Below are 57671 nucleotides of genomic sequence, written 5' to 3'. Positions count from 1 at the left end.
AATGCACGTAGCCTGGGCTGCGCCGGCACGGACAGGTCGACGATCTGCAGACCGGCAGGCTCGCCAACGGCGCCCTTAAGCAGGGCCACCGCCATTTGGCCATCGGGCGTGACCTCGAATGAGGTGATCGGTGCGCCGACGTGCAGTCGCCCGAGGATTAAAGGCTCAAAAGCCTGGCAGGTCCCTGAAACGATCAGTCCGATAGCAGCGCACACAGCCCATAGCGTTCGCGCGATTCTCCGCCCCCCTGCTCCGCGTTGATCACGGTTGTATCTATGCAACAACGATATCAACGGCGACACGTTCAATTCCTTATGGTCTTTTGATGTCAACGCAGGATCGACAGGGTGCATCGTTCGAGTTCGAAGCTACAAGGCCATGACATCGAAGGGCATGGAGAAATCGTCCATCGATCTGAATCAGACGCCTAAGCAGCGATCAGCGAACAACACATCGGTCCATATACAGAGACGTAACGAAGAGCCCAATGCCGCACAGACCACCGGCGCTGCAACCATCATTTATTCCCTCCGCTCGACTCGCCTTACTGCACACGCAGGCCGAGCCCTTCCACGAGGCCGGCCGCTTGCTGCCAGGAAATGATCGCACCACGGAACAATGCGGCGTCGGACAGCGTCAACCCACTCAGATCGACAGTCCGCAGATCCGCGCCGTCAAAGCGCGCGTCTTTCAGGTTCGCGTCCTTGAGACTGCCGCCATCGAAGACAGCTTCCCGGAAGTCACAACCGGCGAGGTCGGCGTCGGAGAAATTCAGCTCGACCAGGTTGGCTTTGCGAAACGACAAGCGCCGCAGGTGAGCCCCCACCAGCAGCGTGTCCGCGAAGCTGAGACCTAGCGCGGAGCAGCCTTCGAAGTTCCCGCCCGTCAGCTTGCATCCACGGAAGCTGGCAGAGGCCAGTTTCGCGCGGCCCCATTTCGTGTTGTTCAGGTCCGACGACTCGAACGTTGCGTCCACGAGGTCAGCCGACGTGAAGTCGGCAGCACCGCCTCGGCGACACCGGCGCCACGTCGTATGGCTCAGCGAGGCCCCGAAGAAGGATGTTTCCGCGATCGTGCAGCGCTCGAACAGTGCACTGCGCAGATCGAGCCGGGACAGGTCAGCGCCCTCGAAGTCGCAGTCTACAAAATGCAAAGGCACTTTCGTATTGGCTATGAGGTGCTCGATTTCACTGCGGGTCAAGGTCCTGGATTCTACGAGATGGACCTGCTGCGAGGCCGTGTCACCGGAATCTGTCATGGGGTATATATCTTTCCTTCTTGCGGTCGCGAAGGTGGTGTTTTGGTGTCAACGATGGATCACCTGGATGCGAAGTGGTATCCGGCACCCCTCATCCGCGCCCTTCCCGGTGACGGGCATCGATAACGGATATTCTAATCGCTCGTTTGCGACACAACAGGAGGCTTGAATGAATGATAAAGACATTCCGCTGGCAAATGCCAAGGTTCTCTATAAAACGCTCCTGACCGAGCAGAGCTACACCGTCACCCAAACCACGGTCCGCGCCGGAGGCGAAACGCAGTGGCACCACCATACGTATGTGAGAGACCGCCTGGTCGTCGTGCAAGGCGTTTTGACGGTCGAAACGAAAACAGGCGAGCTCATCAACCGAACGCAAGTCCATGATCACTACACCATCGAACCCGGCGTCATACACCACGTCATGAATGAGACGGCCGACGATGTCGTATACATCATGATTCAATCAGGAGGAGCACGCGACATCGTGCTCGCCTGATGCAAGATCAGCGGGACGTGGCTGGCGTCGAGTTCGATGAACGCAGGCCCATTGCGCACCGAACTCTTTCCACGACAGGCCCGGCCCGCCTCGTCCTTACTGGACGCGATTTGCCTGGATCACGGTCAACGCCGCCATATTGATGATTCGCCGGACCGTTGAGCTGGACGTGAGAATGTTCACTGGAGCGTTGACGCCGAGCAGGAAGGGGCCCACTGCCACATTGCTTCCTGCGCCGGTCTTGAGCAGGTTATAGGCAATGTTGCCTGAATCGACATTCGGGCAGACCAGCAGGTTGGCGTCGCCCTTGAGCGGCGACGTCGGCAGTATCCGGGCGCGTAGTGATTCGTCGAGCGCACAGTCACCATGCATCTCGCCGTCCACTTCGAGATCCGGCGCCTGCTGCCTGACGATCTCCAGTGCCTGACGCATTTTCGCACCCGAGGCCGCGCTACCCGAACCGAAATTCGAGCGCGAAAGCAAGGCGGCCTTCGGTGTCAGATTCAGCCACTCCATCTGCCGCGCCGCGCTAATCGTAAACTCGGCGATTTGCTCCGCCGTCGGATCGTCGTTGATGTGGGTGTCCACCAGCGCCACGGTACGCTGATCAAGCAGCAGAATATTCATCGCCGCGTAGGTCTTCGCTCCGCGCTTCTTGCCGATCACCTGGTCGACCAGTCGCAGGTGGTCGTGATAGGCGCCCACCGTGCCGCAGATCATGCCGTCGGCGTCGCCAAGCCGCACCATCATCGCGCCGATCAAGGTCAGACGGCGGCGCATCTCTACCCGCGCCATCTCCTTGGTAATGCCGTCGCGACACATCAATTCCCAGTACGTCGTCCAATACTGCGGGAAGCGCTCGTCATATTCAGGGTTGGTCACTTCCACGTCCTGCCCGAGCTTGAGCCGCAAGCCGAATCGCTCGATGCGTGCCAGCAGTACTTCGGGGCGGCCAACCAGAATCGGTCGCGCAAGCTTTTCGTCGACGATCACTTGCACGGCGCGCAGCACGCGCTCGTCCTCACCCTCGGTGAAGACGATGCGTGCATTGCCGCCGTCACGCACAAGTCGCTTCGCCGTCGAAAACAGCGGTTTCATGAAGGCGCCAGAGTGATACACGAACTGCTGCAACTGCTCGACATAAACGGCCAGGTCGGGCAGTGGACGCGTCGCCACGCCGCCTTCTATCGCTGCTTTCGCCACCGCCGGCGCAATCCGGGTAATCAGGCGTGGGTCGAAAGGCTTGGGGATGAAGTACTGCGAGCCGAATTTCACGTCATAGACACCATACGCAGCCGCGACCACTTCGTTTTGCTCCTCTTCCGCAAGACCCGCGATCGCATTCACCGCGGCAATTTCCATATCGCGCGTAATGGTGGTGGCGCCGACATCCAATGCGCCGCGGAAGATGTACGGGAAGCACAGCACATTGTTGACCTGATTCGGATAGTCCGAACGGCCGGTGGCGATAACGACATCGTCGCGCGTCGCATGAGCGAGTTCCGGAAAGATTTCCGGTGTCGGATTGGCGAGCGCAAGAATCAATGGACGCGGGCCCATCGTCTTCAGCATGTCGGCGTTGAGAATGCCGCCTACCGACAACCCGAGGAATACATCCGCGCCCTCGATCACTTCGGCCAGCGTGCGGGCGTCAGTTTCCTGCGCGAAGCGCGCCTTGTCCGGGTCCATCAGCGCCGTGCGACCACGGTAAACCACGCCTTCGATGTCGGTCGCCCAGATGTTTTTCACCGGCAAGCCCATATCGACCAGCAGATCGAGGCAGGCCAGGGCCGCCGCACCCGCACCCGAGGTCACCACCTTGATCTCCGAGATGGTCTTGCCCACCACTTTCAGACCATTGATAAAGGCCGCTGAAACAGTGATCGCGGTGCCGTGCTGATCGTCGTGGAAGACAGGGATCTTCATGCGCTCGCGCAATTTACGCTCGACCGTGAAGCATTCCGGCGCCTTGATATCTTCGAGATTGATGCCGCCGAACGTGGGTTCGAGGCCGGCGATGATTTCGACAAGCTTGTCCGGGTCGGTTTCGTTGATCTCGATGTCGAATACATCTACACCAGCGAACTTCTTGAACAGCACCGCTTTACCTTCCATCACCGGCTTCGATGCGAGCGCCCCGATGTTTCCGAGGCCGAGTACGGCGGTGCCGTTGGTGATGACGCCGACGAGGTTGCCACGGCCCGTGAAGCGATGCGCCTTTAGCGGGTCGGCCGCAATGGCCTCGCAGACGCTGGCCACGCCGGGCGTGTAGGCGAGCGCCAGATCGCGCTGGGTCACGAGAGGCTTGTTGGCCACGACGGAGATCTTTCCGGGCGTGGGAAACTCGTGATAGTCGAACGCGGCTTGCTGGTCGGTATCTGTCTGCTTCATGTTCTGTGCCTGAGTGAGTGTGCCGGGCCAGTCCCGGCGCGATCCGTTGAGGCGATTCTAGAGAGCTGCCATCAGCAGATGATTTTGTTTTAATATCGCCCCATCATATTTTCGTGATGGTTGCATGGGCCCTCAATGACATTTGAGTCGGACGACATGGTCAGGCGGCTGAGCGCGCGCCTGAAGATGCGGCATCTGGTGCTGTTGCTGCAAATCCAGCAGCACGGTTCGCTGACGCGCGTCGCGGAACATATGGCCAGCAGTCAACCGGCGGTAACGAATGCGTTGGCGGAACTGGAGAGCATGTTCGGCATGCCGCTTTTCGAGCGCTCGTCGCGCGGCATGCTGCCCACCGCACTCGGCTCTGTGGTGCTCGAACGCGCTGGGGCGATGATCCACGATCTCGATCATCTCGCTCGCGACGTCAAGGCAGTGGCGTCAGGCCATGCGACGCATCTGCATATCGGCGTGATTCCGTTTATCTCCGGCCAATTGCTATCGGCGGCACTGAAGCGACTGCATGCCGGGATGGAGCGGCGCGTGACCGTGACCATTCACGAAGGAACCAGCGACCAACTGTTGCCCCAGTTGCGGGACCATACCGTCGATATCGTCATCGGCCGGGCGGCCGCGTCGGTCGATTTGCAAAGGACCAGCTTTGAAGTGCTGTTCCGCCAGCGCCCCCGGATGATCGCGAGCCGGCGTCTTGCGGCAAAACTGGCGCGCACGAAGCTCGACTGGAGCAGGCTGGTGACGCTCGACTGGATTCTCGGCGCGCCTCATACGCCGATGAGAGAACAGGTGGCCGACCTGTTTCTTGCTGCGGGAACGACACCCCCAGTGCCGATGGTGGAGAGTTACTCGTCCAAGCTCATCGGCGAAATGATTGCTTCAAGCGAAGAGGCCGTGTCGATCGTCCCTTCGGATATCGCAGAAGAACTGGTTCGAATTGCAGGTGTCGCGATCGTGCCTTATTCGTTTGAATGGACTCTTCCACCTATTGCGCTGTTTACCCGCTCAGAAGGGCCGTACCCAGCGGCACAAAATCTGTTCGTCGAATCGTTGCGCCAGATATGCGCGCAAACCGACGCTGAAAATAGACGGTGAGAAATAGCCGCTGACAGGAACACGATCGTGCTGGTGGGCATCGATCACAGACCGTGCCGCCCAGTCTTGATGGAGCGAGCAAGCGTGGCGGGCAAGCGCTTGATCTGTGGAGGCAACTAGCCTCTGCGCTACCACTTCTGCAGCCGGGTTTGTCGATGACCGTGCGATAGACCTGCCCGGCCGATACCTAGCCACACACTATCTGGTCACCAGGCTTAACGAACGCTTAAGGCGATTCAAGATCGGCAGCTTTCTGGTTCCACTTTAGAAATGAAAGAGATCAATCACTAGAGCGACTTATTCGTGCCTCACATTTGGCTTCGATTCACCTGTCATATCTCCCCCCAACGAGGTCAAATGATGATGAAGAATCGCAGATCGATGCGCGCAGCGCGCATCTTTGGCGCCGGTGTCGTATCGCTGGCAAGCTTGCATATGACGCTAGCCGCAGCACACGACAGCGACGGTCACGAGCATGAGCACGACACCGTCAAGCATGTGCTGCTGATCAGTTTCGACGGCTTGCATGAACGGGACGTCGCGCGCTGCATCGGCGCAAATACCTGCCCGAATCTCGCGCTGCTTGCGAAGTCCGGCACAACCTATACGAATGCGCACACACCCGGCCTGTCGGATTCGTTCCCGGGCCTCGCAGCACTGGTGACGGGCGGCTCGCCGAAAACCGCAGGGCTCTTTTACGACGTGTCGTACGATCGCACGCTGTACGCGCCTTCGGATACGAACTGTTCGGGCAAGCAGGGCTGGAACGTCGTATTCGACGAAACCACCGGCATCGATGCCGAAAACGGCGGTGCGATTACGCATCTGAACGGTGGTGGCGCATTCAATCCGCAGGCCATCCCGCATGCGCTGATCAATGGCGTGTGCAAACAGGTGTTTCCGCACAACTACGTGAAGACCAACACGCTGTTCGAAGTGGTCAAGCAAAACATGCGGCACGCGCGCACTGCATGGTCCGACAAGCATGCGTGGGGTTATGACTGGCTCAACGGCCCGTCAGGCACGGGCGTTGACGATATGGCGCACATCGAGATCAATTCGATCGACGCGGCCACCGGCACCGACTTCACCGACGTCTTTACGCACACCGAGCAGTTCGACAACCTGCATATACAGCAATTGATCAGCGAGATCGATGGCAAGGACTCGAGCGGACAAACGACGGCTGACGTGCCGACCGTGTTCGGCGCGGATTTCCAGACCTTGAGCGTCGCGCAGAAGGCAGTAGTGGCCAAGGGAGGCGGCTATCTGGACGCCAGCTTCACGCCCGGACCGCAGGTCAGCGCAGCGATAACCTATATCGACGATTCGCTTGGCCGGCTGGTGAACGAATTGAAGCAGCGCGGGCTCTATACGTCGACCGCCATCGTGGTGACTTCGAAGCACGGACAATCGCCGACCGATCATACGAAGCTGGTCAAGAACGGCGACACGCTGACCAAGCTGCTCGAAGCGAATAACTTTCTGGACCCTGCCGGCAACTTCGGCCAGGCGGCGACCAAAAGCGGCGCGCTGAACGACGGTACCGGGCTGGTCGACACAGGCTTCGTGCAGACCGACGACGTCGGCTTAATCTGGCTACGCGATCAAAGCCAGGCTGCAGCGGTAGTGCGTACGCTGAAGGACAATCTGTCCTGTAACGCACCGGGCATCTGTGCCGATGGACCGCAGGCCTATATCCTTTCCGGCCCGCAACTGGCGCAGCGCTTCGGCAATCCGGCACAAGGACGCACCCCCGACATCATCGTTCAGCCGAATCCGGGCGTGATCTATACGTCGAGCACGTCGAAGGATGAAGAGCACGGCGGCAATGCGCCTGACGACAGCCATCTCGGACTGGTCGTGTATGTGCCGGGCGAGCATCGTGCAGGACGAACCGTGGACGACCGCGTGCTGACCACCCAGGTGGCACCGACGATCCTGCGGCTGCTGGGCGTCGAGCCTGAGTTGCTGCATTCGGTGGCGGTTGAAGGTACGCCGGTGTTGCCGGAATTGAGTGGCGGCCGGTTCTGATTGAAGTGGAGTGCTGCGCGCAACTGGGGGCGTTCGTGGCTGGTTGCGCGCGGCGGCGGTTTTATCGCTTGAGATTGCGATCATTGATTGGCGTTCTACAGGCAACTTGCGCCAGTGGTTTCAAATCGATCTGGTATTCTCGTCGCCGCGCGGTCACTGTTCGCATGCGGGGTGAGAGTCAAATCCGACAGTTTCGAGCAAGTTATGGTCGACGCTGGTACCCGAGGTTTCGAGCATCGTGCAAATCTGGTCGGTTACGAGTTCAGCCCACCGGCGATATTGTGTGGGACCCGGGTGAAACCCGTCTTGTGCCATATCTTCAGGGTACGCAGCCCACGCCAGTGAAACGTAGCGTGTCATCCGTTCTTGCTCAACCCAGGTGCGCAACGCCCGGTCTAACCGAATTGCGTAGCGGCCAAGATACCAACGCAGCGGATGGGATACGGCAGGAAGGATTCGCAACGGCGGCAGCCCAGTCACGACCAGCCCGATCGCACCTGTTCGTCTGCGAAACGTGTCGGCGAGCAAAGCGTAGTCGCGCAGGAACTGATTCGGCCGGCGTTGCGACGTGACGTCGTTCGTGCCGAGCGCCGTTATCAGGTAGTCCGCTGGATCGAGTTGACTGCACGCCAACAATTCAAGCGCCTCGCTGGTATTGACTCCCGACCGGGCGACCAGTTGCCACGCGACGCATCGGCCCGTCCTGCTCGCCAATCGCATTGCCACGGGCTGTGCCAACGCTTTGGCTTGGGTACTGACTCCGACGCCCGCGGCCGACGAGTCTCCGACAACCACGATGCGCAATGGCGTTGTCGCGGGGCCGCAGTTCCCTTCAATGCCACTGCGAGGGCCAGCAGCCTCCGGCAAACGCAACGCGGTTCGCCGTAACCACCATGCCTGCAATAGCAGAACTGAGCCAAGTGCGGCCTTATACAGATTCAACATTGGACAGCACCACGAGCGAGAATAAACCGGTTCAACACGGAGGACAGATCAAAAATGCACTACGCCGGCTCGTCAAGAAACGTGATGGCAGCAGCAATGCCTCTTTTGTCGCACAATATCTTGCGATGCCCTTGATTCTCCGTAAAGGACATCTGCGCATTGAGCATCAGTAAGGTCCATGCCAAAGTCCGTCGCACTATGGGAAGCATATTGCCATCAACCAGAGGCACGGTTTCAACTTTTACGGCGCGCGTACTTGGCCCTTATCTAGCTGCCAATGACAAGCTAGACTATATTGCGTGTAGCCAAAGGAAATCGCTTGTATTCACCAAATCCGCGGTTAGCTATTACGCATTTTTAAGATGCCATGTCAAATTCAGTCGCATCATGGGAACCGTATTGTCACCAGCCTGAGGCGCAGTTTCACCTGTCGCGGTTTGCAGGGAGAGTGCTTGGCTCAAGCGCAGGCGTAATCTTCTTTGACGGCAAAGGTGCATCGCGGCTGAAAGCAGCCATACCTGATTCCGACGGCGATTCAATAGACCTAGTTGTCTCGACGGCGAGACAATCTTTCGCGGCATCCGATCCTTTAAGTTCCGCGAGCTCACAAACCATACAGCAATTGTCTCAGGCGTGGGCGCAGCGGCTAAATGCGGCTTCGAATAGCGGCAAACGTGGTCTGGCGGCATTTGCTCCGGATCTTACGAAGGCACGGAACTTCATCGAAAACCACAAAACGGGTTTCGATGCAGCAGCTGTCGTAGGCGACAGTTTTGGTGTGCTCGCCGGTATAATTTCGATCGTCGCGATTTCGGCAGCAGGTGTCGCTCTTGTTCCGTTGCTAGGCGCCGTTGCAGGTGCGGCATCACTTTTGCTCTTAGCCGAAGACACGTCGATGCTGTCTTTCGAGCTTCAAGGTGACGAGGTGCGAAAACGACAACTCGCAGGGTCATGGCACTACAAGCTGATCGAAACCGTTGGCCCACTAATGGTGCTACCGGATCTCGCAGTTAGCGGCACACGTACCCTCCTCTCACTATCCAAGGCCTCACGCGAAGTTGGTGAGACAGGCGAAGAGGCAACGCAAGCGGCCAAACGGCTGGCCGACCAACGCGAGGCGATCGACAACTTTGTAAGGTCTAACCTTGATAACCCCAACCAACTGCTTATGCGACAGCAAGCTAACAAGATGCGCGAACAGGCAGGCAAGCTTGCGGACAGCGTGCGCGTGGCGCAGAAGAAAGTAGTCGCCGCACGTCGTGAGCTGATGCTCTTACGGACCATTGAAGCGCCCGCCTATTTAGCGTCAATCTACGGTACAGGAGTGTATGGCGTCGATCCACCCGAACCACTCACGCGGGGACTCGAGCGGATGACAGATCGATTCCGGCAAGACGACTCCAGCCATCCAGCGCAGTTGCTTGCGCCACAGAACATGTCGAATTCCCAGCAATCCGGAGATCCGTCGACCATCTTGCAATTTCAGGTTGGCGTCGCACATCGAACAGGACGAGCAAAATGATGTCTGCAACAGAAAAGCTATGACATCGAGCGGCAATCTATCCGGACAAACAGAGCGCCCCGGCAATCGCCCACGCGGAGCTCCCCGACAAGCTGCGATTGCTGCGGGTGCATTCTTTCTCGGTGGCGGCCTTACTTTTTCGGAGATTGTTGAGGCAACCACGTCGTTGACGACCATTCGATTTGACGACCTTTTTCTGCCAGCGTGGATCGCACTGTCAATCATCATGCTGACGTTCAGCATCGGCATGGGCGCCGGTAAGCTCTGGGCTGTCCGGCTGTTTCGCTGGCTGTCTTTTGGGGCAATGGCGCTTTATGTGCCGCTTCTATTACTCGCGCTTTATCTGAACGCTGGACCTCGACCTATCGATCCAGGCTTCGCTCCAGTCATGTTTGTGTTCGCGGTCATAAAAGCGCCGTGCTTCGTCATTATCTATAGGGCCATCCGGCAGTTACGCTGGCTCGATCCTCGTTCTCTGCCACACGAGTGGGAGCCTTCGGCGCTTCAGCAACGTTGAGCAAGTACCTCGCCCTCGGTGTAGCCCCTGTCGCGGGCGGTACTCCGACACTTGCGCAGAGCGGCGGCAACGGCTCTGCTGTGCAGACGCGATGACGCCACCATAGACACGCCGTGATAAGCCGCGACGATCTACCTACTCTACAAGAGCAGCCCGGCAATCGCCCACCCGGTGCTCCACGACAAGCAGCCGTCGCTGGCGGTGCATTCTTCCTCGGCGCAGGCCTTACCTTCGCTGAGCTTGTTGCCAGCATCGCATCGTTTATGGGCATCAGTTACGACGACCTGATTCTGCCAGGATGGATCGTGTTGTCGGTCATCATGTTGACTGTCGGTATCGGCATCGGTGGTGGAAAGCTTTGGGCAGTCAAACTATTCCGCTGGCTGTCGTTCGGTGCGATAGCACTTTATCTCCCACTCATCGCATTTGCGCTCTACCTGAACGCGGGATCCGCGCCCATTGACATCGATCTCGCTCGCGTAATGTACGTGTTCGCGGTCGTCAAACTACCCGCCCTGGTTGTTATCTATAAGGCGATCCGGCAAGTGCGTTGGCTTGATCCTAAATCGTTGCCACACGAATGGGAGCCTTCGGCGCGTCAGCAGCGTTAAGCAGCAATCGCTGACGAACACGAGCAACACGTGGCGCCACGCGGTCGACGGGGACGTCGTCTGGCCTGATGCCCCACACGCGAGCGCGCAACCCTGAAGCCGTATCAGGTTATTCGCACCTCACTGTGGCAAGCTACGAACTACCCTTTGCCATATCGAGGTGACCGTCATGTTTAACCACATCGGCATAGTCGCCCGCGACTTGAAATCCAGTGCCCGCCTCTACGCGCATATGCTGGGCCCGCCCGGCATTCGTCTGGTTGAGAAACATCGCCTGGCGGTTGACTCGGCATGGGTCGTTTTCTCCACTGGCAGGCCGCAGTCCCCGTTTTTCGTGATTGCAGTGTCTGCGCGCAAAGCATAATCGCGCAGGAACTGACGCCCGCGGCCGACGAATCTCCGACCACCAGGATGCACAACGGCGTTGTCGCCGCGGGACCGCAGTTCCCCTCAATGCCACTGCGAGGGCCGGAAGCTTCTGGCAAGCGCCACCAGGTCTGCAATAGGAGAATTGGGCCAAGTGCGGCTTTATACAGGTTCAGCGTTGGACAGCACCGCGAGACAGAATAGACCGGTTTGACACGGACGACAGATCAAAACGAGCTACGCCATTTCGTCAAGATTCCGGCGGGCTCCCGTACCCTGCGCCGGTTGTGAACGCGACCGCCGGAAGCCCCATCGCTTGCCGCAGACGCTTGATATGCTCCGCGACGACGAGCTTGACGCCCGCAACCGTCGGCGTTTTATGCAGTTCACCCCACCAAGCGTTGATTTGATCGTCGGGTACATTGAACCGACGCAACCACCCTTCCGTCGCGACATTCGTGTTCAGAAGCGGTGCGGTACTGTCAAGCGTACCGCTCTGAATGATGTCCATCTTTTCCGCGATGACAGAACGCAGAGCCGCGTTCAGCAGCACATACGCCGCGGCCGGCAACGGCTGTTTGCCCTGCCCGGCGGACACACCCGACTGCGGGGCAACTCCCGCCTGAATGATCACACCGCCATCGCCGAACGGATGACGCACGTACCAGTCCGGTGGCAAAGTCGATGTCGCGGCGCTACTCGCTGCACGTACGAGGTCTGCATCCAGCGCGACGAGCCAATCCACCGTCTTGATCCTGGAGGCCAGGTCTACCGTGCCAACGCTCATTGGATCGCCAACATCGATCCCCGGCCCGTAGCGGCGCGCGAAGAAATACTCGCCTGCTTCGTTCGGTTCGCGTCCCATCGGGGGCACGTTGACCGCGAAACCGGCGTGCCCGTAGATGGTAGGCAAGGCTTCGCAAAAAGCAACAAACAACGCCTGGAACACCCCTGGTTTGTGCTCAAGGAAAGCGCGCGGCACCGTGAAATCCAGCACGTCCATACTTCGGTTGAGCTTCGCTTGCCACTCAGCGATGGTGAAGACCGCAAACTCGTAAAATCCCGTCGCTAGCTTGTGATCGGCGCTTGTCATCTGCACGACCAGCGCTTCGTCCGCGGGCACCGTCTTTGACAGTCGTTCAAGATCAGGCGCCTGGTCTATCGGCAAGGGCTGCTCGCCTTCGGAGTAAAGCCATCGCAGCGGGCCGTCTTTCGACCGCTTCTCCCCTGAGGCGACTTGCAGGGCGTGGAAATACTCGTCGATCGTCGCGCGATATTGTTCGAAGCACTTCACCAGCGCGGCACGCACCGCAGGCGTGTGACCGTCGCGGAAGTACACGACGCCACGCACCACCAGCGCCGCGCCCGTGATCCCTTTCTGATACGCAGGTTCGTAGACTCCGAATGGCAAGGTATCCGCGCGTCGAGGATCCGCAATCCAGTGTTTGATCTCGTCTTCAGTCATGTCTTGTCACTTCATTACGGAAAAGCTAGCGGCGGCGGCGTTAGCGCGGGTGGTAACCCACTCCCGCTCGACAAGGAATGCCCACCGCTCCCACCGAGCAGTTCATCCATGTCTGTGGACGTCGTGGACTGACGTTGCGCGGACGTTTTACCGTCCTGCTCGCCATCGCCGCAACCGCATTCGGCAGGACCCAGTGGCACGAACTTCGAACGCGCGCCCGCGATCCGGATGTAGTCCCGCTGCTGGTTGCGGCTATAGTCGTCGGGCGGAAATTTGAACTCCACGACGTGCCTGATGTTCGATTGCACAGGCGGTTGCATCGGATCCTGGACGACCACCACGTCCGGGCGGCGCAAGTTGCCGGCCCCCGCCTTGTACCGCCTACGGCCGCCGGGCCAGAAGTCTTCGATCCATTGTCGCAGATCGGAATGACGCCGCAGCGGATCGTTCGGATCGGTCACCGGCTCCGGTGGCTCGACAGTCATGTTGTAGGTCTGCTCCGGACAGTATTCGGTCGGGGCGCCTGTCGCGATCCGCGAAATCTCGTTCGTAGCGTCCAGCCGCTGCTGGACGCAGCGTTGACGCTGGATCCGACCATTGCGTGCAGCAACGCCAATAGACTTGCATTTGCAGAGCACGGAGCAAAGCACCACGCGGTCTTTCTTCGACAGACGAGCGCTCACCCCGACCTGGGTCGTTTGCCCCTCGGACGACATCCCGCCGATCGCGGAACCGGGGCCGTAGTCACTCATGCCGTACCCTCGCTTCCTGAGTGGTCAAGCGTTAGCGACGATGCCGTATCCCCTTCAAGCCAGTCGGTGAGCCCCGTCGCATCGGTCTTACCGTGAATCACACGGCCATCTGCGGACGTCACGGTATAGGGATGCCTGGCAATGGGCTGACGCGTGGCATCGTCGACTAACTGGAATCGCCCGCGTTGAGACGTGTCCGCACCCAGTTGAGAGAACACGCTCATGCCGGTGCCGACCGACGCGCCCGCACCATTGGTTCGCTCAGCGATAGCCGTATTTTGGCTGGCGATAAGCGCGGCCCCGCAGGCAGTCGTGTCGCCTTCGGAGGCGACGGGCCGACCGTCGAACGTCACGCCCAGGTCCTTGACACCGACGATCGGATAAATACCGCCGCACCTGGGGCACGATACTTTGTCGCCGAGGAGGGCGAGCGGGCGACCATCGACCTCGTTCTCCGGCGCACATGCGAGAACACGGCCACCGTGTGAGGTCGTGTCCCCTTCGCAAATGAACGAAAAATCCATCAGGCATCCTCTCCGTGTTTTGGACGGAGGAATGTAGCAGCGGTTTTCCCCAACGCCACCCTGTCAATGTTGGTAGCTTCGCTTGTCGCATTCCTGTTCTCGCCCACGACGAGATCAAGGCGCAGATCCAAGATGCAATGCGCTTGCGCCGACTGTATGTCGATGGCCGGCGTGGGTGCGCGCTTCGACCACGACACGCTCGCGTGCCTCCTACGCCCCAGGCACCTACACAGCGAAGTCGTACACGCTGGCGTCGGCCAGCGATGATGTCAATCTCTTCGCAGATGCGTAAAAAATGGTTAAGAAGCGGACTCGTTGTATTGACTCATTTCGCCCCGTAAACAAACAATCCTGCGAAGCAATTTTCCGGGAGGGCGTGCAAGTGCGTTACGTTCTTTCTGATCTGGCGAACATCGGTAACCGGAATGCAGCGCTTGCCTGCTGGTTTGACGGGTCGAGGTCCACGTTGACGAGCGAGACGATTCTTGCCAACCCGATCGTCATGATGGACGAACTGACCACGCCGCGTTATCACGAGGAGGTGACGGCGACGCGGGCATCGGAAGCTGGCGGAGTGGAAAGGGCGTAGCATGGTGGGGCTTTCATGGACACGTCGCCGAGGCGATCAACCCCAAGGAGGAACGTGATGGTCGAACGAAGCGAAAATGAGCCTGCCCGCACAAGCAACCGGACGATTTCGCAACGCACATCCGAGCGCGAGATGCTCACCACACGAACCTTCGACGCCCCGTCGCGGCTCGTGTTCGAAGCGTGGACTACGCCAGCGCTCTTCAGGCAATGGTGGGTGCCCCGCTCGAGCGGCGCGACCCTGCTTTCCTGCGAGCAGGATGTGCGTGTCGGCGGCCGCTACCGTCTGGTGTTCGAACACCCCAACGCCCCCGCTCCTATAGCGTTCTTCGGCACGTATCTCGAGGTTGTGCCAAATTCCCGCCTCGTCTGGACCAATGAAGAAAGCGCTGACGGCGCGATCACGACAGTGATCTTCGAGCACAACGAGGGCAAGACTGCGCTGGTGATGCGTGAGCTCTATCCATCAAAACAAGCTCTCGACATCGCTATCGAGGAAATGGGCCAGGCCATGACCGAGATATTCCTGCAGTTGGACGAATTTCTGCTTGCGCGCGGCAAGGAGCACTCTTGAACGAGCCGAAGCCGCGGTGAGGGGTTAATCGTTAGGTAGCCGGAGCGAAGCGTAAAGCCTGAGCAGTGCCCTTGTTGCTAGAGCGGAGCGGTCTTAGAAAATCGGGCAGGTCAGTCGCCCCAGCGTCACCTGGCTCGGATCCAGTCGCCTCCGAGCTCATCCACGGCGCGTCGCACCCTCCGCCAATACGGTTGTTAGGCCGCGTCTAGCACCAACGCACTCGACATTCATTCTCGAACCTACCCCTTCTTCCCCCCGACACCGGGCACAGCCGCGACCTGAATCATCCATGCCGCGATCTGGCGTTCGTCGAGATCGTCCGTTGATTTAACCTCCACGCCCCGGGTCGATTTGCCCATCGCTACCGGCGTCACCGGAGGTACCGGCTTGAGCGCTGCACAGTCTATGAACATGAGCTTGACGTGGTCGGCGAATCCGCCGCAACAGAAACACCAGCCGTCCCCAACGCCATAGTACGAAATGCCCCATTTCACAGAACGCTGCAGGCCGGGAAGCGTCCTGGCCGCAAGAGCATCGATGCGTTCCGCGATACCGCGCTGCGGTTGCGGCAGACTGGCTATGTAGGCGAAGACCGGCTTGTCGCCGACCGCAGCCTTCGCCGGGCTTGCCTTGCCGGTCGCCATGGACTCCGGCAGAGTCGTGGCAGGCTTGCCCTTTGTCGCTGCAGGCCTGGTCGGCTTACGAACAGTGAGCCTGGAAGTCTTGTCAGTCTTATCGGGCATGGCGGTCGCCTGTTTCGTGGATGTGTGTCGGCCTGAAAGATATTCGACGAATGCCGAACTGGCCATTGGCGACCTTACCGAATCGGCCACCTTCAGTCACCTGACAACAGCCTCCAGATCGTCAGCAATCACCGAACTTATTCGAACGCTGCCCAGTTTACCTACACCGCCAGGTCACCTCCGTACCGCTATCCCGCGACGCGACATTACCCGTGGCGTCCGTCCAGGCGGCAAGGCACACCGTCACGATTCGTGGCGGAGCCTGATCGCACGTCCAGCGCGCCACTCGTTGCGATCGTCCCTCCGGCATTGTCGAGTGAATCGGCGGCATCGTCGGTCGTGACACCCGTCGCACGTGGCATCGCAAAAGCATCGGCCCTGCGCGCTTCGTCATTTTTTTGTAATGACTAGGTAACCGCCAGGTTCGAACGGCACCCGTACACTTTCCTCACGATGTTTCAACCACCTGGTCTCCATGAAAATCTTCGTTATCGACGACGAAGCGAAACACGCCGGCAGTTCACCTTTACGCTCCAACACCACCGCAGCAACATCAACGAAAGGAAATCGGCATGAAACGCAGCATGATCGGCGCCACCCTCACCGCGCTCTCTTTGACCTTCGCAGCTCACTCGGCGTTGGCTGAGACGAATGCGCCTGCCACCCCCGTTCACAATATCGTGCTTGTGCACGGCCTGTTTGCCGACGGGTCCAGTTGGGAAAAGGTCATTCCCCTGTTGCAGGCAAAGGGATTCCATGTGACCTCGGTGCAGAACCCGACGACATCGTTGGACGCGGACGTCGATGCGGTCAAGCGCGCACTCGCTCAGCAAGACGGGCCGACGCTGCTGGTTGCCCACTCGTATGGGGGCATGGTCATCAGTCAAGCGGGCGACGATCCGAAGGTCACAGGCCTCGTCTATATTGCAGCACGCGCGCCCGATGCCGGCGAAGACTATCCCGCGCTGACGCGCAAGTTCCCGGCTGCCCCGGCATCGGCGGGACTGCAGTGGTCCGCGGACGGCTATGGCAAGCTCTCCGAAAATGCATTCGTCAAGGACTTCGCAGGTGACTTGCCGACTGCGGAGGCCGAAAAGTACTACGCGGTGCAGCAGCCCATCGGCAAGGCCATCACCATGGCCAAAACGACCGTCGCCGCATGGCACGACAAACCGACATGGTATGCCGTCTCTACCGAAGACCGCACGATCAACTCCGATCTCGAACGGTTTATGGCGAATCGGATGAAGGCGCACACGATCGAGATTCCTTCGTCGCACGTATCGCTGATTTCGCATCCGCAGGAAGTCGCGAATCTTATTCTGGAAGCGGCGGGACAGCAGGCGAAGTGACGACTGACTGAAGGGCGGCTTTCGCAATGAGGGAGTGGATAGGCTCTTGTTGCGAGGCGCCCTGTTCGGGTACCCGAACATCGATTTTCAACGATCTGTATGGCGAGGTCGAGTGTCCCTTCCTGGGGCCGGCTACGGCTATGCGACCGCGTCCTTGGACTGTCAATCGCCATTCTCTCTCGGAACGTCAAATGTTCCGTTGGGCTGGTGGAAGACGATCTTCGATATGGCGTCACCTTTGCCGCTAACAAACTCAACTCGATACCCTTTCAGCTCGCGAATCGCAAATACGCGCCCGCGATAAGGATCGAGCCGATAGGTCGGCTGGCCTGTTGGGGACAGCGTGAGCTGCCCTTTGGCGTCTACCGCCACTACGTGCACAGCCGCTCCTAAACGGTAAGCACCGACACAGCTCTGGCGAAACGCTACGTCGAGACTTTCGCCCGAGGCGCTGCGGTGGAAGACGATATCCGCGACAGCGCGTTCGAGCGGAGTCACAAGGCGATCGATCCGCCCCTCGCGATCATAGAGAAATGTCACGGAAAGACCGTCGGGCCAAAGCGTTTCCGGTTGCTCGTCGAGTTCGAATGCATCGTAGTGGCGATAGATCAATGCGCCCGACATGCCGCGATAGCGAAACGCGAGCGCGCCACCCACTGCTTCGACCGTCACGCGGCCGTAGGCTGGATGGACGTAGTCGCCGGCGTACTCATCTAGAGGGCGGCCTGGTGAATCGCTTCGCCGCGATGCGCGCTTTGCTGCAACATCCGCCGGGCGTTGCGCGATCTGCGCGCGCAGCGAATCACGGAATCGATCAAACCACGGTATTGCCTCCTTGCCCATAAGATGATCGACGATCGCATTTCTCACGATCTCGGTAACGGGAGAGCAGTTGCGATTGATCAGCACCGTGACGCCGAACTGGCGATCAGGCACGAGCGTCATAAGCGAGCTCCAGCCGAACCAGCCGCCAGAATGGCTAACGACACGTTCGCCGCGGTAGTGGTGCGTTCCAAGGCCGAGCCCATAGTGACTTTCACCGATCTCGGCAAAGTGTGACTTTCCGGTATAAACGCGCGGCCTGTGTAGCGCCTTCAGCCGCGCCGATGAGACGAGTCGCTCACCGTTGACCTTGCCATCGTCGAGATACAGGCGCATGTACCGCGCCATGTCGGAAGCGGCAACGTTAATACCGCCAGCCGGCGTAGCAACAATTGGCCAAACCTGCACACGTCGGCGCACGAATTCACCAGCCTTCTGCTGATCATGCACAATGTAGGGACGCGCGCTATCCGGAGCGTGTTCCAGGTCTATGTGCGAAAAGCCCACGTTAAGCATCGCAAGCGGCTTCATGATGCGTTCTAACGTGAAGTCCTCCCAGCTCTGACCAGAAATCCGTTCGGCGATCATTCCCGCTGCGACATAGGTGAGATTGCAGTACTGATAGGTCGTGCGCAGATCTTTGCTTGGCTCGAGATAGCGTAGTGCCGCAAACATCTCAGCGCGCGAAATGTCAGCCGGCATCCAGAGCCAGTCGTGACGCGGCAATCCAGTATGGTGGGAAAGCAGATCGATGACGGTGACGCGCTCCGTCGCGACTGCGTCTTGCATACGAAACTCGGGCAGATAGTCGCGTACGGGCATATTCCAATCGAGCCGTCCTTCATCGACTAGCATCGCCAGACCTAGCGCCGTAAAGGACTTCGTTACAGAGCAAAGCATGAATTGAGTGTCGCCCGTTACGGGAAGAGCAGCCTCCACGTCGCGCAGTCCATAGGCCCTGACGTAGTCTTCCTCGCCGTCGCGCGTGACGGCCAGCGCCAAGCCGGGAATCTGCCACTCGTCCATTACCTCGCGGACAAGCGTATCGAGATGGTCGGGTACGGCGTTCGTCATGCGAAAGACTCCCCTTGTGATCTGATGCCCGTGAGAAATCAGTCAACCGGTTCTTCGTAAAGTGACCACACGTAGCCATTGGGCTCCGGCTCCGCATACAGTCCTAAGCGGATAAAGCCAAGCGACTCGTAGTACGTGCATAGTTTCAGATTGTGCGCGGGGCAGTCGAGTCGAACCGAGCGGCGGTTCAAGCTCCTCACTTTGGCAGCACACCACTCAAGCATGAAACCGCCGAGGCCACTTCCATTGAAGCCTTTTCGCACGCAAAGCCCATGTACATAGCCGGCGATCGGTTCTTGAGGTCCCCAGTGTCTTTCATCGTCCAGATCGAGCAAGAACGTTCCGACTGAAGTGCCGCCCAGCTCGGCGATATATACCTCTCTGCAGGTGACATTGTTTCGCACCCAGGCCTCGGAAAACCCGTCTCCCTCCTTGCCCCACGCGTAGTCGCCGTGAGCCACCTTCATTGCGTGAGCATCATTCCGAATTTGCGTAAGCGCTGGAACATCCAATTCGCCTGCCCTACGAACGAACATTTTTGCCATTGCTTTTTGTTCAGCCGGTTGCGGGGGATAGCGAAGGCTAGCAACGCTCCCTTACGTTTCGACAACCGGTCCTCATGTCATCGGCAATCGAAGTTGGTATTTGAGGGCTGTTCGAAGTGAAGCACGGTATACCTGCCCGTGGTCGCTACCGACTTTCATCGTTATATGGAAAGCGATCCGGCAGATATGCTGGCTCGATCCTGACTCTCTGCCGCATGAGTGCGAGCTGCCCGTACGCCAGCAGCGGCGAGCGCGCAAGAACAGGCGAACAGATAAATACGATCGAGCTTCGGCGAACGGCACAATACGACCCTGAAGAGACAGTCGCAGCTGCGCAATGCAGCCATTCGAATGGAATGATTATTCGCGAATCCTCAATGTGACTTCTGCCCCGCCAATCATGCGTCCATCTTCAGTTGCAAATGCGCTTCTCACCGGCTGCCCTGTAGACCGCTCGATGAGAGCGACACGTCTGCCTGACGAATGAAGATGTGTTTGCCCCCAGTCCAGGAGTACTAGCAACACCGGCCCGAGGCTTTGGCCGTTCTCCGTAAGGACGTATTCACTCCGTTCTCGCTCCCCCGGCTCTCTATACGGACGTGAAGTCAAGATACCAGCATTCGTGAGCAGTTCAAGCCGACTGCTCAGCGCATGTTTTGAGGCTCCAATGTCTTTGCGTATCTCATCGAATCGCGTAACGCCATAAAACGCCTCTCGAAGAATCAACAGGATCCAACGATCGCCGAGCAGATCGGCCGCGTGCGCAAGACCGCATTCGGTTACCGTGACAAGCGGTCGATTTCGCCGTCTCTCAGCGTTTCCTGGTGCTTCCTTTGACATGCTTCGGCCTCCAGTGTTAGCCTAAGTCTGACAATCAGACTCAGACATCTTACGCAACTTCTCTGGAGTGGTGTATGCCTTTTGTACATGTGCAGACGATTTCCGGCATTCTCTCGGATGATCAGAAGTCTGAGATGCTTAGGCGGATTACAGATTTGATGGTCGAAATTGAGGGGCGCGGAGATCCTTCATTTCGCTCGTCAGTGTGGGTGAAGATCGATGAGCAGATACCCTCGCAGTGGAGCATTGGAGGTGTAATTCCAACGCCTGGAATGATTGCGTCAAAATTTCCTCCACTCGCATAAGCGACGGCTTCTCGCCTTGCGGTGTCGGTGGCGCTACACTGCGCGCGCGATGACAAGAGGCGCGAGGCGGCGAGCTTCCATTCCAACGGGCGTCTAATCAGATTCCAGTAAAAACGCGTTAAACGGCAGGAGGAAACAGAGACATGACTGCGCCATTTGCCGGGGGGTGTGCATGCGGATCGATTCGCTATGCATGCTCGCGTGCGCCCATTGCGACGCTAAACTGCCACTGCCTGGACTGCCAGCGCTCTAGTGGCGCTCCTTTCGCATCCGGCTTCATCGTTCGGATGTCGGACGTGACGGTCACCGGTACGCCAAAGACGTATTCTGTTCGTGCTAGCAGTGGCCGGCTCGCAACGCGCAGCTTTTGTACCGATTGCGGCTCTCCTCTGTTCACCTACGGAGAGGCTGCTCCAGACGTGATGTCCATTCGTTTCCCTACGCTGGACAATCAATCCGAGTTTCAGCCGATGCTGGATATCTGGACATCTAGCGCACAGCCATGGGTCTGCCTTGATCAGGCAATTTCTCATTATCCCCAGTCGCCCTGATTCGCTCGAAACCTCATACTCCCATCAGCGCCACGGGCGAGGAGTGTTCCCCGCCCGTGGCAATGGTTTGACCCGCTGACGTCAATCCGCTTACTGATCGTTACCCTTGATCAAATCCGCTGTCGCCGGCGCCAGGAAACCGAACAGCGCATTCGACTGCGCTGCTTGACCGGAGAACGACGTGAAGTAAAGTTGCGCGGCTGGCGCGGCCGCCGCATCCAGGTTCGCAGGCGAGACATTGCCAGGCGCGATGCCGCGCAGACCCGGGATCACCAGCGTCTTTCCCGTCGCATCCTTCATCTCGCCGTCGAACTTCCCGGTAGCGAAATCAAACGCCGCGATCACGCCGCTGGACTCACCATTGTCGGTACCCGACTGCGCGACGAGCAGGTCATGACTGAAGCGGCCGAAGTCGAGCGGTGCCAATGCGACACCGTAAGGCGCGTCCATGAAATCGCCGTGCTCAAGACGCGCGAGCAGGATGCCCGACGCTGAAAAAACATCGACATACCCGAGGCCAGGGCCCGATGCCGGCGACGTGCTCCTTCTGTCCGGATGAAACGCATAGGTCACGACAATGTCGTTGCCGATCGCCTGAACGTTGTACGGCGAATAACCTCCCGGCAGACGATCGTCGACAAACGGTTCGCCGTCGGCGTAGAAATGGTTGCTGTCAAAGCGCAACGGCCCGGCATCGCCGCGCGGCAGCCTGACTGGGCGGAACGTCGAATCGTACGTATCGATACGGTTGAGGCCGAAATTCGCCGCGTACAGGATGCGTTTGCCGTTCACGAACGCGCTGGCAATCGCGGGATAGATCGATCCGGGCGCACCGGTTGCAACAATTTCCGCGTGATTCGAAACGGGCGTCGGACCTGTCACAGCGCCGACCGCCGGGTTCCACGCCGCGATCGCGCCGTCAAGTGTGCTGAACAGGAACGCGGCCGGCTTGCCGCCTACCAGGAAGTCCGTTGGACTGTTGTTGGAGATCGCGCCGGCAGGTGATCCAGTCGAAGCTATTCCCGGCTGCGCCGCGCGCGCCGGCGGTACGGTAACGACCAGCGGGTTCTTCGTGCCGTCGCCGATGTATAGCGTACTGAAACCCGAAGTCGAATCCGATACCCACCATTCGCTGCTCGAAAGTCGCGAAAATCCCATCGGACCGCTCAATTGCGAATCGACAAGGGGTGCTGCGCCCGCCGTGCTCGAAACGAGGTTCGTTTGCACATAGCTTTGAGCCGACGCGGTTCCCATCCACAACGACATGGATAGCGATGCTGCGCTCAACAACTTTAACTTCGTATTCACGGTTTAACTTCCTTGAAGGCAGGGAGATTGAAAGACAACAACAAGCGGGCATGCATGAAATGACATGCATTGCCCGCGCACGCGCCCGCAAGCGTGAAGTCAGGGGAAAAATTTATTGTTGAAAGGCTTGGGCCTACGCACCGAAGGACAACAGATTTTCGATGTCATTCAGAAAAGTGGCAGGCGGTATTTGAGCACTTGCTCTCAGGCGAAAGCGGGCATGCCCGAAGATGAAGCGACTTTAGCGAAACGTGACGGGCACGATTTCACTTGCGCAGTTCTGTGGACTGCATCGCGAAGAGACCCACGGAGCTGGCAACGTTTGATGCGACAGAAAGGTCTGGCCGCAGCCACGACCAGGCGGCGTCGCTGCGGCTCACTCCCAGAGAGGTAAGGAACGTGCCCTTACCTCTTCAAGCCCGGTTCCGGTTATAAACATCCAGAAACACCGCTGCCAGCAACACCATCCCCTTGATCACCTGCTGGTAATCAATACCAATGCCCATGATCGACATGCCGTTGTTCATCACGCCCATGATGAAAGCGCCGATCACCGCGCCCACCACCTTACCCACGCCCCCCGAGGCCGATGCTCCGCCAATGAAGCATGCCGCGATCACGTCGAGCTCAAAGCCGAGGCCAGCCTTCGGCGTTGCCGTGTTCAGTCGCGCCGCGAAAATCACACCCGCCACGGCCGCCAACACACCCATGTTCACAAAGGTCAAAAAGGACAGCCGCGCAGTGTTCACACCCGACAAACGCGCCGCCTTCTCATTGCCGCCCAGCGCATAAATACGCCGACCGATCGTCGTGCGATTGGTCACAAACTGGTAGATCAAAATCAGAACGGCCATCAAGATCAATACATTCGGCAAGCCCTTATACGTGGAAAGCAGCCAGACCAGATAAGTGACAGCCCCCGCGAACAAAATGTTCTTCACCACGAAGAACGCAACCGGTTCGACCTCCATATCGTGCGCCTGCGCCTTGCGGCGCTTGCGCATCTCCGCCGCGACCAGCCCCAGCGCCAGCAGGATGCCCACGATCAGGGACAGCACCCGGACGTCCGTGCCGCCGAACGGATCGGGCAGAAAGCCCGTACTGATCCGCTGAAATTGCAGCGGGAACGGCCCGACCGATTGGCCTTGCAACAGCGCAAGTGCAAGGCCCTTGAAAATAAGCATCCCTGCCAGCGTCACGATAAACGACGGAATGCGCGCATAAGCCACGAACCAGCCCTGCCCCGCACCGATCAGCGCACCCGCGAGAATCGCCACGATGATCGTCGGCACCACAGGCCACGAATACTGCACGATCAGCACCGCGGCCAGGCCGCCGATAAAGCCGCTGACCGATCCGACGGACAGATCGATATAGCCGGCCACAATCACGAGCAGCATGCCCAGCGCCATCACAATGATGTAGCTGTTCTGCAAAACCAGATTGGTGATGTTCAACGGCTGCATCAGCACGCCGTCGGTCTGGTACTGGAAGAACCCCATGATGACGACCAACGAGAGCAGCAGGCCGTAGTCGCGCAGATTGTTCTTGAGAAAGCCGAGTTTCATGAAATGGCCTTGATTCGATGTAGTAGTTCACGCATGACCGGCGTTCACGATGGCGCGCATGATGCGTTCCTGGCTCGCTTCGTTCCGATCGAGCTCGACCACGAGCCGACCTTCGTTCATCACGTAGATGCGGTCGCACATGCCTAGCAGCTCCGACATTTCGGAAGAAATCATCAGGATCCCTTCGCCCCTGCGCGCCAGCTCGTCGATGATGGTGTAGATCTCGTATTTGGCCCCGACATCGATACCCCGCGTGGGTTCATCGAGAATCAGCAGACGCGGCTTCGTGAACAGCCACTTGCTCAGCACGACCTTCTGCTGATTGCCGCCCGACAGATTGACCACCCGTTGCTGGATGCCCGAACTGCGAATGCGCAACGATTCGCGATACTGCTGCGCAACCTTGGACTCGGCGTGTTCATCGATCACACCGTGGTCGGACACTTCGGCGAGGTTGGCGAGCGACACGTTTTTGCGGATTTCCTGCTCGAGGATCAGGCCATACCCCTTGCGATCCTCGGTCACATAGGCAATGCCATGCTTGATGGCGCGGCCGATGGTCGATACATCTACGGTCTGGCCGTCGATCAGCACCTGTCCACTGATGCGCCGGCCATACGAGCGCCCGAAAATACTCATGGCCAGTTCGGTGCGGCCCGATCCCATCAGTCCCGCAATGCCGACCACTTCGCCCTTGCGCACGTTCAGGTCGATGCCCTTGATGACCTCGCGCTCCGAATACTGTTCGTGGAACACATGCCAGTCGCGTACTTCGAAGATCACTTCGCCGATCTGCGGCACGCGCTGCGGATAACGGTGCTCCATGTCACGGCCGACCATGCCGCGAATAATGCGATCCTCGCTGATCTCGCTTGTGGCGCAATCGAGTGTCTCGATCGTGCTGCCGTCGCGAATGACGGTAATCTGATCCGCAACCTGGGTAATCTCGTTGAGCTTGTGCGAAATGAGGATGCAGGAAATCCCTTGTGCCTGGAGTTCCAGCAGCAGTTTCAGCAGCGCGGCGCTATCGGTCTCGTTCAGACTCGCAGTGGGTTCGTCGAGGATCAGCAGCTTCACGCGCTTTGACAGCGCTTTGGCAATTTCCACCAGCTGTTGCTTGCCGACGCCGAGCTTGCCGACGATCGCGTCGGGTGACTCGTTCAAACCCACGCGCCGCAGCAATTCTCGCGTGCGCTTATGCGCCGCGTGCCAATCGATCACCCCGCGTTGCGCCTGTTCATTGCCGAGGAAAATGTTCTCGGTGATCGAGAGCATCGGCACCAAGGCCAATTCCTGATGAATGATGATGATGCCGCGCTCTTCGCTTTCACGGATGTCCGAGAAGCGTTGCAGCTGCCCTTCGAAGTGGATTTCCCCCTCGTAGGACCCATGCGGATACACACCGCTCAGCACCTTCATCAGAGTGGACTTGCCCGCGCCATTCTCACCGACGACCGCATGGATTTCTCCAGCCTTGACCGTCAGATTGACGTTATCGAGTGCTTTAACACCCGGAAACGTCTTGGTGATGCTGCGCATGGACAGGATGGTCTCGTCCGCCACGCCGTCTCCTGGATTTGTCGTGTTTTGCAGGGGCCGCTCGCCGGAGCGCGCCTGGCGTCTCCGGCGACAGACTTGACTTCGATACCGGCTTACTTGATCTGCTCTTCCTTGTAGTAGCCGCTATCAACCAGGATCGGCTTCCAGTTGGAGCCATCCACCAGTACCGGGTTGAGCAGATACGACGGCACGACCTTCACGCCGTTGTTGTAGGTCTTGGTGTCGTTGACCTCCGGCTGCTTGCCTTGTGCCATTGCGTTGATCATCGCAACCGTCACCTTGGCGAGCTGACGCGTGTCCTTGAACACGGTCGAGTACTGCTCCTTGTGCAGGATGGACTTGACCGAAGGAATCTCGGCGTCCTGTCCGCTGACGATCGGGCACGGCTGCTGAGCCGTGCAGTAACCCACACCCTTGACCGACGACAGAATGCCGATGCTCAGACCGTCATACGGGCTCAGCACGGCGTCGAGCTTGGCATTGCCGTAGTAAGCCGACAGCAGATTGTCCATCCGGGCCTGGGCGACGGCGCCATCCCAGCGCAGCGTACCGACCTTGTTCATGCCGAACTGCTTGCTGCGCACCACCAGCTTGCCGCTTTTGATGTACGGATCCAGCACGCTCATCGCGCCGTTATAGAAGAAGAACGCGTTGTTGTCGTCGGGCGAACCACCAAACAGTTCAATATTGAACGGGCCTTTACCCTGTTTCAGACCGAGCTTGTCGACAATGGATTGCGCCTGCAGTACGCCGACCTTGTAGTTGTCAAAGGTCGTGTAGTAATCGACATCGGGCGAGTTCTTGATCAGGCGATCGTATGCAATGACCTTGATGCCGGCATCGTGTGCCTTTTTGAGCACATCGGTCAGGGTCGTCCCATCGATTGCAGCGATCACCAGCACCTTCGGCTTCTTGGTGACCATGTTCTCGATTTGCGCGAGCTGGTTCGGAATATCGTCGTCGCCATACTGGAGATCGGTGGTGTAACCCGCCGCCTGCAGATCCTTGACCATGTTATCGCCATCGGCGATCCAGCGCGCCGACGACTTGGTCGGCATGGACACAGCAACCAGCCCCTTGCTCTCGGCATGCGCCACACCAATCATTGGCAGCGCCATGACCGCAATCAGGGTTTTCAAGAACAGACGTTTCATTGGTATGTCTCCTTCGGTGTATGAATGAGTGCCGTTCTGGCCGCGGTCCAGGCGGGCGTATTGTTTAGAACACCGCGGTTTAATCTTGACGTGTCTGTGCCAGGCCCGAATATAGGTGGTATCGATGATGGAACGGAACTCGGCTTCATCAAAGCCCCGCTCGCGCGCATTCAAGCGTGCATCTGTTCGTCGTACAAATTCAGCATGTACTGAAGACCCAAACGGCATTGGGAAAAGGCATTGGCGGCCGACCCGGCGCCCCTTGCTGTAATTCGTGTCTCCCGCTTCGGTCTCGCTCGTTTTGATTTTTTCCCTTAGGTGGGTTGCGCGCCAGTCTACGTCCGGCGTCGCTATGCGTCCATTATAAAAAGACCCTGGCATCGTTAACAAATTTGGTATGGCCCGTTTCACTATGTACGCTGGACTCGCTGCACTGAAATCGGGCAGGTGATGCCATGTCTAAATGGTGGGATTTTGTTTGGTTGGTTTTATTTAGGTATCCGCTCCTGCGCCGCATTCGGAAAACGTCCGATCGCCTACGTCACCCGAGGCGCTCATCGTCACCGGGCGGGGCATGTTCGTGGCTGCCGCCTGGCAGCGCAAACTGGAAGACCGCGCCGCTGGGCACGTTTGGCTTCGCGCACAGCTGTCCTCCGTGCGCTTCGACGATCGAACGACAGATCGACAAGCCCATGCCCAAGCCACCCGCCTTGGTCGTGTAGAACGGATCGAAGACACGCTCACTTCCTGCTGATGGCAATCCTGGCCCCGAATCCGAGACGGCAATCGAAACGCACTGCGATGCATCTGCGGTCGTGCTGATCTGCAAATCGCGTGGCCCCCCGTGCATCGCGCTCATTGCGTCGATGGCGTTCACGATCAAATTGAGCATCACCTGTTGCAATTGCACGCGATCCCCGAGAACAGGCGGCAAGCGATTTCCTAGTACTGCCTGCAACGAGACAGCATGCTTCGCAGCTTCCCCACGCGTGAGTTCAATGACCTCGCGGACTGCCTCGTTGATGTCCACGCTGTCCTTGTGCGGCGGCGCTTTCTCGACATGTTCGCGAATCCGGCCAAGAATATCGCCGGCTCGCTTCGTGTCATTCACAATGCGATGAAGCGCCTGCTGGACCTCCTGCAAGTTGGCTGGCTGCGCGCCGAGCCAGCGTATGGCGGCCGCGGCGTTGGTTGACGCCGCGCTAATCGGTTGCTTGACCTCATGCGCGATCGAAGCCGTGAGCTGCCCCAGCGTGGCGACTCGATTCGCGTGCGCGAGCTCCATCTGCACCTGGCGTAGCTCCGCCTCTGCCCGTTTGCGTTCGCTCAGATCCAGTATGAATGCGACGCCCTGGTTCCCATTTTCTTCGAAGCTCGCTGGGCCGACGAGCACGGGCACCAGACTGCCGTCTTTCCGCAAGTATTCCTTCTCGAACGGTTGCGTGGCCCCAGTCAACTTCAGCTCATCAAGGACCCGTGCGTCGCTGTCACGCCATTTGGACGGCGTCAGGTCCGTCGTCCAGCGTATGCGACCCGCGATCAGGTCCTCGCGGTCGTAACCCACGATGCGCAGGAACGCGTCGTTCGCCTCCAGAATTCGGCCTTCGAAATCCCAGAGGATGATGCCGATGATATTGGCCTCTACGAGGCGCCGGATCTTCGCCTCGCGTTCGGCCAGATCGCGGTACAGGCGTGCATTCTCCAGGGTGATCGCGGCCTGCGAGGCCAGCAGCTTCAGCAGTGCGATGCGACCCGGTGCGAAGGTGTGGGAAGCGAGATTGTTCTCGAGATACAGTGCGCCGATAAGCTTGGCCTGGTTGGTCAAGGGCAAGCAAAGAATAGAGCGCGGCTGGCGCTCCTTGATGTACGGGTCTGCGGCAAACGATGTCTCTATCGTCGCATCGTCGAGAATCAGGCTATCCTGGGTGCGCACAACGTAGTGCAGAACCGATTCCGGCAACACGGCCGCTGTCACGGGTGCATCGCACCTTTGCACGATGACCGTGTCTCCGCCAGTCGTGGCTTGCGCCGCGACATGCTGTTCAGTGCCTTGCGCAAGCATCAACAGGCCGCGCTCGGCACCCGCGTACTCCAGTGCCGCGCGCAGGCACTTGTCGATCAGTTTGTCCAGGACAATCTCACCCGACACCGCCTGCGAGACATTAATCACCGTCGCGAGGTCGAGCTGTTCGACCGATGCCGCAACCGTCCTCGTGGGAGCGAGTACGGTCTCTTCCGTTTTCAGGTACGGATATATCTTGTCGAGTTGCCGCACCTTCCCGTCGGCACCCCAGCGGGTATAGCAGTAACGGGCTTCCTTCAGGTAGGCTCGCGAAGTCGTCTGAAATCCGCGTGTCGCATAAAACCGTGCGGCAAGTTCATTGGCGAGCGCCTCATTGTGGACAAAGTCGTTGGCGCGCGCTGCGCGGATGGCCTGTTCGTAAAGGTCCATGGCGTCCAGCGCGCGGCCTTCAATCCGGGCGATCTCCGCAGCGACCAGCGCGGCGCGGTTCTCGAAATTGTCGGGGCAATTCCTGGCCCACACCTGAAGCTGACGGTGATGTGCGGTGAGGGCTTCAAAGTGCTGCTGCCGCGACATGACTGTTTCCATGTCCCAACATGCGGCGTGCGTCAGCGCGCCATAAAAGTGATACTCCGCCGTTTCTAACACCGACGGCGAAGCTTTCACCCACGGTTGCGCTCTGAATGACGCATCGGCCGCCGCCGCATATTCGCCTGCCAAAAAGCGCGCCTGCAGCTTGCGTATCCAGTACCAGCATTCGACAGCGGCCAATGTCGGATGACTTGACAGATTGCGCTCAAAATCGAGCTCGTTGAACCGCCCATCATCAAACGAGCCGAACTCCGTCGTGAGACCGCGTAGCGTCCGGATAAGCCCGAGCTGTCCGGTGATCCAGGCGACGATCGCGCCGAACCCTAATTTGCCTGCGAACTTGAGGCTGCGCTCCGCTTCGCGTTGTGCCTCGCAGAGCGGATCGCCCGCCAACAGAAGGTTCGTGTTCAGTTGAGCGCAGGCGTAACCCGCATAGGTCAGATCGCCAGTCCGGTTCGCGAGTTCAAACGCGCTCAGTAGCAGGTCGCGTCCTGTCCGGACATGCTGGGTCCAGGCGCAGACGAAGCCGAATGTCTCGACTGTCCTCGCCTGGAAACGCTTGAGTTCAGGTTTTTCGGAGAGTTCATAGCCGAGCCGGGAAAATCGAAATCCAGCGTCATAGTTGTCGAAGTAGGGCCCGGCCAACATCGCCAACAGCTCATAGGCCACACATGAGGCATCGCTGTGGCCGTGCTCAAGACTGAGGTTGACAGCCCGGCAGACCGCCAGCGAAAAAAACTGCAACGTGGTCCCGAAGTACGCAGGCACCGCCACTCTTATCAGGAGCTCTACGGTTGCCAGCGCGTCGGGGTCGCTCATCAAGGGCAGTTGATGAAGCTCCTCGATCGTACGGCTGCCGAGCTGCGACCAGATCCGCTCGTATTCGCGGCTCGCCTGTTCTTCGGTTGGATGCGACGGCCAATCAATGCCAAGGTGGCGCAGGGAGTCGAGACCGACGGCGACGGCGCGGTCGTTCTGATCGGTGGTCATGTACAAATCGATCCGCAAACATGCCACTGCTGAGCGTTGGACTGTGGTACCCGCACGCGTTGACAGCGCCGCCAGGCGCGCCTCCGCTTCCGTCAGCGCGCCCGTCGCGAACTCAGATTCGGCGCGCTGCAGCTCCAGTGCGAAGCTCAGTTCTTTCCGGCGCTCCCAGGCATCTTCCGGTAGCAAGGCCGCACCGGCGGCGAGGTAGGTCAGCGCCGACGCATAGGCGGCCGAAGCCTTGGCGCGCTGACCTGCGATCAGATTGAGCTCGGCCAGCTGCTCGCGCTCGTCCTGCGAGGCGATTAAGGCCGCGCCCCGGTTAAGGTGGTTGACGACGTCGAAGATCGCCTCCTCCTGCTTCTCAGGAGGCGTATGCGCTGCGAGCAGTCTGCCTACCTTGAGGTGCACCTCGCTGCGCCGTTCCGGCGGGATCAGCGAATAGGCTGCTTCCTGCACGCGATCATGCACGAACCGGTAGGCGCCCGCCAGGCGCTCGGCCAATTCCTGACGGACTGCGGGCCATAGCGCCGCGTGGACCTGCTCCTCCGGTGTCTCGAAAACGATCGAAACGGTCGCCACCTCGGCTACGTTGCCGAGACAAGCCAGCAGCGGCAGCGCCGTTTGCGTTTCGGCCGGCAAGCGGGAGAGCCTGTCGACCATCAGGTTGACGACGTTATCGGTGTATTGCTTGGCGCGGATACGCTCGACATCCCAGGACCAGCGCGCAGCTTCATGATCGAAGGCAAGCAGGTCCTCTTCCGCGAGCGCGTATAGAAACTGAATGACGAAAAACGGATTGCCACCCGTCTTCTCATGCACCAGTTGCGCGAGCGGTGCGGCATGCCCCCGCTCGCAGCGAAGCGCGTCCGCAATCAACTGTCGCAGATGCGGTTCGGCGAGCGGTGCCAGCACAATCTGTGCGACGTTGCCGCCGGCAGCCTTGATGGCTTCGAGTTTGCGCATCAGCGGATGGTCGACCGTGACTTCGTTGTCGCGATAGGCACCGATCAACATGAGATGCTGTAGATCGGACCCGGTCAAAAGACCGTAGAGCAGATCGAGCGTCGCCGCGTCGAGCCATTGCAAGTCGTCGAGAAAGAGCGCCAGCGGATGTTCGGCTCGGGCGAAGACGCCGATGAAGCGCTGGAACACCCATTGGAAACGCCGTTGGGCTTCCTGTGGCGGCAGCTCGGAGACCGGCGGCTGCTCGCCGATGACAAACTTCAGGTCGGGGATGATGTCGACCATGAGGCTTCCGTTCCGGCCCAGCGCGTGTAACAGGGCGTCGCGCCAACCGGTGAGCTCGGCGTCGCTCTTGCCGAGCAGAGACCTCACAAGACCCTGGAAAGCCACGGCAAGCGTCGCATAGGGTATGTCGCGCTTTAACTGGTCGAACTTGCCTGCGGCAAAGAGTCCGCGCGGCGGCACCAGCGCTTTGTGCAGTTCGTTGACGACCGCGGACTTGCCAATGCCCGCATAGCCGGAAACTAGCATTAGCTCCGGCGTGCCGCCTTTTACGACGCGATTGAACGAAGCGAGCAAAGCTTCGACTTCGCGCGCCCGCCCGTATAGTTTCTCCGGGATCAGCAGCCGGTCAGGCGTGTCCTGTTGCCCCAGTGGAAACATCTCGATGTGACTGCGGGCTTCCCACTGCGTGAGGCACCGCTGCAGATCACGCTCGACGCCGCTCGCGGTCTGATAGCGCTCCTCGGCGGTCTTGGCGAGCAGCTTCATGATGATTGCCGAGACCGGAGCGGAAACCGCCCCCAACCGATCGCCAGGCGGCACCGGCTTGCGTGCGATATGGCAGTGTACCCACTCCATCGGGTCAGCCGCGGTGAACGGCAGGGTGCCGGTGAGCATTTGATAGAGCGTGACACCGAACGCATAGAGATCGCTGCGCGCGTCGATGGAGCGGTTCATGCGCCCGGTTTGTTCGGGGGACATATAGGCGAGCGTGCCGACGATGGTCTCCGGCGGGTCGGGCGCCTGCCGCTCGCGAGCCAGGTGTGAGGCGATACCGAACCCGGTAAGCCGCACCTCACCATTCGTATTCACAAGAATATTGCCTGGCTTCAGATCTTTGTGGAGCAGGCCACGCTGGTGCACCTTGCTGAGCGCGGTGACGATGCCGATGGCGATGCGCAAGAGGCGCCCCACTTCCAACGGGGCCGTCAAGAGACTGGCGAGCGGCTCGCCGCCAGGATCCTCGAGCAACAGCAGGGTTCGATCGCCTTCGCGCAGCAGTTTCAGCGGCCGCGCGGCCCACGTCGATTCCAGCTCGTCCTTTAGACCGTACTCATGCACCAGGCGCTCGAGGGTGGCAAGTGTCGGATATTCGGAGCTTGGCCGTACGGCCAGCACGGCGTTCTGCGCGCCATCAATCTGCCACCCGGTCCGGCAAAGCGTGCACTCGCCGTCGTCCCATAAAACCTGGAACCCGCTCCCCCCATGCGCACCGAACTGCTGAGACGGACCCACTGAAGGCCTCCATCGCCAAGCCGGTTGCTGCCGCGAAGCGGAAAAGCGCTTTATACACGTCGGCCCGACCGGTAAGAGTCTAGTCTGCCATAGGTGAGTACAGCACGAAAGGTTTGGCACTCGACGGCAGGGTATGGTCGTACTCCAAACGCTGATGGCCCCGACCTCGCGGGCCGCGAGCAGCAACTCGCCGACTGGACCGTTCGCACCGCCAACAGCATCTCCGCCCGCCTCTGTGCCGAGAAAGCCAACCCGGCCACCCGCTCTCCTGGCTGCGTTCCTGGGTCAGTGGTGCGCATAGATTGTGCGATTCAAATAGGCAATCTCACCATCCTGCTGCGCTTTGACGAGTTCCTCATAAACCTGCGCGCGCGTCTTCCGGGCCGCGGTTTCAGGCTGCCATCCTCCTACCTGGGCAACGGCCGTTTGCGCGGTCTGGCTTACCGACCCATCGCGTGGATCGTTCGCCACTCGCGCCTGTGCACTGGCGCACGACGGCAATACAGCGTTCACGCTCAAGCACACGACGATTATCAGTTTCGTATAGCTACTCATCTGCAATCTCCTTTTGCAAGCAGTTTCATTTGAAACGGTCGCGGCGCCGTTGCACCCGTTCAAGTGCCCAGAATTGCAGCTAACTTTGCTTGCTCTCACGCGCGGCCTCAACAACAGCCGCATGAAACTAATTTCATTTTTATTTCAGCCTGCGTCTCGCGCTGGATGTGGACGCGCGTTCCGGCGCCTCGCACAACCCCGGTTTCTGTTGTTTCGACGGTGACAGGCCCGGGCTCACTGACCCAATTCGGCATACGCGTCGCGCGCGATTCCCGGCATTTTTCGAAATTCTCAGTTTTCGAATGCGTCGCTTGCCAGCGAAATTGGCTTTTTAGACTTACACGCGGTTTCGCCTTAGGTCTTCGTACCGTCGGGCACAGGCCGTTTCAATTAATCGATGATCTGCACTCCCTTTTTCCTCGAACCCGAACGAATAACACTACGATGAAACAACCCCGATGGAAGCTGTTGCTCATCCCGCTGATGCTGGTTTGTAGCGGCGCCTATGCTCAGAGCAGCGTCACGCTGTACGGCCTGATCGACGAAGGCATCAACTTCACCAACAATGCCGGAAACGGCTCCGCCGTCCAGATGCACAGCGGCAATGTCTCGGGCAGCCGCTGGGGTATCAAGGGCAGCGAGGACCTGGGCGATGGGCTCAGCGCAATCTTCACCCTCGAAAACGGCTTCAACGCGAGCAACGGTGCGCTTGGGGAAAACGGCCGCCTGTTTGGGCGGCAGGCTTATGTCGGACTGGCATCCACCCGCTATGGCACGCTGACCTTCGGACGCCAGTACGATCCGACGGTCGATCTGTTCAGTTCGATCACCGCAGCGGGAAATTGGGCAGGTGATGCCGGCGCGGTACCGTTCGACAACGACAACGCCGACTGGGATTTTCGCGTCAATAACTCGGTCAAGTATGTGACGCCGAACTATCGGGGCTTCACCGGCGAAGCGATGTACGGGTTCAGCAACAGTGCGGGCGGATTTCAGGACAATCGGCTGGTTAGCGCTGCCGGGCAGTATCAACGTGGCGGCCTGACGGCGGAAGCTGCCTACATGCGGATCGATCATCCCGGCGTCGGCACAAACGGCGCGGTGACCGACGATGCGACCTTCACCGGCTCATCGCAACAGAACATCGACGCGGGCGTTGCGTACAAATTCCAGAAGGTACAGGTGGCCGCCGCGTACTCGCAGACCTCTGTCGACGGGCCGGTCAGCAACACGTTTCTGAGCGGCAACATCATGCCGGCGAACGGCGGTGCGTGGACACGCTGGAAGTTCGACAATTTCCAGTTGAACGGCCAGTATTTCCTCCGGCCCGACTTCTGGCTAGGCGGGTCCTATACCTACACGCTCGGCAAACTGTCCACTACGGCCGGCAACTATAGTCCGCGCTGGCATACGGTTGCGCTGATGCTCGACTACGATCTGAGCCCGCGCACGTCGTTGTACGTGCAAGGCGCATGGCAGCATGTGGAAAGCGCTCACACCGGTACGCAGTTCGACGATGCACAAAGCGAACTGGCGCCGAGTGCGTCGTCGTCGCCGAATCAGCTGGTCTATCGCGTGGCGATGACGCACCGGTTCTAACGCCACTTTGCAATGGTGGTAGCGCCGCTACGCGAGTCCGGGCCGGCTGAGCCGACCCGGACACCGACAGCTTTGCTCGACTTTGATGTCTGCCTTGCGACGCCGAAGCCCCCATCGAGCAGTTTTACCGTTTCTACCGGGGGTAGCGGAAACTCCGGATGTCTTCTTCGCGAGAAGCCAACCCATGAATCGAACGCCATAGTTAGCCTTGGTAGCAGTCGCACTGTCGCCAGGTCCGGTGCAATGGTCCAGCGCTCGCGATTGATCGCACTCAGCCGCACAACGACCGGCTCAGTTCGACCCTTCTCAGACACTCGAACTCTTCGTTCAAGTGTCGTTGACCGCTGAGAAGCGGACGCTCGCATAGCAAGACACGTCGGTCAAGCGAGACGCTTTGCCTCTCTAGTGTCGCAAAGCAGCCAGACTTCGCTGCAGCGCGGACTGGTCTACTGGTTTGACCATGTGATCGTCAAAACCCGCAGCCCGCGAACGCTGACGGTCTTCAAGCTGACCGTAACCGGTGATCGCGATCAGCCGGATAGATTCAAGGTTGGGCAGTGCGCGAAGCTTCTGAGCCAGTTCATAACCGTTCATGCCCGGTAGTCCGATATCGAGCAATGCGACATCGGGACGGAAAACTTCGGCGCACCGGATCGCCTCATCGCCGCTGTAGGCGACTTCAGGCGTATGCCCCTGTAGCGCGAGCAGCATCGAAAGCGAATCTGCCGCGTCGTGATTGTCGTCGACCACCAGCACTCGCCACGGATGGACCTCCACATGAGGTGGGTGGGTTGTCGCGCGCGCTGGCCGGGCGATCCGTGGCAGCCGGATTTCGAATGTCGCGCCCTGACCGGCGCCGGCGCTGCGAACGCTGATCGTCCCTTTGTGCATGTTCACCAGCCGCTTGACCACGGCGAGACCAATTCCAAGCCCGCCTTGAGCCCGATCCAGCGTGCGTTCGCTTTGAACGAACAGATCGAACACGCGCGGCAGCAACTCGGCTGAAATTCCGGAGCCGTTGTCTGAAATGCCGATCACGGCGCTCGCGTCATCTGGCCGTGTCCATACGCGGATCACGCCGCCCGGGTCTGTGTATTTCACAGCGTTCGTGAGAACGTTGCCCACGCATTGGACCAGGCGAACCATATCGCCCTCGACGAACAACGGTTCGTCGCTTGTGGTGGTCTCGACGGTAAGCGTGTGCCGCTTTTCGCGCAACCGCGCTTCCACCATCTCCACACCCTGAGCGACCACTTTCGCGAGATCCACCGGTGCGTGCTGCAACGTAACCCGGCCCTGGGTGATGCGTGAAACATCGAGAAGGTCGTCTACCAGCCGTGTCATCTGCGCCGTCTGCCGTTTGATGATGCCGATTGCCGGCTGCACCTGCGCATCATCGCGGATCACGCGTGACAACAACTCGCCAGCGTTGGCGATCGGCGCGAGCGGATTGCGAAGCTCGTGTGCGAGCATCGCCAGAAACTCGTCCTTTTGACGGTCGGCAATACGCAGCGCCTCGACGCCGTGCGCGCGTTCCTCGGCTTCCTGATGACGCGATATGACGATCGCCGCGGATTGCACCAGCCGTGTCGCCAGTTCAACGTCGTGAGATGTGGGCTCGCCCGGCTCCTGTCGGTAGATGGCGAACGTGCCGACCACCCTCCCAGTCGACGTCTCGACGGGAAACGACCAGCAGGCACGATAGCCCTGCTGTCGCGCGAGCCACACCCACTCCTTCCACAGAGGATCGGTGTTCACATCGGCAGTGATGACAGCCTCCCGGCTGAATGCGGCCAGGCCGCAGGCAAGCGAGTCCGCAGCAATCCGAAAGCCCTCGACGGCGTGGGCATATTCATCGGGCATACCCGTGACGTGCCGCAGTTCAGTCTGCTCTGCGTTGGCGATATAGAACGCGCAGCGTGCCTCGCCATGCATTTGTTCGACCACAGCATGGGCGAGAATCCCGAGCGAGACTGCGAGCGGCGCGTTGTTTACCGCCGCCTGGAACGCCTCCTTCTGAGCGGTCAACCATGTTGCGGTATCGCGCAACACTGTTTCGACGCGTTTGCGCTCGGTCATATCGACCGCCATGCCGAACCATTCGACTACCGTACCGGACGCGTCGAAGACCGGAATCGCACGGGACAGCGTCCAGCCTTGTGAACCGTCGACTCGACGTACACGATGCTCGAGTTCGAACCTGCTTTTGTTGCGAATAGCCTGCTCGATGCAGGCCAACACCCTGGGTCGATCTTCCGGCTCGATATAGCGCTCAACCCAGGTCGACGTTGCATCTCTCGTGTCGGCGATAAAATTTCTGCCGTGCAGAAAGCGCATTTCGGTCCAGTCGGCATTCATCGAATAGACCGCATCGGATGATGCGCTGACCAGCGCGCGGAAACGCTCATCGCTGTTTCGGCGCAGTGCAGTGAGTTCGAGCAATGCGTTGATCCGGGCAACCAGCTCGCGCGCAGAGAACGGCTTGACGAGGTAGTCGTCAGCGCCCGATTTCAAGCCGTCGACGCGTGCCTCTTCTCCTGCGCGTGCCGAAAGCAGAATGACCGGTACATCGAGGAGCTGCTTGTCGGTCCGGATCGCCTGCAGCAGACGAAGACCATCGAGCCGCGGCATCATGATGTCGGCAAGAACAAGATCGGGCCGTTGCCGGGTCGCTGCCTCCAGTGCTGCGATTCCGTTGTCGACCACCTCGACGTCGTATCGCCCGGCGAGAAGTTGTCGTACATAGGCGCGCATGTCGGCATTGTCGTCGGCTACCAGCACGCGAGGCCTTCTGTGATCTGAATTCAACGGCCGATCTGCAACTGGAATAGCGTCAGGCACGACGCCCAAGGAATTGGCCAGCGTATCGGTAGCGCCTTCTGGAACCCAACGAAGCGCTTCCTCCACAAAAGATTGGGCGCTCATCGCAGTGGCGTGTGCGGAGGCTGCCGCTTTTAGCCGATCGGGAGCCAGGTGTGCCGAGCCTAGCGGTAGAGCGACGCGAAAGGTGGTGCCGCTAGCCAGCTTGCTGACCACCGTGATTGAGCCTGCATGAAGCTTGACCAGTTCCTGAACCAGCGCCAGCCCGATTCCAGTTCCCTCCTGAGTGCGGCCGGCACTTCCTTCGACACGATGGAAACGCTCGAAGATACTGGCCAGTTCGTGTTCAGCGATACCAATACCCGTATCGCTCACCTCTAATATCGCCTGACGCTGCTGGACACGCAGCCGTACCGAAATCCGTCCCTTGAGCGTGTACTTGAAGGCGTTCGAAAGCAGGTTGAGAACGATCCTTTCCCACATTTCCCGATCGACGTAGACCGACTCCGCTAGCGGCGGGCAATCGACGTCGTAGGCCAGACCGCCGCTTTCCACCGCGGATCGGAATGTACTGGCGAGTTCACGCGTCAGTCTGGCCAGATCGGTTGGCTCGTAGGATGCCTGAACGCGGCCCGCCTCGATGCGAGAAAAATCGAGCAGGGTGTTGACCAGCCGCAGCAGCCGCAATGCATTGCGATGTGCAAGATCGAGGCTGATACGTGCGTGCTCAGGAAGGGCTGGATCTGAAATGAGCTCAGCGACGGGACCCAGCATCAGCGTTAAAGGCGTGCGGAACTCGTGACTGACGTTCGAAAAGAAGGCCGTCTTCGCACGGTCGATCGCGGCCAGAGCCTCGGCTCGCTTGCGCTCTTCCTCGAGCGCTCGCGCGTTGCGGATCATCGTGACGACCTGGGACGCTACCAGCTCAAAAAAACTGCGATAGCTGCTGTCGAGGACGCGGTGCGGACTGAGGCCGCAAATGAGCACACCGTAAGCGTGAGGCCGGTCGGGTGAAGCGAGGGGTAGCACGATAGCGGACTGCGTTGCCTCGTCCCACGCACTTCGCGGCAGTGTGTCCTGCGGCTGCGGCAGCTGCGGCACGATCTCGACGCGACGCTCGCGTGCGGCGGCATGGATTCGCCAGAGGTCGTCTGCGGCTTCATTGCCAAGCTCGAGCCGGGCGGGCGCGAGCCGGTCGAGCAACTGCAGATCGACGCCCGCGCTGGCTACCCGGCTTGCGTATGTGCCTTCGTCATCGATCAGATAGAGCAATGCGAATGGCAGATCCCAATGGTTCTCCTTGAGCACCGCGGCGACATTGACACACGCCTGCTCGACGGTCTGAACGTCAGACAGCCCGCGCGAGCCCAACTCCCGAAGCGTACGCAGCTGGCGGTCGGCATGAACCTGCTCGGTAATCTCGGCAACCGTTGCGAGCACACCGCCGATGCCGCTCTCGACAGACTGGTCTGGAACCGGGCTATAAGCGAGCCTGAAATGCGTTTCCTCGCGTGGTACATTGCGCTCGATCAGCACGGCGATATCGTCGCTGACCGATGCTGGGCCGCCGCGAAAAGGCCGCTCGGCCATCGGGCCAAGTATGTGGAAAACCTCGCTCCAGCAGTCGGAAAAACGCTGCCCCATCGCACGGGGGTGCTTCGCGCCAAGCACGGGCCGGTACGCGTCGTTGTAAATCTGTACGAACTCCTCGCCCCACCACAGCAGCATCGGAGAATGGTTGTGCAGTACCAGCGATGCGGTCGAACGTAGTGCCTGCGACCAGGTTTCTACTGGCCCAATTGCCGTGCTAGCCCAATCGACTGCGCGAGCAAGCGCGCAAGCCTCGCCTGGACCGGCCAGACATTCCGCACCCACTTGCGACTCGCCGCGAGAGTGGTGCATTTGACTGGATCGAGCTTCCGATAACATTCGTTGTACCCCTCCGGAGGGGGCCTCGCTATGTCCACGTCTATAGGATAAAAGGACAAGCGGAAATTCGGCAATCTCAACTTTCGTGCGGCAATACAACCGCGTTGTGACCAGTCCGGCGGAGCGCAAGCACGCCGGGTTGCATCTGACCATTATGGCCGCGCCGAACTCCCTTCGCAAAGGCCAGAAAGCTCATCATAACCGCCAGTCGTAACCTTCTGTAATCAGGGACATTGATTAATTCGCGAACTACGACATGCCGTTTCCGCATGAGTAGATGCGTGAGTTTTGTCAGACTGGAATGCCGAAAATCAAATCTCTAAACAGAGCGTGGTTACCTCCCTTTGCAATGCGATGGCCCCGAACTTCCGGTGAGTAATGTGCACATGCATCTTCAGCGGCACGTTTCTGCTTGGGTCGATAACCGCGGCAGGCGCTGCGCCGTCGTGGTGCGTACCACCTAATCTCGCAAGGAAGTTCACGTGAAATCCCTAACACGCCTGGCGGCAACGCTATTGGCACTGAGTTGCTGCTGCCCGCTAAATAGCAACGCGCAGGCTCAACTGCATTACACCACTTCATGGATCGGTAATTCGTTCGGTTTCGGTGACGGCAAATGGATGCAGCAAGACATCCAGGCTATTAGCGTCGCACCAGACGGCACTGTATATACAAACTCGCCGTGGGACGAAGCCGGCAGTGAAATTGCCGCGTACAAAAACGGCGACAAGCTTGGTCTCGCGGCAGCCACGCACGGCTGGGGCGCAGCAGGCGGCGATGCGATCACGTCTAACCGCTCGTATATTTATGCCGCGATGTCCATCGGCAATTCGAACGGCGGTCTGGTCGGAGCCGACTATCCGCCGGCTGGCGAGAGCTGGTTCGGCATCACCCGTCGAACCGCTGGAAGCATCGCCAAGGGCGCACCGTTTGCCGGCGGCATCGCCAACAGTGCGAATGCCAGCAAGAATAGCTTCCTGATGATCGACACCGTTCCGTTCGGCACCGATGCCGGCATTCGAGGGCTAGCCGCGAGCGACACCGAACTGTACGTATCAGACCAGTACACTAACCAGATTATCGTGTTCGATGCGAACACGATGCAGCGCAAGCGCTCGTTCAACGTCACTTCGCCTGGTCGACTCACACTCGATAAGGACGGCACGCTGTGGGTTTTAACCGGTGCGTTGGCCGGACGTGGCGCCGTAGCACACTATTCGCCGACGGGCGCCCCGTTGGCCGGAGCGCCCGTGTTACCCGTCAACGCAGTACCGACCGATGTCGCGATTGCGCCATCGGGTCAGCTGTGCATCGCTGACAACGGTCCGACGCAGCAGATTCTGGTCTACAACAAGACCGCTGGCGGACAGACGCAGCAGGCAGCGTCGATCGGCACCGCGAACGGAATCTTCCACGGCGTGGCGGGTACCACCGGCATCGGGCGCTTCAACGGCATCACCGGCATCGGTTTTGACTCAGCGGGCAATATCTACGTTGGCCAGAACGGAGAGGGGCCGCGCACGCTAGCGTCCGCATCAGTCGGCTCGGGCGCGGTGTTACAGAGCTTCGCTGGTATGTCGCGCGCGCTTAGGTGGGAACTCGACGGGCTACTGTTTGTGGACGGTGCGATGTTCGATCCGGCTTCGCCCAACACGATTTACACCGGCTCTAAAGTCTTTACCATCGACTGGAGCAAGCCGGTTGGTCATCAGTGGGCCTACTCGGCGTTCACCGTCAACCATCTCTGGTATCCGGGCGACCCATCGATCAACCTGGGTCGCAAGGTTCGCGGTCAACCCATGCTGCGACGTCTGAACGGCAACAGGCCTTATCTGTACACGCTCGATCCGTATTCGCATGCGCTATTCGTGTACCGGTTCGACAGCATCCACAGCAACATCGCCATTCCGTCAGGCATGTTCGCAGAAATCCCCATCACCGGCGGGTTCCCGGCGGGACAGCCGGCAGTGGGTGAATGGATGTGGCGCGATGCAAACGGCGATGGCGCCCTTACCACCGACGAACTCACAAGCAATCCGTCTGTCGGTAGCAAGATCGGGAATAGCTTTATCTGGGTCGATACGCTTGGCAATCTCTGGTTCGGCACTCCTTTGAGCGGAGTGCGAGAGCTCCCGCTGCAAGGGTTCGACTCCGTTGGCAACCCGGTTTACCGCTACACCGCCGCCAGGACTTACGCGATGCCCGCGCCGTTCACACGTATCGGCCGCGTGCTGTATGTCCCGGAGACTGACACGATGTATATCTCCGGCTTCACCGCGGCGATCCCATGGGACGCGTCTCGCTGGAAGGAAGCAGGTCCAGTACTCGCGCGTTACGACAACTGGAGCTCAGGTACTGCTACGCCGCAATACGTGATCTCCCTTCCGTGGAATACCCAAGCCAACCCGCCGGTGACCACCGTGGGAGTTGCGATCGCTGGCAACTATCTGTTTGTCGCCGAGCTATACACGCAGAGAATCACCGTGTACGACTCGCGAAGTGGCCAGATGGTCGGCTACATGACGCCGGACGCAAACGTCGGCAAGACAAGTGGCCAGGTGGATGTAGAGCTCGGCATCAGCGCGACGTTACGCGCGAACGGCGAATACGACATCCTCGTCGAAGACGACGCACGAGCAAAAATTCTGATGTACCAGTGGAAGCCTTAAGTGTTGATTTGCACCGGAAACTGATTCCCTGGGGATGCGGACAAAATCTTGGACTACCTGGAGGTAGTCCATGTATTCATACGAAGACCGCGTTCGGGCGGTCGAGCTGTACCTGAAACTCGGGAAGCGCATCAAGGCGACCATCCGTCAGTTGGGTTACCCGACGAAGAATTCTCTTAAGGCGTGGTGTGCGGAATTCGAGAGCAGTGGCGATCTGCAGAAGGAGTATGTTCGCGGAAAGCCGAAGTATTCAGAGAAACAGAAGAACGTAGCACTCGAGCACTACGTTAACCACGGACGCTGCTTCGCCTTCACCCTCAGGGCATTAGGCTATCCCTGTCGCCAGATACTGACGGCGTGGGTTCGCGAGCGCTATCCGGAAACCAGGAGATGCGTGGTTGGCAAGGCAGGTCGACCGGCCGCGTCATTGGAGTCCAGGCAGGCCGCGGTGTACGAACTATGCACACGTGAAGGCAGTGCGCTGGCGTTGGCGCGACAGCTGGACGTCGACAGGGTGACGCTGTACAACTGGAAGAACCAGTTACTCGGCCGAGAGGCCCCCGCATCCATGAAACGCGACAAGCGATCACCTGCAGAGACGGATCGGGACGAACTGGCGCGGCAGGTCGAAGGGCTCCGGCGCGACATTCGCAATCTGCAGCTTGAACACGACCTGCTGAAGAAGGCGAATGAACTCCTAAAAAAAGATCTGGGCGTCGACCTGCCACTCCTGAGCAACCGGGAGAAGACGACGCTGGTTGACGCCCTGAGAGAAGAATACGGTTTGGCTGAGTTGCTTGCGCGGTTGGACCTGGCGCGCAGCTCCTATTTCTACCATCGGTCGCCCATACGGGTTGCCGACAAATATGCGGAAGTCCGTCGTACCGTTGCAGAGATCTTCGAGGACAATCACCGATCCTACGGCTATCGTCGGGTGCAGGCAGCGCTCGGCCGACAACGTGTGTTTCTATCGGAGAAAGTCGTGCGTCGCCTCATGAAACAGGGCGGTCTCCATGCAGCCAGGCCCAGGCGGCGCCGATACCGTTCTTATATCGGGGAAATCAGCCCCGCCCCAGATAACATCATCAATCGCGATTTCCGTGCCGACGCGCCCAACGAAAAGTGGGTGACCGATATCTCCGAGTTCCAGATTCCTGCGGGGAAGGTATATCTGTCGCCCATGATCGACTGCTTCGATGGCATGGTGGTCAGCTGGTCGATTGGCACGAGCCCTGACGCAGAGCTCGTGAATACCATGTTAGATGCGGCTATTGAGACCGTGACTGAAGAAGATAAAACGCCGATCGTGCATTCCGATCGGGGTGGCCACTACCGTTGGCCTGGCTGGCTATCGCGGGTTGCAAAGGCTAATCTGATTCGATCCATGTCGCGGAAAGCCTGTTCCCCAGACAATGCGGCGTGTGAGGGATTCTTCGGCAGGCTGAAAACCGAGATGTTCTACCCAGGAGACTGGCGTTCGACAACCATCGCGGAGTTCGTTGCGGTACTGAACGCCTACGTCCGCTGGTACAACGAGAAACGGATCAAGGGCTCCCTTGGCTATCTCAGCCCCATCGAGTACCGTGAAAGCCTCGGCCTAACGACATAAAACAGTCCAAGAAAATAGCCGCATCCCCCCTATTGCATCTAAAATCGACCCGCCCCTGATGTGTTGAGACATCGACCTGGGGCGTTTTTTCTTCCTTTTTTTGAGGTCTAGCTGAGGTTTTTTCGGGTCCTATAGCGGTCGCTGGCAGCTCAACCTGCAAAAAGCGGAATTACGGTTCACTGATGGTGAACCAGAAATCGAATTTGTCGAATAGCGCGAGCATGTCCTTGAATTTCTGGCGGTTGCCGACGAACTGCACCTTGCCGCTATCCGCGAGATTGCCAAGCTTTAGATTTCCCAGAGCAATATCATCCAGCGTAGAGCGGTCAAGCGTAATAGTCGCATCCGCGTTCGACAGCGTCTTTCCCTTGCCGTAATTCATCACGCCGTCTTCGATTGTCAGCGAGTAGTGCTCTTTTATGTCGGGGAAGATTACGTTGAACGCGTAGTGCTGATCCCCGGCGCGCGGACCATTTAAATGTATCGCCATAAAGTCGAGGAACATTTCCGTCGTCATGCCCCGAATGATGTCGGGTGACGAGGTATTGGGTGTCGCCACCTTCTTGACGCCGCCGCGCAGTTCCTGCGCGCCGCTCAGATAGAAGTTGCGCACCGGCCCCGATTCCGCCTGGTATCCGAGCTGTTCGAGCGCGTCCGCTTCCAGCTGGCGCGCTTCCCGATTGCCTGGCTGAGCAAACACGAGTTTGTTCGTAATGGTCGCGGCCCAGCGGTAGTCGCCCTTCGCGAACGCTGCACGTGCATTGGACATGATTCTGTCGGCGCCGATCAGCTCGACGTACTTCTTCGCTTCGTCCGCCGGAGGCAGCGGATCCAAGTCGGCCGGATTCGCGTCCCACCATCCCAGATATAGCTGATAGGTCGCCCGCACGTTATGCTTCAGGTTGCCGTAGTAGCCGCGATCATAGAACTCCTTTGCCAATGAGTCCGGCAGCACGAACTGCTCGGCAATCTCGTGCATCGTGAGGCCCTGATTGGCCATACGCAACGTCTGGTCATTGATGTACCTGTAGAGATCGCGTTGCTTCTTCAGATGTTTGACCACGCGGTCATTGCCCCACTGCGGCCAGTGATGGCTGCCGAACGATACCTGCGCTTCACCGCCCCATAAATCGATGGTCTGATCGAGGTAATACGACCACTTCTGCGCGCTACGCACTTTCGCGCCACGTAAGGTCAGGATGTTGTGCAGCGTATGATTCGCGTCCTCCGCTAGATCGAGCGCCTTGAATTGCGGGAAATAGAACAGCATTTCCGCCGGCGCTTCGGTGCCGGGCGCCATCTGGAACACAACATCGATGCCGTCCACTGTCAGCTTCTCGCCTGTCTGCTCGATCACTTTGCTCGGTTCGAACAACGTGATCGAGCCAGAAGCAGTCGTTATGCCAAGACCGCCACCGACATTGCCGCGCGGATCTTTCGGCAGCAGGTTGCCGTACATGTACGACGCCCGACGGCTCATCACATTGCCGGCAAACACGTTTTCGCTGACAGCCTCTTCCATGAATCCCTTCGGGGCGATTACCGGAATCTTGCCTGCACGGACGTCTTTCTCGTCGACAATGCCACGAACGCCGGCAAAGTGATCAACGTGGCTATGGGTAAAGATCACGGCTGACACGGACAGTCGCTCGACCTTGTCATTGATCAGGTCGTAGGCAGCTTTTGCGGTCTCCGTCGAGGTGAGCGGATCTATCACGATCCAGCCCGTCTTGCCACGAATGAACGTGATGTTTGCAAGGTCGATATTGCGTACCTGATAGATGCCGTCGACCACTTTGAACAGGCCGCGGATCGCGAGAATCTGAGACTGCCGCCAGAGACTCGGATTGACCGTTGCGGGCGCCGCACTCGTGCTTTTCAGAAAGTCGTATTGCGAAAGATCGATGACGACGTTACCTGCATCGCCCTTGATTACCGGGCTCGGCAGATCGGCGATGAAGCCCCGTCTCGCGTCCTCGAAATCCTGTTGATCGGCAAAATTGAGGTAGCTACGTAGCTTTTCGTTTACCTGGATGGTCGCGGACGTCGCATCCTTCGATGTTTGCGCGAACGCCGGACTTTGCATCGCCAAGGCGACAGGAATGTAAAGTCCAGCAAGCAGTTTCGCAGCACGCATCGTGTCGCCTCCACAAGGTAGTAGCATGACCACACCTTGATCGCCCTCTCACCCGGCCTCGGACAGAATTCGTCAAGCGACAACGCTGACGCTTCACGAGTCTGTACAGGCGAATGATAAAGAGCATAGAAGGGATGTGATATTGGACCTTCGTCCAATACGGGACGGCGTCAGGCAGAGCAGCCATGGGAAACATTCAGGCCAAGATAATTGAAATGAACACCGGATGTGCCAAGTTTTTCTTGTGCTCCGAAACGGCCAGCTGCATCGGGCGGGAAGACCGTTGACGGACATCGGGAGCGGCTTGCAAATGGCCGTTTCTGTAGAGATGCGGCATCGAGGTCTCGTGACGCTTTACCCATGCGTCATCTGTTCAGCGACTGAAGCGTGGTCCGCGATAACGCGAAGTTTGTAGCTGCCGATTGCGACGCGTCAGGTCACATCGGGGCGAACTGAAGGCGCTTTACTGGTCATTTTGTTGGGTCAGAATCTCTCGCTGCTGCCGGTCGTGCGGTCATAGAAATCCGGCGACAATCTGAAGCACCACGGTCTGCGCGGATCGACCAGAATCGGGACTTCGTCTCCCGCTTTGGGCACCCAATCGACATCTATTGTCTCTTGCAAGTCAACAAGCCGAGCGGGTTGCTCGAAGATCAACTCCAACCTCATCTGGACGATTACGATGTCGTCAATGGTGGGCTGTAGCATGCCTGACACTGTGACGTCGAGCACCTTCGCCCGCGTCTGTCGGCCAACTCGCAACAGGCGCAAGCGCGCCCAGGCACGGACCACTGCGCGACCCATGCCAAAGGTGGCGAGCACAACGGCAAGGGCAAACAGGGTGACCAGGATGGCTCTGATGACCCAGTCGACGTACGTGGGTAACTGCACGGGCGGCAAGCAAAATGCGGCGACAAAGATGCTTGCTGCCACGATCCATACAGTAAGTCGTATTCGCATCGCTTAAATCACCTTGTCACCGCAGTTTGGATACTCATAGTTGCAGCGTTGAGTATCCGCCTGAATCTCGACGTGCGGTGGCTCGTATGCGCCGTCGCGTGCAGGAGCGATGATCCAGCAACGGTCGTCGTGCGCTAATGTGACCTCGGAATATCATCAAATAAACGATTCGAAAGCCGATCGATGGCTAATTCGAAGATTGGATTAAAATGGTTTGCTGCGTTATTGTTACGCCTCGCGCATTATCTTTTCACGCGCCGTCCGGCTGGAATCAATCCGTCGACGGTACACAGACACGGGGAAAAGCATGGCGATCACGCGGCAAGTCATTACATCGCTTCAGCGAGACGGCACCGATATGCTCGGCACCAATAGTCTCGCGGTGAAAATCGTCGACGAAAGTATCGTTTCAGGGTCGTTACTGACAGTGGAAAGTAATCACTTCTGCGTGCTGAAGTCGCGCGGAGCCGTGCTGAACGTCTACGACACCGGCCAATACGCGCTCACCACGCCCGACAAGCCGCTCCTCGGTTCGATCGTGCAAGGGTTTTTCGGCAATGCATCGCCGTGGGTTTTCGAAGTGATTTACGTAAACCGGTCGAAACTGCTGATTCGCAGTCAGGGCGTCGCGACCAGCGCAGAAATGGCCGAAATGGCTTATCAGGTCGATTATTATATTCACGTCGACAGCAAGGAAGCTGCACTCGATCTCATTACCCATCTGCCTTTCAACGGCAACGTGATCGATATTCGCGAGGTCGCAGATTATGCCGGCCCTGCGATCGAGCAATCGATCAACCAGATCGTGCAGGTCACCAGAATGGAAAATATCAACGAACACATCGGCGAAATCCGCGAAGCCGTCAAAAGCCATTTGAGCGATTTTCTGCGCACGTTCGGCATTCTGCTGAACGACCTGAAAGTGCTGATCGTGCCGAAAGACGAACGCATGCGCGAACTGATCTCCTTGCAGGCCATCGGCCTCACGCCGATCGAAGCGGTGCGCTACTACCTCGCGATGCGCATGGCCGAACGCGGCCTCGTGTCCGCGCCGAATGCGGCGGTCGGCATGCCGTTCAACATCGGCGGCACCACCAGCGGCGTGTATCAGGTCGGCGACGCCGACACCGGGCTCGCGCGGAACGGCTGAACGTGGCCGATTTCTACGACGAAGGCGCGCTGCGCCGCGCGGCGCTCGACCTGTTCAACGGCTGGGGCTACCACTTCTACCGCCGCGAAAACCAGCTGCGCGCCGACGATCAGCTGGTGCGCAGCAAGGCCGACTGGCTGCTCGGCAACACGCGCGCACTGATCGTCGCGGCGGAGTCGGCGTATCGCCGCGAGACCTTTGGCACGCCGACGCGCGCGCAGCCGTTTCCCGATCCAATGGTCGTCGCCAACGCGCAGAAACTGGAGCGTCTCGCGGCGGATATCGGCGTGCTGAAAGGCCGCATGCAGTCACAGCCGACCCCGGAAAACGACCGCATGACGCAGCGCTTCCGGCACGAGGCGGACACGCTGGTCGCATTGATCGCGAGCGACGAACGGCTGGTCGGACAATGCGCGCTGCTGCACGCAACCATCGAGAGGCGCGCCGCCGCGTGGCTGCTCGATCATCTGGACACGCTCGAAGAAGGGCTCGCCGCGATCGGGCAGACCCTGCGCGAGCGCGAGGCGGCGTTGCTCGAACGTCGGCTGTAGCGCCGCGAGCTTTCCTTGTGAGGAGAAAACATGTCTGTCGACACGCTCGTCGCGATTGTGATCGCCGTGGTCGCCGCATTGATCGTCATGTCGATCCGGCGCGGCCGCAGACGGCGCGGGGCATCCATGATGGACTCGACGATGGAGCCGTACTCGTCGACGGCCTCATCGTCGAACGCGGCTTCGAACAACGCGTTTCAGACGCAGATCGACGCCGCGATCGCCACGGCACTGCAATCGGTGTCGCTGCAAACGGCAACGGCATCGGCATCGGCCGCACTCGGCGTCGCGCGGGTGGTGTCGGACGGCTCGCCGTTCGCAGGTTCACGCGAACTCGCGCTCGAACTCGACGCGATCGGCGCGCCGAAGTGCCACGTCACGGCACCCGCGCCCGTTGACCAGACGCTGGCCGTCGGCGATCGCGTCTACGTGCTGCTTGATTCCGCCGATCCGTCCACCGTGACGATCGCGCCCGCGTCGATGACCGGCGGCCAGACGCTGCCGCGCGATGGCAACCGGCTCGACGCGCTGGTGCTTGGCCCGCAGATCCTCACGCAGGGCGAACGCGCGAAAGGCGTGGTGAAATTGGTCGAAGCGTTGCCGATGGCCAACCCGGCGCTCGCCGCGCGCGGCTTCAGCAAATGGCGCCTGGATCTCGAGGTCAGCCCCGAGCGCGGCTGGCCTTATCGCGCCGAACTGACGACGAGCCTGTCGACGCCCGAGAAAGCCGCGCGCATTGCGCAGGTCGGCGCGGAACTGCCGCTGCGCTACGACCCGGAAGATCCGTCTACCCTCGCGATCGATTCAATCGAAATGGGCTACGGCAATCCGTACGAAGCGCTGCGTATCAACGCGCCGGTGATCGAGCGGCATGTCAGCGTGTCGATCAACGGCGTCGCGCAGCACGCGGTGGTGCTGATCGACGCGGGCCACGACAAGATCAGGCTGATCAAGGCGGTGCGCGACGTGCGCCCCGGCATGAGCCTCGCCGACGCCAAAAATTTCGTTGAGCGCGTGCCGAACATGCTCGGCCCATTCGCTTCCGACGACGAGGCGCAACGCGTCAAGGCCGCGCTTGAAGCGGCTGGCGCGACGGTGGCGAGTGCGTCGTCGTCATCGGCGTCGTCGTCGCGCGACGATCCGTCCGACCCACGCGACTGCGCGGTGGTGTTGACCCACGCCGGCGACCACCTGGTGAACGTGGTGCGCGCGCTCGTCAGGATTCGCCCGGATCTCGGCCTCAAGCCGCTCAAGCAGATGGCCGAGGATGCGCAGCAAGGGCTGTCCGTGACGGTACAACGCGATCTGTCGCGCGCCGAGGCGCAGCGTCACGTCGACGCGCTCGGACAGGCGGGCGCGAGCGCCAGGATCGAATAGCGTGTGGGCCCATGCCGATAAACGCCCGCAGCGCCGGACCGCTCATTCAATAGCCTTCTCGTCGGCAGGATGCGCCGTTGCCGCCCAGCTCAATCAACCCGAAGGAACCCCCGCATGCACTCGCCAGTCGCTACGGGCATTGACCCGATGCGGGTGCCTACGATCATCAGCAAGTCGTCGCTCGAGCTGTCGTCGTTTCAAAAGTCAGGTCACCTTGGTCGTTGATTGCGTCCGCACGTTGTGGGTTGCGGACACAATCGTGAACCCGCTTAATCACGGAGGATAGACCGGCGGAAACTGACGCCGACGCCCCGTCAGATGCTCGATCTCATTTGGCCTGAGCCAGCACAAAGATTGCTCGATCACCAAACGCCACCCGACAGGCCTTAAGCCCCGCTGGAAGTGGCGCTTGCGTGGGGTGAGTCACATTCTCACTGGCAGGTAGGCCCAACTGGCTATTGCGGTTGGATCCCCAAACGAATACATCTCCGTCGTCGGCGACTGCAGCGCTATAACCTAGTGCATCGTCAAGACCGGCAGCCGCGATGTCGACAATACGCTTGCCATCGGGAAGCGGGATAAGTTGTGGGTCGAAGAGACCATCCAGCTCTGCCTGGGCCAGGCAAAAGTTCATGTTCTTCCCCCACCCCCAGACACGCCCCTTGCTGTCCAGTCCCAACACATGATCGTGACCAAGCGCGACCTTGACCCATTGCACGTTCGCGCCGCCGGCGGGATCGGCTACCGTCACCAGGGTAGGAACATCGATGATGTCGCGGTCCTGTCCATGTCCCTGCTCTGCCGGCCCCAATGATTTCCACCATTGATACCCCCACGAATAGAGGCGGCCATCCTCACTGACGGCCAGTGCCCGCCAGAAGTTGGCAGAGACCATTTTCCACTTAACATCGAGACTGGGAGCAAGGTTGATGGGTACGCCACTATCACGACCGTGCTCGGGTCCAAGTACGCCAGTATTTGCCCAACCCCAACCCCAGAGACCTCCGTTTTCCCGATCAATGCCGATGGTGAATCTACCGTCCCAGTTTGCCGATCCTCCCGCACAAACGTATGAGAAACGCTGAGGCACTAACGTGGGACGGACAAACTGCGTTTGATGCCCGTCGGAACGTCCCAGTCGTTGATCGTTATTGCAGCCGGCTACCCATGGATTTCCATCACTATCCAGTGCCACCTGGTGAAAGGGGCCCGTCGAGACAAACCGGATATCGGGTCTCTTCCCTTCAAATGGAACTTGTCCTTCAAAAATACTCGGCGCGGGAAATAGCGCCGGATTTTCAACGTGTCCCGTTGCGGTAGCCTGAAAATCGTTGGCTCCCCATGACCAGACAACTCCGTCTGCGCCTACGATGGAATGAAACAGTCTTCCCGAGTCAGGCAGTATGGGTTTGATATTCGACCGAACTACGGCGAGATTCGACTGTGGTTCATCTGACTGGATGCCATTTCCCAGTTGACCATAACCTTGCCAACCTGCACTTAATAAAGAATAACCCGTCGGCATATCGCTTTCCTCATCGATCTGTGGATGTTCGTTTGAATTCGCCTGGTTTGGCACGTCTGTCGACACGGAACCACCGGTTCCGGCGACGTTGAGAACCTTCAAGATGCCACCATCGCCATTGGTGTAAGCCTTGACGATCAGTTCGTCTTTCGCTGGCCCGTCAATAACCACGATTGAATCGTTTGCGTTGACGAAATAGGATCGTCCGCTCCCCTGCGCGTTCGACGCTTCAATCGCCAGAACAAAACCACGCCGATCGGTGCGATCCCAGTTATTGCTGTGGCCCGGTTCGATGGTGTACTTCTCTGTATGGGCAGTCCTCCATTCGTTCACAGAGGCTTTAATCGATTCTTTACTATCGTTCTGGACTTTTATCACAGGTTTTTCCAATGAAAAAGTAATCTACGTTCGGGATGTGATGGATGTTCATCGTCCCGTTCCGCGCTTGCGCCTCAAGTGTTAAATCGTTGGTCTGCACTTGTGAGACGTGCGCCAGAGCTGTCCTCCAGGTATGAGTCAAACACGGAGATATTTTGTCCTGCCGTTACAAAGTAAGATGCGGCAACCCCATTGGACTTTTCAACATTCAATATAAATCCACGCGCATCGGAACGCTCCCATGCTTCTGAATTACCAGGCTGGATGGAAATATACGTGGTCTTTCCATCCTCACTCCATCGATTAATTGAAACGGAAACGCTATTTGAGGATCTATTGCTTACGGATATTGGCATGACATTTAACCTTTTTGGATTGAGGCAGCGCAGTCAAATCCACATCGCTTCACTGAAAAATTCGCATATCCATGCGATTTGAGTTATAAAAATAAAGTAGCGAACCGGCGAAGCAACATGAAATTAAGCGTGTTAAGTTAGCGACGGAACCTCCCCGTACAACTAGGTTGTCTTTTCCGTTTTCATGTGGCCAATGGGCAATTAAAAAATGACGCTCGATTTATTTCAATTGCATTTCTTTCGGTCGAGGAAATTCAAAGTTAATTGACAAAATCGTCAGAAAAATTCACAAATTCATTCACTTTCGCCTTGATGCCAAATATTCTTGTCATGAATCGAGATCCGGTACCCGGTGGGTTGGGCCGCTACATCGCACGTCAATGGGAAGAGCCTTCAGTGCAGCCTCGGTTGCATCGTTGGTCGCACGCACGTTTTTGCCGTTCAGAGTGGCTGTGCGGTTGCCGACCATAGTAAAGGCCGGTGCAGGCGGACTGCGAATCGTGATGACTCGTAGCTTGGGCGCGTTTGTGGGCCGCGCTATTCCGGTTGCAGGGACGGTACTGCTGGGCCGCGACGCATTTTTGATCATGCGGAACACGATTACTACGTACAACCGCCTGGCGAAAACTGAAGACCGGGTTCTTTGATATGGCAGATCAGATTTGGGAAGCGCTTGAAGCTTACGCACGCGAAGAACTAGGCCGTCCGCTGTTCGGACGCCTTGAGCTAAAGCCAGAGTCACGCATCGAAGAAGATTTACGCATCACCGGCGTAGACGCTGTTGAGTTTATCGACAAGTGGGCGGAAAAGTTCAACATCGATGCTCCGGACGGCTTTCCGTATGCCCGATACTTCGGCCCAGACTCACTAGACGTTGTACGCGCAGTCGCCGGAGTGTTCTCAAAGAAGTTCCGCGATGCTCCACTTGTGCCAATTACGCTGGGCATGCTCGCTGAAGCGATGCGGCGCGGCAGATGGAATACGGAGGAAATTGAAGCGACAACGGCACGAAATTAAAGTACTGGCTACGCGGCCATGCGTGGCGTCGTTAAGCGACGTCGCTTAGTGAAATCTCTGTCGGCGAAGATCAACTGCGTGGGCTGATCGGCAAGCAGATCGTGATCGGCAAGAACCACTTGAAAGTGGGCGACGACGATTGCAAGGCAGACAACATGCGTGCCGCAACGCGCGCGACTGCGCCGATTCTGTTGCGTGAGTACAAGGCCGGCGTTAAGGATGCCGGCGTTCCTGCACGGACTCCCGTGCCTGATGCCGATCCTTGCGGGTATGTGTTCCGTGCAGGTAGTGAGATCGTGTTGAGTCAGGATGCCGGGTTTTATCGGGCCAGCCGGGTTAAACCTTAGGCTTCGTCGTGCGTCGTTGGACGGGTGACCGAAACCTTCAGCTCACGAGCGCCACTATTTGGCGTGTTGCGGTTTGAGTGGCCGGTAGTGTTCGCCGTCGTATGCAGTAGTAACAGCATGACCATCGCGCTTGCGAAGTTTCAGGAAAAAAAGGACTGGTGAAACGTCCGGTTCGCCGCCGCATGTATCTGTGTGCTTCTCACGAACACGAACAAGGAAATAGTCACCTTTGTCTGCGGTATCAAAGAACAGGCACTCAGTTTTGTCGGTCGACAAACCATAATCCCGAGTTATATTGGCCGCCATCGTGGCAGCCGCATCTCCGCTGTCAACTGCTACGCCTTTCCCCCACGCCTGGCAGGCCACAAGCAACGTTGCGGCAAACATCACGCGTCGCATCATTGATCCACCCGCCTGTTGTCATACTGGTCAAGCTTGTGCGCGCGGATAATCGCATTGAGCTTGGCTGAGTAACTCGGGTCCGTCGCATACCCACTTTGGGCGAGCGCGATAGCAAAGCGAGAGCTACTCGTGTAAAGAAAGCATCCGCGAAAACGAGGATTGTTACGCAGCATCTTTGCGTAGTCCTCTGCCGCATCGTCGTAGCCACTGTATGAACGGAAGGCATCGTCAATCGTTATGGCCCTGCCGTTGACTACTTCATGCGTCGTAAAGGTCGTGCTCGCTCCGGACGGCGCCCTGCCCTTCACGCCGAAATATGCATTTCCAACCACCGTACGGCCCCAGTCGCTTTCGAGCGCAGATTGCGCGAGAACGACTCCTGCCGGTACCTGATATTTTTGCTGGATCGCGCGTGCGGCTTCCAGATGAGTGTCAATAAAGTTCTTGACGTATGACGGGGGCTCGCGGTGCGCGGGGGCTTGATGCGGCCTAGTGTGATGGCCGTGCGTCGGATGAGATGGCATGTCATGTTTCCAATGGCATTCAAACGGGACGCGTGCAAACTGCACTCGCGAAATCCAAGGCAGTCACGGGAAAGAAAAGAATAATGCCCGCGAGAGTAACGCGCTAAGTATGCCGCGTTACTTGTTAAATGAGAAACTGTAAACGTTATGTCAATGGCATACATGCTGACTTCACCGACGCCTGCGCTGCTTGTGCAGACGCGGCCGGGGAATCGACCGTTACGCAATTTCGACCTCGCCTATCGTGGCCGTCAGCTTTCGCGGCTGCTCGCGTGCGGGTGAGCGTTGAATCCGACAGTTTCGGGCAAGTCATCGTCGACGCTGGTATCCGAGGCTTCGAGCATCGTACGCTGCCCACTCCAGTGAAACGTAGCGTGTCATCCGTTCTTGCTCAACCCAAGCGCGCAACGCTCGGTCTGACCGAATTGCGTAGCGGCCAAGAATGCAACAAGCCCTAGTATTGGAAACGCACGACGACGAGCACGCCTTTGCGGCTCACCACCTTCTCGTAGACAATGCGTCATTTGGGCGTCAGGCGGGAGAGCGCGACGAAGCCGGACCTGCTTGGCTCACAAGAAAACCTCCATGGCGCACAGTCGGTTTCGTCGTTGCAGCGATTAACCAATACGGGATGTGTATGGCAACTTCTAACGAAAAATCTTCGGGACAAGCACGTTACGCGAGCTATCCCAGTCTGGTAGACCGGGTCGTGCTCATTACGGGCGGCGCGAATGGCATTGGCGCTTCGTTCGTCGAGCACTTCGTTGCGCAAGGCGCACGTGTGGGCTTTCTCGACATCGACACGAACGCGGGAACAGCTCTTGCCAGATCGCTCGGTAACGCGCGCCATAAACCGCTCTTCGTCGCCTGCGACATCACCGACATTCCCGCGTTACACGCGGCGATCGCCGAAGTGCGGGCAGCATTCGGACCGATCGAGGTGCTCGTGAACAACGCGGCGAACGATCGCCGCCACGCGCTCGCCGACATTACGCCCGAGTCGTTCGATGCAGGCGTTGCAGTTAACGTGCGGCATCAGTTGTTCGCAGTGCAGGCCGTGGTCGACGATATGAAGGCCGCACGCGCGGGCTCGATCATTAATCTCGGCTCGCATTGCTGGATGCTCAAGAGCAGCCAGTTCCCGGTTTACGCAATGAGCAAGGCGGCAGTACAGGGCCTGACGCGCGGGTTCGCCAAGGACCTCGGCGCGTATGGGATCCGCGTGAACACGCTCGTGCCAGGCTGGGTGTTGACCGAGAAGCAGCGAAACCTGTGGCTCACCGACGAAGGCCGCGAAGAGATACGACGCGGCCAGTGCATCAACGAGGAAATGGAGCCCGGCGATCTCGCGCGCATGGCGCTCTTCCTCGCGGCCGACGATAGCCGCATGATCACGTCGGAGGATGTCATGGTGACGGGTGGCTGGTCGTAATAAGGCCAGTTCTCGCCCGGCTGTTTCGCCCATTGACGAGCGGTAGTGGCATGGCACTTCCGAGGAAAGGTTGGCGGATGGTGGAAGCGCGTTCGCGAGCTCGCGCAACCAAGCGAGGCCTCGAAGATTTTCGACGATTTCACCGGATCGTTGACTGACCGCTGATGGCCGGCTGCTGTCTCATGAATCGCATGCATCGCGTTGCTTGACCGACCTTGGTCGGCTGGACGCGACCCGCAATAGACGCTCGACTTTCTGCTGAACGGACGTTCGCGGCGTGGTGGACGCTGGATTCGCACAGCGGGCATCGAGCACCGGCGTTCACGGAAGCAATTCTATCTGGCGGGCAAGTTCTTCATTTTTCCTTGCGACCCACAAAAAGAGCAACCCGAGAACCCCAAAAACGACTACGAAGACTGCAGCCTCGACGGCAAGCAAAGTGCCGGGGCCTTGATTGTGATCCGCCAATAGCTCGGCTAGCAGGAATGGAAAAGCGATTAATATCCGGCAATCCAGCGCATCTGTTTCCCCGTCGCTCGCAGTTTCTGCGTTGTCGCCCCGTTCGCTACTGCAAACTGCGCCGGAATTACTCAATTGTCACCAATCTACGGGCGCCTGTCGAACGTCGCAAACTGGCCGATGACGGGCCACCGTGGTCGCGCCTAACGACCCTGAACGGTCTTCCAGATTCTCTGCAAGCCGACGGTCGCACAAGCGAATTTCGAATCTCCCATCGAACGCCATGATCCATTGGTTTTCTCCTGGACATCGATATCTCAATCGGCGCACGTCGATTGACTCCTTGAAATATCAAAGCGAAATGGCAGCAGATTACCTGAAGGAATCGGAAAAACAGGAGGCGCGTAGTCGGCATCCGACCAAGCATTTCCTGATGTTCGAATGTACGAAGTGGGAGTGCCCACGTGTCCACCCAGCGGATACGGATAGCACGACCACAGCTGGTACATGCGTCTGTTCTCAAACATGAAGTGCGCAAGTTGCTTGTCCTCGATGCTGAGCAACAACGCATTGAGGTCCCGGCCTGCTCCACCGACATTGCCCAAGCCATGCTCAGATCTTGCGACCCTGCCGTCCACTAGGCGGATTGCCCAAAAGCCGTCTAGACTGGCTTGTGCTGTCGGAATCGGGGCGGCGGATATCCAGATCATGTTTGCGATGGCACGAAGTTGCGCCAGATCTTCCGTCGCAAGTGCAATGTTCGAGCGATGAGTGATCGTGGACTGCGACTTCCCATCAATCAATTTCAACTCGAA

At 58.9% G+C, this 57671-nt stretch carries 47 protein-coding genes and 1 pseudogene (2 of these 48 running past the window's edge); 22 read left to right on the top strand and 26 right to left on the bottom strand.

Going from position 1 to position 57671, the window contains the following annotated elements:
• Positions 1 to 302, bottom strand: the start of a protein-coding gene (locus ACYVNQ_RS30870) for a hypothetical protein (RefSeq protein ID WP_460908144.1). Its footprint begins 2209 nt before the window's first position; 302 of the gene's 2511 nt are visible here — the first part of the coding sequence; its start codon is at positions 300 to 302; the stop codon falls past the left edge of the window.
• Positions 303 to 544: 242 nt separating this feature from the next.
• Positions 545 to 1258 (bottom strand): pentapeptide repeat-containing protein, encoded by a 714-nt coding sequence (locus ACYVNQ_RS30865; protein WP_460908142.1) that lies wholly within the window; start codon positions 1256 to 1258, stop codon positions 545 to 547.
• Positions 1259 to 1427: 169 nt separating this feature from the next.
• On the opposite strand from ACYVNQ_RS30865, the gene ACYVNQ_RS30860 reads away from it, so the two are divergent.
• Positions 1428 to 1757: a cupin domain-containing protein gene (locus ACYVNQ_RS30860; RefSeq protein WP_460908140.1), complete on the top strand. Its 330-nt coding sequence runs from the start codon at positions 1428 to 1430 to the stop codon at positions 1755 to 1757.
• Between the two features lie 96 nt (positions 1758 to 1853).
• On the opposite strand, the gene ACYVNQ_RS30855 is transcribed toward ACYVNQ_RS30860, so the two are convergent.
• Complete coding sequence (locus ACYVNQ_RS30855; RefSeq protein WP_460908138.1) at positions 1854 to 4148, bottom strand: NADP-dependent malic enzyme; 2295 nt, start codon at positions 4146 to 4148, stop codon at positions 1854 to 1856.
• Positions 4149 to 4283: 135 nt separating this feature from the next.
• Between ACYVNQ_RS30855 and ACYVNQ_RS30850 the strand changes: the two genes are divergently transcribed.
• Together ACYVNQ_RS30850 and ACYVNQ_RS30845 are read left to right on the top strand one after the other, a co-directional pair.
• A complete protein-coding gene (locus ACYVNQ_RS30850) occupies positions 4284 to 5255 on the top strand; it encodes a LysR substrate-binding domain-containing protein (RefSeq protein ID WP_460908136.1) in 972 nt (323 codons plus the stop codon).
• A gap of 360 nt (positions 5256 to 5615) precedes the next feature.
• Positions 5616 to 7289, top strand: a complete 1674-nt coding sequence (locus ACYVNQ_RS30845; protein WP_460908511.1) for an alkaline phosphatase family protein — start codon at positions 5616 to 5618, stop codon at positions 7287 to 7289.
• Positions 7290 to 7442: 153 nt separating this feature from the next.
• Here the strand turns inward: ACYVNQ_RS30845 and ACYVNQ_RS30840 are convergent, their stop codons facing one another.
• Entirely contained in the window at positions 7443 to 8234 is a 792-nt protein-coding gene (locus ACYVNQ_RS30840; RefSeq protein WP_460908132.1) for an SGNH/GDSL hydrolase family protein, read from the bottom strand.
• 367 nt (positions 8235 to 8601) lie between these two features.
• On the opposite strand from ACYVNQ_RS30840, the gene ACYVNQ_RS30835 reads away from it, so the two are divergent.
• The 4 genes from ACYVNQ_RS30835 to ACYVNQ_RS30820 all read left to right on the top strand — a co-directional run bounded on the left by ACYVNQ_RS30835 (position 8602) and on the right by ACYVNQ_RS30820 (position 11248).
• Positions 8602 to 9756, top strand: a complete 1155-nt coding sequence (locus ACYVNQ_RS30835; RefSeq protein WP_460908130.1) for a hypothetical protein — start codon at positions 8602 to 8604, stop codon at positions 9754 to 9756.
• Complete coding sequence (locus tag ACYVNQ_RS30830; protein ID WP_460908128.1) at positions 9722 to 10273, top strand: hypothetical protein; 552 nt, start codon at positions 9722 to 9724, stop codon at positions 10271 to 10273. The genes ACYVNQ_RS30835 and ACYVNQ_RS30830 overlap by 35 nt, the downstream gene beginning before the upstream one ends.
• A gap of 113 nt (positions 10274 to 10386) precedes the next feature.
• Complete coding sequence (locus ACYVNQ_RS30825; RefSeq protein WP_460908126.1) at positions 10387 to 10884, top strand: hypothetical protein; 498 nt, start codon at positions 10387 to 10389, stop codon at positions 10882 to 10884.
• Positions 10885 to 11053: 169 nt separating this feature from the next.
• Positions 11054 to 11248: a VOC family protein gene (locus ACYVNQ_RS30820; RefSeq protein WP_460908124.1), complete on the top strand. Its 195-nt coding sequence runs from the start codon at positions 11054 to 11056 to the stop codon at positions 11246 to 11248.
• Positions 11249 to 11500: 252 nt separating this feature from the next.
• Here the strand turns inward: ACYVNQ_RS30820 and ACYVNQ_RS30815 are convergent, their stop codons facing one another.
• Genes ACYVNQ_RS30815 through ACYVNQ_RS30805 form a run of 3 tightly spaced genes read right to left on the bottom strand, consistent with a single transcriptional unit; the run spans position 11501 to position 13991 of the window.
• Positions 11501 to 12715, bottom strand: a complete 1215-nt coding sequence (locus ACYVNQ_RS30815) for a type VI immunity family protein (protein WP_460908122.1) — start codon at positions 12713 to 12715, stop codon at positions 11501 to 11503.
• 14 nt (positions 12716 to 12729) lie between these two features.
• Entirely contained in the window at positions 12730 to 13467 is a 738-nt protein-coding gene (locus ACYVNQ_RS30810; protein WP_460908120.1) for a VRR-NUC domain-containing protein, read from the bottom strand.
• Positions 13464 to 13991, bottom strand: coding sequence for a PAAR domain-containing protein (locus ACYVNQ_RS30805; RefSeq protein WP_460908118.1), 528 nt, complete (start codon positions 13989 to 13991; stop codon positions 13464 to 13466). The genes ACYVNQ_RS30810 and ACYVNQ_RS30805 overlap by 4 nt, the downstream gene beginning before the upstream one ends.
• A 382-nt stretch (positions 13992 to 14373) precedes the next feature.
• On the opposite strand from ACYVNQ_RS30805, the gene ACYVNQ_RS30800 reads away from it, so the two are divergent.
• Together ACYVNQ_RS30800 and ACYVNQ_RS30795 are read left to right on the top strand one after the other, a co-directional pair.
• Positions 14374 to 14580, top strand: coding sequence for a hypothetical protein (locus ACYVNQ_RS30800; protein WP_460908116.1), 207 nt, complete (start codon positions 14374 to 14376; stop codon positions 14578 to 14580).
• A gap of 57 nt (positions 14581 to 14637) precedes the next feature.
• Positions 14638 to 15153: an SRPBCC domain-containing protein gene (locus tag ACYVNQ_RS30795; protein WP_460908114.1), complete on the top strand. Its 516-nt coding sequence runs from the start codon at positions 14638 to 14640 to the stop codon at positions 15151 to 15153.
• 239 nt (positions 15154 to 15392) lie between these two features.
• On the opposite strand, the gene ACYVNQ_RS30790 is transcribed toward ACYVNQ_RS30795, so the two are convergent.
• Together ACYVNQ_RS30790 and ACYVNQ_RS30785 are read right to left on the bottom strand one after the other, a co-directional pair.
• On the bottom strand, positions 15393 to 15896 hold the full coding sequence (locus tag ACYVNQ_RS30790; RefSeq protein ID WP_460908112.1) for a DUF1801 domain-containing protein: 504 nt from the start codon (positions 15894 to 15896) through the stop codon (positions 15393 to 15395).
• Positions 15897 to 16102: 206 nt separating this feature from the next.
• Complete coding sequence (locus ACYVNQ_RS30785) at positions 16103 to 16258, bottom strand: hypothetical protein (protein ID WP_460908110.1); 156 nt, start codon at positions 16256 to 16258, stop codon at positions 16103 to 16105.
• A gap of 210 nt (positions 16259 to 16468) precedes the next feature.
• On the opposite strand from ACYVNQ_RS30785, the gene ACYVNQ_RS30780 reads away from it, so the two are divergent.
• Positions 16469 to 17248: an alpha/beta hydrolase gene (locus tag ACYVNQ_RS30780; protein ID WP_460908108.1), complete on the top strand. Its 780-nt coding sequence runs from the start codon at positions 16469 to 16471 to the stop codon at positions 17246 to 17248.
• A 162-nt stretch (positions 17249 to 17410) separates the two neighbouring features.
• Here the strand turns inward: ACYVNQ_RS30780 and ACYVNQ_RS30775 are convergent, their stop codons facing one another.
• The 3 genes from ACYVNQ_RS30775 to ACYVNQ_RS30765 all read right to left on the bottom strand — a co-directional run bounded on the left by ACYVNQ_RS30775 (position 17411) and on the right by ACYVNQ_RS30765 (position 20529).
• On the bottom strand, positions 17411 to 19144 hold the full coding sequence (locus ACYVNQ_RS30775) for a serine hydrolase (protein ID WP_460908106.1): 1734 nt from the start codon (positions 19142 to 19144) through the stop codon (positions 17411 to 17413).
• A 38-nt stretch (positions 19145 to 19182) separates the two neighbouring features.
• Positions 19183 to 19689, bottom strand: coding sequence for a GNAT family N-acetyltransferase (locus tag ACYVNQ_RS30770; RefSeq protein WP_460908104.1), 507 nt, complete (start codon positions 19687 to 19689; stop codon positions 19183 to 19185).
• A gap of 360 nt (positions 19690 to 20049) precedes the next feature.
• Complete coding sequence (locus tag ACYVNQ_RS30765; RefSeq protein ID WP_460908102.1) at positions 20050 to 20529, bottom strand: winged helix-turn-helix transcriptional regulator; 480 nt, start codon at positions 20527 to 20529, stop codon at positions 20050 to 20052.
• Between the two features lie 74 nt (positions 20530 to 20603).
• Here ACYVNQ_RS30765 and ACYVNQ_RS30760 point away from each other — a divergent pair, with 74 nt between their 5' ends.
• Positions 20604 to 20834 (top strand): tautomerase family protein, encoded by a 231-nt coding sequence (locus tag ACYVNQ_RS30760; protein WP_460908100.1) that lies wholly within the window; start codon positions 20604 to 20606, stop codon positions 20832 to 20834.
• 143 nt (positions 20835 to 20977) lie between these two features.
• Entirely contained in the window at positions 20978 to 21385 is a 408-nt protein-coding gene (locus tag ACYVNQ_RS30755; protein ID WP_460908098.1) for a GFA family protein, read from the top strand.
• A gap of 90 nt (positions 21386 to 21475) precedes the next feature.
• Here ACYVNQ_RS30755 and ACYVNQ_RS30750 read toward each other — a convergent pair whose 3' ends face one another.
• The 6 genes from ACYVNQ_RS30750 to ACYVNQ_RS30725 all read right to left on the bottom strand — a co-directional run bounded on the left by ACYVNQ_RS30750 (position 21476) and on the right by ACYVNQ_RS30725 (position 33615).
• Complete coding sequence (locus ACYVNQ_RS30750; protein ID WP_460908096.1) at positions 21476 to 22693, bottom strand: TIGR03118 family protein; 1218 nt, start codon at positions 22691 to 22693, stop codon at positions 21476 to 21478.
• Between the two features lie 413 nt (positions 22694 to 23106).
• Entirely contained in the window at positions 23107 to 24261 is a 1155-nt protein-coding gene (mmsB, locus tag ACYVNQ_RS30745) for a multiple monosaccharide ABC transporter permease (RefSeq protein WP_460908094.1), read from the bottom strand.
• Between the two features lie 27 nt (positions 24262 to 24288).
• The gene (gene mmsA / locus ACYVNQ_RS30740) at positions 24289 to 25800 is read right to left on the bottom strand and encodes a multiple monosaccharide ABC transporter ATP-binding protein (protein ID WP_460908509.1); all 1512 of its coding nucleotides are present in this window, start codon (positions 25798 to 25800) and stop codon (positions 24289 to 24291) included.
• A 113-nt stretch (positions 25801 to 25913) separates the two neighbouring features.
• Positions 25914 to 26975, bottom strand: coding sequence for a multiple monosaccharide ABC transporter substrate-binding protein (gene chvE / locus ACYVNQ_RS30735; RefSeq protein WP_460908507.1), 1062 nt, complete (start codon positions 26973 to 26975; stop codon positions 25914 to 25916).
• A 541-nt stretch (positions 26976 to 27516) separates the two neighbouring features.
• The gene (locus ACYVNQ_RS30730; RefSeq protein ID WP_460908091.1) at positions 27517 to 33060 is read right to left on the bottom strand and encodes a trifunctional serine/threonine-protein kinase/ATP-binding protein/sensor histidine kinase; all 5544 of its coding nucleotides are present in this window, start codon (positions 33058 to 33060) and stop codon (positions 27517 to 27519) included.
• 285 nt (positions 33061 to 33345) lie between these two features.
• Positions 33346 to 33615 carry a DUF4148 domain-containing protein gene (locus tag ACYVNQ_RS30725; protein WP_460908089.1) on the bottom strand — a complete coding sequence of 90 codons (270 nt, stop codon included), beginning with the start codon at positions 33613 to 33615 and terminating at the stop codon, positions 33346 to 33348.
• Between the two features lie 444 nt (positions 33616 to 34059).
• Here ACYVNQ_RS30725 and ACYVNQ_RS30720 point away from each other — a divergent pair, with 444 nt between their 5' ends.
• Positions 34060 to 35214 carry a porin gene (locus ACYVNQ_RS30720; RefSeq protein WP_460908087.1) on the top strand — a complete coding sequence of 385 codons (1155 nt, stop codon included), beginning with the start codon at positions 34060 to 34062 and terminating at the stop codon, positions 35212 to 35214.
• Positions 35215 to 35616: 402 nt separating this feature from the next.
• Here the strand turns inward: ACYVNQ_RS30720 and ACYVNQ_RS30715 are convergent, their stop codons facing one another.
• Entirely contained in the window at positions 35617 to 39762 is a 4146-nt protein-coding gene (locus ACYVNQ_RS30715; RefSeq protein WP_460908085.1) for an ATP-binding protein, read from the bottom strand.
• Positions 39763 to 40445: 683 nt separating this feature from the next.
• Here ACYVNQ_RS30715 and ACYVNQ_RS30710 point away from each other — a divergent pair.
• Entirely contained in the window at positions 40446 to 42632 is a 2187-nt protein-coding gene (locus tag ACYVNQ_RS30710; RefSeq protein ID WP_460908083.1) for an NHL repeat-containing protein, read from the top strand.
• 70 nt (positions 42633 to 42702) lie between these two features.
• Positions 42703 to 44241, top strand: coding sequence for an IS3 family transposase (locus ACYVNQ_RS30705; RefSeq protein WP_460908081.1), 1539 nt, complete (start codon positions 42703 to 42705; stop codon positions 44239 to 44241).
• Positions 44242 to 44410: 169 nt separating this feature from the next.
• Here the strand turns inward: ACYVNQ_RS30705 and ACYVNQ_RS30700 are convergent, their stop codons facing one another.
• Together ACYVNQ_RS30700 and ACYVNQ_RS30695 are read right to left on the bottom strand one after the other, a co-directional pair.
• Positions 44411 to 46378 (bottom strand): alkyl/aryl-sulfatase, encoded by a 1968-nt coding sequence (locus ACYVNQ_RS30700; protein ID WP_460908079.1) that lies wholly within the window; start codon positions 46376 to 46378, stop codon positions 44411 to 44413.
• A gap of 483 nt (positions 46379 to 46861) precedes the next feature.
• Entirely contained in the window at positions 46862 to 47311 is a 450-nt protein-coding gene (locus tag ACYVNQ_RS30695) for a hypothetical protein (protein WP_460908077.1), read from the bottom strand.
• Positions 47312 to 47645: 334 nt separating this feature from the next.
• Here ACYVNQ_RS30695 and ACYVNQ_RS30690 point away from each other — a divergent pair, with 334 nt between their 5' ends.
• From ACYVNQ_RS30690 to ACYVNQ_RS30680, 3 genes are read left to right on the top strand one after another with little or no spacing between them, the layout of a single operon-like run.
• Positions 47646 to 48488 (top strand): SPFH domain-containing protein, encoded by an 843-nt coding sequence (locus tag ACYVNQ_RS30690; protein WP_460908075.1) that lies wholly within the window; start codon positions 47646 to 47648, stop codon positions 48486 to 48488.
• A gap of 2 nt (positions 48489 to 48490) precedes the next feature.
• Positions 48491 to 49039, top strand: a complete 549-nt coding sequence (locus ACYVNQ_RS30685; protein ID WP_460908073.1) for a hypothetical protein — start codon at positions 48491 to 48493, stop codon at positions 49037 to 49039.
• 30 nt (positions 49040 to 49069) lie between these two features.
• On the top strand, positions 49070 to 50416 hold the full coding sequence (locus ACYVNQ_RS30680; RefSeq protein ID WP_460908071.1) for a ribosomal protein L7/L12: 1347 nt from the start codon (positions 49070 to 49072) through the stop codon (positions 50414 to 50416).
• A gap of 328 nt (positions 50417 to 50744) precedes the next feature.
• Here ACYVNQ_RS30680 and ACYVNQ_RS30675 read toward each other — a convergent pair whose 3' ends face one another.
• On the bottom strand, positions 50745 to 52319 hold the full coding sequence (locus tag ACYVNQ_RS30675) for an RCC1 domain-containing protein (RefSeq protein WP_460908069.1): 1575 nt from the start codon (positions 52317 to 52319) through the stop codon (positions 50745 to 50747).
• A 760-nt stretch (positions 52320 to 53079) separates the two neighbouring features.
• Between ACYVNQ_RS30675 and ACYVNQ_RS30670 the strand changes: the two are divergent.
• The 3 genes and pseudogenes from ACYVNQ_RS30670 to ACYVNQ_RS30660 all read left to right on the top strand — a co-directional run.
• Positions 53080 to 53322, top strand: a pseudogene (locus ACYVNQ_RS30670) (STM2901 family protein); the annotation flags it as partial.
• A gap of 1 nt (position 53323) precedes the next feature.
• Positions 53324 to 53692: a DUF1493 family protein gene (locus ACYVNQ_RS30665; protein WP_460908067.1), complete on the top strand. Its 369-nt coding sequence runs from the start codon at positions 53324 to 53326 to the stop codon at positions 53690 to 53692.
• Positions 53693 to 53793: 101 nt separating this feature from the next.
• Entirely contained in the window at positions 53794 to 54039 is a 246-nt protein-coding gene (locus ACYVNQ_RS30660) for a hypothetical protein (RefSeq protein ID WP_460908065.1), read from the top strand.
• 54 nt (positions 54040 to 54093) lie between these two features.
• Here the strand turns inward: ACYVNQ_RS30660 and ACYVNQ_RS30655 are convergent, their stop codons facing one another.
• Both ACYVNQ_RS30655 and ACYVNQ_RS30650 read right to left on the bottom strand, forming a co-directional pair.
• On the bottom strand, positions 54094 to 54441 hold the full coding sequence (locus ACYVNQ_RS30655) for a hypothetical protein (protein ID WP_460908063.1): 348 nt from the start codon (positions 54439 to 54441) through the stop codon (positions 54094 to 54096).
• Complete coding sequence (locus ACYVNQ_RS30650) at positions 54438 to 54965, bottom strand: glycoside hydrolase family 73 protein (protein WP_460908061.1); 528 nt, start codon at positions 54963 to 54965, stop codon at positions 54438 to 54440. Before ACYVNQ_RS30650 ends, ACYVNQ_RS30655 begins: the two co-directional genes overlap by 4 nt.
• 637 nt (positions 54966 to 55602) lie before the next feature.
• Here ACYVNQ_RS30650 and ACYVNQ_RS30645 point away from each other — a divergent pair.
• Entirely contained in the window at positions 55603 to 56397 is a 795-nt protein-coding gene (locus ACYVNQ_RS30645) for an SDR family NAD(P)-dependent oxidoreductase (RefSeq protein ID WP_460908505.1), read from the top strand.
• 321 nt (positions 56398 to 56718) lie between these two features.
• On the opposite strand, the gene ACYVNQ_RS30640 is transcribed toward ACYVNQ_RS30645, so the two are convergent.
• Both ACYVNQ_RS30640 and ACYVNQ_RS30635 read right to left on the bottom strand, forming a co-directional pair.
• The gene (locus ACYVNQ_RS30640; RefSeq protein ID WP_460908059.1) at positions 56719 to 56991 is read right to left on the bottom strand and encodes a hypothetical protein; all 273 of its coding nucleotides are present in this window, start codon (positions 56989 to 56991) and stop codon (positions 56719 to 56721) included.
• Between the two features lie 182 nt (positions 56992 to 57173).
• Positions 57174 to 57671: the final stretch of a hypothetical protein gene (locus tag ACYVNQ_RS30635; RefSeq protein ID WP_460908057.1), read on the bottom strand. Its footprint extends 972 nt past the window's final position; only the last 498 of its 1470 coding nucleotides appear in the window; its start codon lies beyond the right edge, outside the window — the gene reads right to left on this strand; its stop codon occupies positions 57174 to 57176.

This window comes from Paraburkholderia jirisanensis, assembly GCF_054782355.1.
This window is presented reverse-complemented; position numbering and strand designations above follow the sequence as displayed.

What these genes read in the sequence shown, in the direction of transcription:
- ACYVNQ_RS30865 (WP_460908142.1), bottom strand. Translation starts at nt 1,258, where the DNA reads ATGACAGATTCCGGTGACACGGCCTCGCAGCAGGTCCATCTCGTAGAA.
- ACYVNQ_RS30860 (WP_460908140.1), top strand. Translation starts at nt 1,428, where the DNA reads ATGAATGATAAAGACATTCCGCTGGCAAATGCCAAGGTTCTCTATAAA.
- ACYVNQ_RS30855 (WP_460908138.1), bottom strand. Translation starts at nt 4,148, where the DNA reads ATGAAGCAGACAGATACCGACCAGCAAGCCGCGTTCGACTATCACGAG.
- ACYVNQ_RS30850 (WP_460908136.1), top strand. Translation starts at nt 4,284, where the DNA reads ATGACATTTGAGTCGGACGACATGGTCAGGCGGCTGAGCGCGCGCCTG.
- ACYVNQ_RS30845 (WP_460908511.1), top strand. Translation starts at nt 5,616, where the DNA reads ATGATGAAGAATCGCAGATCGATGCGCGCAGCGCGCATCTTTGGCGCC.
- ACYVNQ_RS30840 (WP_460908132.1), bottom strand. Translation starts at nt 8,234, where the DNA reads ATGTTGAATCTGTATAAGGCCGCACTTGGCTCAGTTCTGCTATTGCAG.
- ACYVNQ_RS30835 (WP_460908130.1), top strand. Translation starts at nt 8,602, where the DNA reads ATGTCAAATTCAGTCGCATCATGGGAACCGTATTGTCACCAGCCTGAG.
- ACYVNQ_RS30820 (WP_460908124.1), top strand. Translation starts at nt 11,054, where the DNA reads ATGTTTAACCACATCGGCATAGTCGCCCGCGACTTGAAATCCAGTGCC.
- ACYVNQ_RS30815 (WP_460908122.1), bottom strand. Translation starts at nt 12,715, where the DNA reads ATGACTGAAGACGAGATCAAACACTGGATTGCGGATCCTCGACGCGCG.
- ACYVNQ_RS30810 (WP_460908120.1), bottom strand. Translation starts at nt 13,467, where the DNA reads ATGAGTGACTACGGCCCCGGTTCCGCGATCGGCGGGATGTCGTCCGAG.
- ACYVNQ_RS30805 (WP_460908118.1), bottom strand. Translation starts at nt 13,991, where the DNA reads ATGGATTTTTCGTTCATTTGCGAAGGGGACACGACCTCACACGGTGGC.
- ACYVNQ_RS30795 (WP_460908114.1), top strand. Translation starts at nt 14,638, where the DNA reads ATGGTCGAACGAAGCGAAAATGAGCCTGCCCGCACAAGCAACCGGACG.
- ACYVNQ_RS30790 (WP_460908112.1), bottom strand. Translation starts at nt 15,896, where the DNA reads ATGCCCGATAAGACTGACAAGACTTCCAGGCTCACTGTTCGTAAGCCG.
- ACYVNQ_RS30785 (WP_460908110.1), bottom strand. Translation starts at nt 16,258, where the DNA reads ATGCCACGTGCGACGGGTGTCACGACCGACGATGCCGCCGATTCACTC.
- ACYVNQ_RS30780 (WP_460908108.1), top strand. Translation starts at nt 16,469, where the DNA reads ATGAAACGCAGCATGATCGGCGCCACCCTCACCGCGCTCTCTTTGACC.
- ACYVNQ_RS30775 (WP_460908106.1), bottom strand. Translation starts at nt 19,144, where the DNA reads ATGACGAACGCCGTACCCGACCATCTCGATACGCTTGTCCGCGAGGTA.
- ACYVNQ_RS30770 (WP_460908104.1), bottom strand. Translation starts at nt 19,689, where the DNA reads ATGGCAAAAATGTTCGTTCGTAGGGCAGGCGAATTGGATGTTCCAGCG.
- ACYVNQ_RS30765 (WP_460908102.1), bottom strand. Translation starts at nt 20,529, where the DNA reads ATGTCAAAGGAAGCACCAGGAAACGCTGAGAGACGGCGAAATCGACCG.
- ACYVNQ_RS30760 (WP_460908100.1), top strand. Translation starts at nt 20,604, where the DNA reads ATGCCTTTTGTACATGTGCAGACGATTTCCGGCATTCTCTCGGATGAT.
- ACYVNQ_RS30755 (WP_460908098.1), top strand. Translation starts at nt 20,978, where the DNA reads ATGACTGCGCCATTTGCCGGGGGGTGTGCATGCGGATCGATTCGCTAT.
- mmsB (WP_460908094.1), bottom strand. Translation starts at nt 24,261, where the DNA reads ATGAAACTCGGCTTTCTCAAGAACAATCTGCGCGACTACGGCCTGCTG.
- mmsA (WP_460908509.1), bottom strand. Translation starts at nt 25,800, where the DNA reads ATGCGCAGCATCACCAAGACGTTTCCGGGTGTTAAAGCACTCGATAAC.
- chvE (WP_460908507.1), bottom strand. Translation starts at nt 26,975, where the DNA reads ATGAAACGTCTGTTCTTGAAAACCCTGATTGCGGTCATGGCGCTGCCA.
- ACYVNQ_RS30725 (WP_460908089.1), bottom strand. Translation starts at nt 33,615, where the DNA reads ATGAGTAGCTATACGAAACTGATAATCGTCGTGTGCTTGAGCGTGAAC.
- ACYVNQ_RS30720 (WP_460908087.1), top strand. Translation starts at nt 34,060, where the DNA reads ATGAAACAACCCCGATGGAAGCTGTTGCTCATCCCGCTGATGCTGGTT.
- ACYVNQ_RS30715 (WP_460908085.1), bottom strand. Translation starts at nt 39,762, where the DNA reads ATGCTGCTGTGGTGGGGCGAGGAGTTCGTACAGATTTACAACGACGCG.
- ACYVNQ_RS30705 (WP_460908081.1), top strand. Translation starts at nt 42,703, where the DNA reads ATGTATTCATACGAAGACCGCGTTCGGGCGGTCGAGCTGTACCTGAAA.
- ACYVNQ_RS30700 (WP_460908079.1), bottom strand. Translation starts at nt 46,378, where the DNA reads ATGCGTGCTGCGAAACTGCTTGCTGGACTTTACATTCCTGTCGCCTTG.
- ACYVNQ_RS30690 (WP_460908075.1), top strand. Translation starts at nt 47,646, where the DNA reads ATGGCGATCACGCGGCAAGTCATTACATCGCTTCAGCGAGACGGCACC.
- ACYVNQ_RS30680 (WP_460908071.1), top strand. Translation starts at nt 49,070, where the DNA reads ATGTCTGTCGACACGCTCGTCGCGATTGTGATCGCCGTGGTCGCCGCA.
- ACYVNQ_RS30665 (WP_460908067.1), top strand. Translation starts at nt 53,324, where the DNA reads ATGGCAGATCAGATTTGGGAAGCGCTTGAAGCTTACGCACGCGAAGAA.
- ACYVNQ_RS30655 (WP_460908063.1), bottom strand. Translation starts at nt 54,441, where the DNA reads ATGATGCGACGCGTGATGTTTGCCGCAACGTTGCTTGTGGCCTGCCAG.
- ACYVNQ_RS30650 (WP_460908061.1), bottom strand. Translation starts at nt 54,965, where the DNA reads ATGCCATCTCATCCGACGCACGGCCATCACACTAGGCCGCATCAAGCC.
- ACYVNQ_RS30645 (WP_460908505.1), top strand. Translation starts at nt 55,603, where the DNA reads ATGGCAACTTCTAACGAAAAATCTTCGGGACAAGCACGTTACGCGAGC.